Source organism: Rhodoplanes sp. P11 (assembly GCF_964266735.1).
GTDB lineage: Bacteria > Pseudomonadota > Alphaproteobacteria > Rhizobiales > Xanthobacteraceae > Rhodoplanes > Rhodoplanes serenus.
In genome coordinates, this window is sequence record NZ_CAXWGY010000018.1 from 113,458 (window position 1) to 169,525 (window position 56,068).

The 56,068-nt window shown below is 71.5% G+C and carries 49 protein-coding genes, 1 tRNA gene, 1 pseudogene and 1 riboswitch (1 of these 52 cut by a window edge); of the genes and pseudogenes, 25 read left to right on the forward strand and 26 right to left on the reverse strand.

The features are described from left to right. The first annotated feature begins 29 nt into the window (after nucleotides 1–29). Both rpsU and ACFQUV_RS17325 read left to right on the forward strand, forming a co-directional pair. Nucleotides 30–329 (forward strand): 30S ribosomal protein S21, encoded by a 300-nt coding sequence (rpsU, locus tag ACFQUV_RS17320; RefSeq protein WP_111385734.1) that lies wholly within the window; start codon nucleotides 30–32, stop codon nucleotides 327–329. Nucleotides 330–580: 251 nt separating this feature from the next. Next, complete coding sequence (locus ACFQUV_RS17325; protein ID WP_207211454.1) at nucleotides 581–1,519, forward strand: tetratricopeptide repeat protein; 939 nt, start codon at nucleotides 581–583, stop codon at nucleotides 1,517–1,519. 54 nt (nucleotides 1,520–1,573) lie between these two features. Here ACFQUV_RS17325 and ACFQUV_RS17330 read toward each other — a convergent pair whose 3' ends face one another. The 8 genes from ACFQUV_RS17330 to ACFQUV_RS17365 form a co-directional block, all read right to left on the reverse strand. Then, a complete protein-coding gene (locus ACFQUV_RS17330) occupies nucleotides 1,574–2,404 on the reverse strand; it encodes an alpha/beta hydrolase (protein ID WP_129608939.1) in 831 nt (276 codons plus the stop codon). Between the two features lie 58 nt (nucleotides 2,405–2,462). Continuing rightward, nucleotides 2,463–2,759: a DUF3551 domain-containing protein gene (locus ACFQUV_RS17335; protein ID WP_165363864.1), complete on the reverse strand. Its 297-nt coding sequence runs from the start codon at nucleotides 2,757–2,759 to the stop codon at nucleotides 2,463–2,465. Between the two features lie 87 nt (nucleotides 2,760–2,846). After that, nucleotides 2,847–3,131 (reverse strand): DUF3551 domain-containing protein, encoded by a 285-nt coding sequence (locus ACFQUV_RS17340; protein ID WP_129608941.1) that lies wholly within the window; start codon nucleotides 3,129–3,131, stop codon nucleotides 2,847–2,849. A gap of 159 nt (nucleotides 3,132–3,290) precedes the next feature. Continuing rightward, the gene (locus tag ACFQUV_RS17345) at nucleotides 3,291–3,578 is read right to left on the reverse strand and encodes a DUF3551 domain-containing protein (protein ID WP_129608942.1); all 288 of its coding nucleotides are present in this window, start codon (nucleotides 3,576–3,578) and stop codon (nucleotides 3,291–3,293) included. A 340-nt stretch (nucleotides 3,579–3,918) separates the two neighbouring features. Then, nucleotides 3,919–5,079, reverse strand: a complete 1,161-nt coding sequence (locus tag ACFQUV_RS17350; RefSeq protein WP_129608943.1) for an acyl-CoA dehydrogenase family protein — start codon at nucleotides 5,077–5,079, stop codon at nucleotides 3,919–3,921. A gap of 71 nt (nucleotides 5,080–5,150) precedes the next feature. After that, nucleotides 5,151–5,366: an acetyl-CoA carboxylase biotin carboxyl carrier protein subunit gene (locus tag ACFQUV_RS17355; RefSeq protein WP_129608944.1), complete on the reverse strand. Its 216-nt coding sequence runs from the start codon at nucleotides 5,364–5,366 to the stop codon at nucleotides 5,151–5,153. 200 nt (nucleotides 5,367–5,566) lie between these two features. Then, on the reverse strand, nucleotides 5,567–5,950 hold the full coding sequence (locus tag ACFQUV_RS17360) for a metal-sulfur cluster assembly factor (RefSeq protein WP_129608945.1): 384 nt from the start codon (nucleotides 5,948–5,950) through the stop codon (nucleotides 5,567–5,569). 236 nt (nucleotides 5,951–6,186) lie between these two features. Next, nucleotides 6,187–7,389 (reverse strand): ABC transporter substrate-binding protein, encoded by a 1,203-nt coding sequence (locus tag ACFQUV_RS17365; RefSeq protein WP_129608946.1) that lies wholly within the window; start codon nucleotides 7,387–7,389, stop codon nucleotides 6,187–6,189. Nucleotides 7,390–7,531: 142 nt separating this feature from the next. Here ACFQUV_RS17365 and ACFQUV_RS17370 point away from each other — a divergent pair, with 142 nt between their 5' ends. Next, a complete protein-coding gene (locus tag ACFQUV_RS17370; RefSeq protein WP_207211456.1) occupies nucleotides 7,532–9,286 on the forward strand; it encodes a CorA family divalent cation transporter in 1,755 nt (584 codons plus the stop codon). Between the two features lie 63 nt (nucleotides 9,287–9,349). On the opposite strand, the gene ACFQUV_RS17375 is transcribed toward ACFQUV_RS17370, so the two are convergent. Continuing rightward, the gene (locus tag ACFQUV_RS17375; protein WP_111385745.1) at nucleotides 9,350–9,757 is read right to left on the reverse strand and encodes a thioesterase family protein; all 408 of its coding nucleotides are present in this window, start codon (nucleotides 9,755–9,757) and stop codon (nucleotides 9,350–9,352) included. Between the two features lie 364 nt (nucleotides 9,758–10,121). Here ACFQUV_RS17375 and ACFQUV_RS17380 point away from each other — a divergent pair, with 364 nt between their 5' ends. The 3 genes from ACFQUV_RS17380 to ACFQUV_RS17390 all read left to right on the forward strand — a co-directional run bounded on the left by ACFQUV_RS17380 (nucleotide 10,122) and on the right by ACFQUV_RS17390 (nucleotide 15,608). Then, nucleotides 10,122–13,712, forward strand: coding sequence for an SEL1-like repeat protein (locus tag ACFQUV_RS17380; protein ID WP_129608947.1), 3,591 nt, complete (start codon nucleotides 10,122–10,124; stop codon nucleotides 13,710–13,712). Nucleotides 13,713–13,863: 151 nt separating this feature from the next. After that, on the forward strand, nucleotides 13,864–14,790 hold the full coding sequence (locus ACFQUV_RS17385) for a sulfite exporter TauE/SafE family protein (RefSeq protein WP_111387830.1): 927 nt from the start codon (nucleotides 13,864–13,866) through the stop codon (nucleotides 14,788–14,790). Beyond that, complete coding sequence (locus tag ACFQUV_RS17390; protein WP_129608948.1) at nucleotides 14,787–15,608, forward strand: TIGR02186 family protein; 822 nt, start codon at nucleotides 14,787–14,789, stop codon at nucleotides 15,606–15,608. The genes ACFQUV_RS17385 and ACFQUV_RS17390 overlap by 4 nt, the downstream gene beginning before the upstream one ends. 162 nt (nucleotides 15,609–15,770) lie before the next feature. On the opposite strand, the gene ACFQUV_RS17395 is transcribed toward ACFQUV_RS17390, so the two are convergent. Further along, nucleotides 15,771–16,979, reverse strand: a complete 1,209-nt coding sequence (locus ACFQUV_RS17395) for an O-succinylhomoserine sulfhydrylase (protein WP_129608949.1) — start codon at nucleotides 16,977–16,979, stop codon at nucleotides 15,771–15,773. Nucleotides 16,980–17,047: 68 nt separating this feature from the next. After that, nucleotides 17,048–17,127, reverse strand: a riboswitch (SAM riboswitch). A gap of 118 nt (nucleotides 17,128–17,245) precedes the next feature. Between ACFQUV_RS17395 and ACFQUV_RS17400 the strand changes: the two genes are divergently transcribed. Continuing rightward, the gene (locus ACFQUV_RS17400; protein ID WP_111387822.1) at nucleotides 17,246–18,352 is read left to right on the forward strand and encodes a 2'-deoxycytidine 5'-triphosphate deaminase; all 1,107 of its coding nucleotides are present in this window, start codon (nucleotides 17,246–17,248) and stop codon (nucleotides 18,350–18,352) included. 51 nt (nucleotides 18,353–18,403) lie between these two features. Here ACFQUV_RS17400 and ACFQUV_RS17405 read toward each other — a convergent pair whose 3' ends face one another. Beyond that, nucleotides 18,404–20,476, reverse strand: a complete 2,073-nt coding sequence (locus ACFQUV_RS17405) for a sensor histidine kinase (RefSeq protein ID WP_129608950.1) — start codon at nucleotides 20,474–20,476, stop codon at nucleotides 18,404–18,406. 203 nt (nucleotides 20,477–20,679) lie between these two features. On the opposite strand from ACFQUV_RS17405, the gene ACFQUV_RS17410 reads away from it, so the two are divergent. Continuing rightward, nucleotides 20,680–20,754, forward strand: a tRNA-Gly gene (locus ACFQUV_RS17410). A 129-nt stretch (nucleotides 20,755–20,883) separates the two neighbouring features. Here the strand turns inward: ACFQUV_RS17410 and ACFQUV_RS17415 are convergent. Together ACFQUV_RS17415 and ACFQUV_RS17420 are read right to left on the reverse strand one after the other, a co-directional pair. Then, nucleotides 20,884–21,990, reverse strand: coding sequence for an esterase (locus ACFQUV_RS17415; RefSeq protein WP_207211457.1), 1,107 nt, complete (start codon nucleotides 21,988–21,990; stop codon nucleotides 20,884–20,886). 121 nt (nucleotides 21,991–22,111) lie between these two features. Next, nucleotides 22,112–22,903 carry a HugZ family protein gene (locus ACFQUV_RS17420; RefSeq protein ID WP_244601562.1) on the reverse strand — a complete coding sequence of 264 codons (792 nt, stop codon included), beginning with the start codon at nucleotides 22,901–22,903 and terminating at the stop codon, nucleotides 22,112–22,114. A gap of 218 nt (nucleotides 22,904–23,121) precedes the next feature. Here ACFQUV_RS17420 and ACFQUV_RS17425 point away from each other — a divergent pair, with 218 nt between their 5' ends. From ACFQUV_RS17425 to ahcY, 8 genes are all read left to right on the forward strand, one after another. Further along, nucleotides 23,122–23,820, forward strand: a complete 699-nt coding sequence (locus ACFQUV_RS17425; RefSeq protein ID WP_111388579.1) for a response regulator transcription factor — start codon at nucleotides 23,122–23,124, stop codon at nucleotides 23,818–23,820. A 178-nt stretch (nucleotides 23,821–23,998) separates the two neighbouring features. After that, on the forward strand, nucleotides 23,999–26,020 hold the full coding sequence (locus tag ACFQUV_RS17430; protein ID WP_244601563.1) for a sensor histidine kinase: 2,022 nt from the start codon (nucleotides 23,999–24,001) through the stop codon (nucleotides 26,018–26,020). An 89-nt stretch (nucleotides 26,021–26,109) separates the two neighbouring features. After that, the gene (locus ACFQUV_RS17435) at nucleotides 26,110–26,571 is read left to right on the forward strand and encodes an HPr kinase/phosphorylase (RefSeq protein WP_244601564.1); all 462 of its coding nucleotides are present in this window, start codon (nucleotides 26,110–26,112) and stop codon (nucleotides 26,569–26,571) included. A 239-nt stretch (nucleotides 26,572–26,810) separates the two neighbouring features. Beyond that, nucleotides 26,811–27,212 (forward strand): PTS sugar transporter subunit IIA, encoded by a 402-nt coding sequence (locus ACFQUV_RS17440; protein ID WP_111388789.1) that lies wholly within the window; start codon nucleotides 26,811–26,813, stop codon nucleotides 27,210–27,212. 18 nt (nucleotides 27,213–27,230) lie between these two features. Beyond that, a complete protein-coding gene (locus ACFQUV_RS17445) occupies nucleotides 27,231–27,563 on the forward strand; it encodes an HPr family phosphocarrier protein (protein ID WP_111388790.1) in 333 nt (110 codons plus the stop codon). Nucleotides 27,564–27,990: 427 nt separating this feature from the next. Next, the gene (gene soxC, locus ACFQUV_RS17450; protein ID WP_129608977.1) at nucleotides 27,991–29,262 is read left to right on the forward strand and encodes a sulfite dehydrogenase; all 1,272 of its coding nucleotides are present in this window, start codon (nucleotides 27,991–27,993) and stop codon (nucleotides 29,260–29,262) included. Further along, a complete protein-coding gene (locus ACFQUV_RS17455; RefSeq protein ID WP_129608952.1) occupies nucleotides 29,255–29,833 on the forward strand; it encodes a c-type cytochrome in 579 nt (192 codons plus the stop codon). Before soxC ends, ACFQUV_RS17455 begins: the two co-directional genes overlap by 8 nt. Before the next feature lie 266 nt (nucleotides 29,834–30,099). Continuing rightward, on the forward strand, nucleotides 30,100–31,536 hold the full coding sequence (gene ahcY / locus ACFQUV_RS17460) for an adenosylhomocysteinase (protein WP_129608953.1): 1,437 nt from the start codon (nucleotides 30,100–30,102) through the stop codon (nucleotides 31,534–31,536). A gap of 389 nt (nucleotides 31,537–31,925) precedes the next feature. On the opposite strand, the gene htpG is transcribed toward ahcY, so the two are convergent. From htpG to ACFQUV_RS17475, 3 genes are all read right to left on the reverse strand, one after another. Further along, complete coding sequence (gene htpG / locus ACFQUV_RS17465) at nucleotides 31,926–33,872, reverse strand: molecular chaperone HtpG (protein ID WP_129608954.1); 1,947 nt, start codon at nucleotides 33,870–33,872, stop codon at nucleotides 31,926–31,928. Between the two features lie 187 nt (nucleotides 33,873–34,059). Continuing rightward, nucleotides 34,060–34,239, reverse strand: coding sequence for a hypothetical protein (locus tag ACFQUV_RS17470; protein WP_111388404.1), 180 nt, complete (start codon nucleotides 34,237–34,239; stop codon nucleotides 34,060–34,062). A 117-nt stretch (nucleotides 34,240–34,356) separates the two neighbouring features. Then, nucleotides 34,357–35,673 (reverse strand): MFS transporter, encoded by a 1,317-nt coding sequence (locus tag ACFQUV_RS17475; RefSeq protein ID WP_129608955.1) that lies wholly within the window; start codon nucleotides 35,671–35,673, stop codon nucleotides 34,357–34,359. Between the two features lie 213 nt (nucleotides 35,674–35,886). Between ACFQUV_RS17475 and ACFQUV_RS17480 the strand changes: the two genes are divergently transcribed. The 5 genes from ACFQUV_RS17480 (at nucleotide 35,887) to ACFQUV_RS17500 (ending at nucleotide 39,950) form a co-directional block, all read left to right on the forward strand. After that, entirely contained in the window at nucleotides 35,887–36,309 is a 423-nt protein-coding gene (locus ACFQUV_RS17480) for a hypothetical protein (RefSeq protein WP_129608956.1), read from the forward strand. A 168-nt stretch (nucleotides 36,310–36,477) separates the two neighbouring features. Next, a complete protein-coding gene (locus ACFQUV_RS17485) occupies nucleotides 36,478–38,643 on the forward strand; it encodes a protein-disulfide reductase DsbD (protein ID WP_129608957.1) in 2,166 nt (721 codons plus the stop codon). Next, on the forward strand, nucleotides 38,640–39,299 hold the full coding sequence (locus ACFQUV_RS17490; protein ID WP_111387018.1) for a DsbA family protein: 660 nt from the start codon (nucleotides 38,640–38,642) through the stop codon (nucleotides 39,297–39,299). The genes ACFQUV_RS17485 and ACFQUV_RS17490 overlap by 4 nt, the downstream gene beginning before the upstream one ends. A 122-nt stretch (nucleotides 39,300–39,421) precedes the next feature. Then, on the forward strand, nucleotides 39,422–39,688 hold the full coding sequence (locus tag ACFQUV_RS17495; RefSeq protein ID WP_129608958.1) for a DUF4160 domain-containing protein: 267 nt from the start codon (nucleotides 39,422–39,424) through the stop codon (nucleotides 39,686–39,688). Continuing rightward, on the forward strand, nucleotides 39,681–39,950 hold the full coding sequence (locus tag ACFQUV_RS17500; protein ID WP_129608959.1) for a DUF2442 domain-containing protein: 270 nt from the start codon (nucleotides 39,681–39,683) through the stop codon (nucleotides 39,948–39,950). Before ACFQUV_RS17495 ends, ACFQUV_RS17500 begins: the two co-directional genes overlap by 8 nt. 104 nt (nucleotides 39,951–40,054) lie before the next feature. Here ACFQUV_RS17500 and ACFQUV_RS17505 read toward each other — a convergent pair whose 3' ends face one another. The 7 genes and pseudogenes from ACFQUV_RS17505 to ACFQUV_RS17535 form a co-directional block, all read right to left on the reverse strand. After that, nucleotides 40,055–40,390: a type II toxin-antitoxin system PemK/MazF family toxin gene (locus tag ACFQUV_RS17505; protein ID WP_129608960.1), complete on the reverse strand. Its 336-nt coding sequence runs from the start codon at nucleotides 40,388–40,390 to the stop codon at nucleotides 40,055–40,057. Further along, nucleotides 40,381–40,617, reverse strand: coding sequence for an antitoxin MazE family protein (locus ACFQUV_RS17510; RefSeq protein ID WP_111387021.1), 237 nt, complete (start codon nucleotides 40,615–40,617; stop codon nucleotides 40,381–40,383). Before ACFQUV_RS17510 ends, ACFQUV_RS17505 begins: the two co-directional genes overlap by 10 nt. 165 nt (nucleotides 40,618–40,782) lie before the next feature. Further along, nucleotides 40,783–40,905: pseudogene (locus ACFQUV_RS17515) on the reverse strand (hypothetical protein); the annotation flags it as partial. Between the two features lie 18 nt (nucleotides 40,906–40,923). Then, nucleotides 40,924–41,118 carry a DUF2283 domain-containing protein gene (locus ACFQUV_RS17520; RefSeq protein WP_129608962.1) on the reverse strand — a complete coding sequence of 65 codons (195 nt, stop codon included), beginning with the start codon at nucleotides 41,116–41,118 and terminating at the stop codon, nucleotides 40,924–40,926. Next, nucleotides 41,115–41,378, reverse strand: coding sequence for a DUF4258 domain-containing protein (locus ACFQUV_RS17525; protein ID WP_129608963.1), 264 nt, complete (start codon nucleotides 41,376–41,378; stop codon nucleotides 41,115–41,117). Before ACFQUV_RS17525 ends, ACFQUV_RS17520 begins: the two co-directional genes overlap by 4 nt. A gap of 24 nt (nucleotides 41,379–41,402) precedes the next feature. After that, on the reverse strand, nucleotides 41,403–43,214 hold the full coding sequence (gene lepA, locus ACFQUV_RS17530) for a translation elongation factor 4 (RefSeq protein ID WP_129608964.1): 1,812 nt from the start codon (nucleotides 43,212–43,214) through the stop codon (nucleotides 41,403–41,405). Nucleotides 43,215–43,357: 143 nt separating this feature from the next. Further along, entirely contained in the window at nucleotides 43,358–44,149 is a 792-nt protein-coding gene (locus tag ACFQUV_RS17535) for a class II glutamine amidotransferase (protein WP_111387024.1), read from the reverse strand. A gap of 301 nt (nucleotides 44,150–44,450) precedes the next feature. Between ACFQUV_RS17535 and ACFQUV_RS17540 the strand changes: the two genes are divergently transcribed. The 3 genes from ACFQUV_RS17540 (at nucleotide 44,451) to ACFQUV_RS17550 (ending at nucleotide 49,118) form a co-directional block, all read left to right on the forward strand. Next, on the forward strand, nucleotides 44,451–45,005 hold the full coding sequence (locus tag ACFQUV_RS17540) for a TRAP transporter small permease subunit (RefSeq protein ID WP_378395366.1): 555 nt from the start codon (nucleotides 44,451–44,453) through the stop codon (nucleotides 45,003–45,005). A 1-nt stretch (nucleotide 45,006) separates the two neighbouring features. Then, complete coding sequence (locus ACFQUV_RS17545; RefSeq protein ID WP_307719478.1) at nucleotides 45,007–46,578, forward strand: TRAP transporter large permease subunit; 1,572 nt, start codon at nucleotides 45,007–45,009, stop codon at nucleotides 46,576–46,578. A gap of 104 nt (nucleotides 46,579–46,682) precedes the next feature. Then, nucleotides 46,683–49,118 (forward strand): phosphoketolase, encoded by a 2,436-nt coding sequence (locus ACFQUV_RS17550; RefSeq protein WP_129611303.1) that lies wholly within the window; start codon nucleotides 46,683–46,685, stop codon nucleotides 49,116–49,118. Nucleotides 49,119–49,324: 206 nt separating this feature from the next. On the opposite strand, the gene ACFQUV_RS17555 is transcribed toward ACFQUV_RS17550, so the two are convergent. Further along, nucleotides 49,325–51,421 carry an AI-2E family transporter gene (locus ACFQUV_RS17555; RefSeq protein WP_129611302.1) on the reverse strand — a complete coding sequence of 699 codons (2,097 nt, stop codon included), beginning with the start codon at nucleotides 51,419–51,421 and terminating at the stop codon, nucleotides 49,325–49,327. Nucleotides 51,422–51,749: 328 nt separating this feature from the next. Between ACFQUV_RS17555 and glgX the strand changes: the two genes are divergently transcribed. After that, nucleotides 51,750–53,990, forward strand: coding sequence for a glycogen debranching protein GlgX (gene glgX, locus ACFQUV_RS17560; RefSeq protein WP_129611304.1), 2,241 nt, complete (start codon nucleotides 51,750–51,752; stop codon nucleotides 53,988–53,990). A gap of 137 nt (nucleotides 53,991–54,127) precedes the next feature. Here the strand turns inward: glgX and ACFQUV_RS17565 are convergent, their stop codons facing one another. Both ACFQUV_RS17565 and prmC read right to left on the reverse strand, forming a co-directional pair. Next, nucleotides 54,128–54,802, reverse strand: a complete 675-nt coding sequence (locus ACFQUV_RS17565) for a DUF4167 domain-containing protein (RefSeq protein ID WP_111384325.1) — start codon at nucleotides 54,800–54,802, stop codon at nucleotides 54,128–54,130. Between the two features lie 490 nt (nucleotides 54,803–55,292). Beyond that, a protein-coding gene (prmC, locus tag ACFQUV_RS17570) for a peptide chain release factor N(5)-glutamine methyltransferase (RefSeq protein WP_129611301.1) crosses the window boundary here: on the reverse strand, nucleotides 55,293–56,068 show its 3' portion. Its footprint extends 115 nt past the window's final position; 776 of the gene's 891 nt are visible here — the last part of the coding sequence; its start codon lies off the right edge, out of view; its stop codon occupies nucleotides 55,293–55,295.

The following is a 56,068-nucleotide window of genomic DNA, read 5'->3' on the forward strand; positions in this document are numbered from 1 at the left end:
TCAACGACAAGCTTTCGAGAGGATGCCGCGTGCAGGTACTCGTTCGTGACAACAACGTCGACCAGGCCCTCAAGGCCCTGAAGAAGAAGATGCAGCGCGAAGGCATCTTCCGCGAGATGAAGCTGCGCGGCCACTACGAGAAGCCCTCCGAGCGCAAGGCGCGGGAGAAGGCCGAGGCGATCCGTCGCGCCCGCAAGCTCGCCCGCAAGCGCGCCCAGCGCGAGGGCCTGATCCCCGGCAAGCCGAAGCCCGCTCCGCGCGCCGGTGGTCCGGGTGCGCGTCCGGGTGGTGCCGGCGGCGGCGGCTTCCGCAGCAGCGCGCCGCGCTGATCGACGATTGCGACCCGGGTGACCCCGGGTCCGCGTCCACGGCGGGCCCCGCCTTCGATCCACCGATCCGGTGGGTCTGCCGCAAGATCGCCGCCTTTGTCCGTGACGCAGGGTTCGCCGCGCGCCGACGACTGGTCCAGCCGGACCGGCGGGTGTGCGGCGTTGGCCGTCGTGCGACTGCGTCCGGTCGTGCGGGCCCTTGAACGCCACGGGGGGACCATGGACATCTCGACCATGGTGACGCGGATCAAATGGTGAGGCGGCTCCAGACTGTAGGGCGCTGGCCGTCGGGTGCCGGGGCGCCCCGGACGCAGGCCGACCGCCCATCTGATGATGGCCGCCGCGCGAGTACCGGCCCGCTGCTGGCGACCCTCGCTCTCGCTCTCGCCCTCGGCGGCTGCTCCACCATCGCCAACATGCCGTCGACCATGGTGGACGACTCGGCCTCGGCGGCCTCGCCCGCCAACCTCGCCTCGCTCACCGAGGTGCTGGCCAAGAACCCGAACGACCCGCAAGCCTACAACATGCGCGGCTCGGTGCTCGGCCAGTCCGGGCGCTACCAGGAGGCGCTGGCCGACTTCGACAAGGCCATCGCGATCGACCCCAACTACGCCCAGGCTTACGCCAACCGCGCCCTCGCCCGACGCCAGACTGGACAGATCGACCTCGCGCTCGCCGACTACGAGCGGGCGCTCCAGATCGATCCCGGCTACGCCGTCGCCTATGTGGGCCGCGGCATGACGTATCGCGACAAGGGCGAGCTGCTGCGCGCCTTGCAGGACTTCAACAAGGCGATCCAGATCCGGCCCGACAACGCCCAGGCCTACTACAATCGCGGGCTGCTCTATCAGAGCCAGCGCCAGCATCAGTACGCCATCGACGATTTCTCGACCGCCATCGGGCTGTCGCACCAGCAGGCCGAGCCGTTCATCGCCCGGGCGCTGAGCTATCTGGCGGCCGGCGACGCCAAGGCGGCGGCCGGCGATCTCGACGACGCCGTCGAGGTCGAGCCCGAGAACGTCCAGGCGTGGACCAGCCGCGGCCTCGCCTACGAGCGGCTGAACGACAAGGAGAAGGCGGCCGGCTCCTATGCCCGCGCGCTGGCGCTACGGCAGGGCTACGGCCCGGCGGTGGCCGGCTTCAAGCGGGTCGGCGGCGAGCCCGGCAAGAGCTACACGACGTTCAACTGAGCGCCTTGTTCAATTGAGCCGCCTTCGACGAGCCCGGCGTCCTCCGGCCGCCGTCTACTCGGCAGCCGGCGCCTCTCCGGCCGCCGGCCCGCCCGCCAGGAACGCCCGCACCTCGGCGAGCACGTCGAAGGCGTCGAGGTCCTCGTGGCCGGCCCCGGCCACCCGGACGAACCGCTTCGGCGTTCGGAACGCCGCATAGAGCTGCTCGCCGAAGGCGATCGGGATCACCGTATCGGCGGTGCCGTGCAGCACCATGGTGGGCACGGTGACGTCGCCGGCCTTCAGGTCAGCACGGAACTGGTCCTTCATCAGCAGACCGATCGGCACGAACGGATAGGCGAGGCGGGCGACGTCGGCGGTCGAGGTGTAGGGCGCCTGAAGGATCAGCCGGCCGACCGGCCGTCCGGCGGCGAGCAGCACGGCGACGCCGGTGCCCAGCGACTCGCCGAACAGCGCGATGCGCCCGGCGCCGTAGCGATCGGCCAGGAACGCATGGGCGGCGGCTGCGTCGCGCAGCAGCCCGGCCTCGTCGGGCGCGCCGGTCGAGCCGCCGAAACCACGATACGAGACGGCGAGCAGGCCGGTGCCGTCCGCCGTCATGGCCGCGAAGCGGTCGGCGCGGTGGCGCAGCGCGCCGCCATTGCCGTGCAGATAGAGCACCACCGGCCGGCCATCACGCGGCGGGATATGCCAGGCGACAAGCCGCTCGCCGTCCTCGGTCGACAGCCACAGCTCCTCGGCCTGCGGCAGCCCGGCTTCGGCGGGTGGTGTGCGAACCGTTTCGGGCCGGTACATCAGGAGCCGCTGGCCGAGATAGAGCGCCAGCACCGCCACCGCATAGACGGCGACGCCGAGCAGGACGAGACGCACCAGCATGAGCGTCATGGCGACGCTCCGGCGTGGCAGCCGTCCCGTCGCGCCCGACATGCCGGGCCGCACCATGTCAGCGGACGACGCGCCGGCCCTTTCGGGCGCGCGGCGGGGGCTCGGTCTCCGGCCGCCCCCAGGCGAACGGGTTCTCGTAGCAGTAGCCGCCCGTTCCCATGACGGCCTGCCGGCATTGCCAGAGCTGGCTGAAGTAGCAGTTGACGCCGCCCCCGAAGGCGCCCCCGTACTGGGCGCACCACGGATAGACTGGATAGGCCAGCGCGCGGCTCGCCCGCAGATCGGCCGCACCCGCCGCCACCGCCAGGGCGAGCCCCAGGCCGATCGACGACATCCGCATCGACCATGTGCGCACGGAGACACTCCTTCGCGTCTGCTTCGACGGCCGGGACCTTAGCATGCCGGGCCGCCGGCCGGCAGCCGGCCCCGGACGGAGCGGCCGTCAGTGGGCGGCGCGACGCTTGCCCTTGCGAGCGACCGGCGGGGCACCGGCCGGGCTCGCGCCCTGCGCCCAGTAGAAGGGGTTCTCCACACAGAACCCGCCATTGCCGCTGATCGCCTGCTGGCACTGCCACAGATTCGCGAAGTAGCAGTTGCTGCCGCCGCCGCGGCCCCCGCCATACTGGGCGCACCACGGATAGACCGGATAGGCGGAGGCCCGGCTCGCCTGCATGTCGGCCGCGATCACCGCCACGACCAGGCCCAGGCCGATCAGGATTGCGCGCATTGTGGTCTCCTCGGCATCTCGCGCCGCCGCGCGACACGTGCGCGGCGCCGTCGGGCAACATTGCGGCCGAGGTTAGCATGGGCGCAACACCCGCGCCGAAACGGCGCGATCACGAGCCCGGGAGGCGCAGCGGCGGTGTGACGAGGGAGCCGGCACGGCTCAGCCGTCGCCGCGCCGCAGCCGCCGGCGCTCGCCCGGCGGCGGCGCACCGGCGCCGCGATAGAACGGGTTCTCGTAGCAGTAGCCGCCATTGCCGCTGATCGCCTGCTGGCACTGCCACAGGTTCGAGAAGTAGCAGTTGGTGGCGCCGCCGCGGGTGCCGTATTGGGCGCACCACGGATAGACCGGGGTACCCTGGGCGGCCGCCGGGGCGGCGCCGACGACGAGAACAGTTGCGGCGGCGAGGGCAGACAGCAGCATCGGACGCAACAGCAGCATCGGGCGCATCGGAGGCTCCAGACGACCGCTCACGGCCCGCCCGGCAGGGCCGCCGGGCCACACGCGCGCGGGTCAATCGGACAAGCCGCCACCGCCCCGATGGTTCGATCCCGCCGCGTCGCCGCGATGTCGCACGACGCAGCGTCTCGCGACGCGGGATTCAAACGAAATCCGCGTGGTCATTCCGGAAGCCGCGAAGCGGCTGTCCGGAATCCAGCCGAGAGTCAAAAGTCTGCCGCGGGAGGACGTGTTTCGCTGGGTTCCGGGTTCGCGGCGCCCGAACGGCGCGCAGCGCCGATCCGGGTGCCGCGCCCCGGAACGACGGCGAACCGATCATCCGGAATCCGTCTCACTCCCGGTTGGGCGTCGCTCCGGTCGCCATGCCCGAGATGATGATGCGCTGGATGTTCGAGGTGCCCTCGACGATCTGGAGCGACTTGGCGTCGCGATAGAAGCGCTCGGCCGGATACTCGGTCGAGTAGCCGTAGGAGCCGAAGATCTTCATGCACTCGTTGGCGGCGTGGACGGCCGCCTCGGAGGCGGCGAGCTTGGCGACCGACGTCTCGTATTGGCTCGGCCGGCCTTGATCCTTCAGCCAGGCGGCGCGATAGACCAGCATCTGGGCGGCCTGATGCTCCACCACCATGTCGGCGATCTGGGCCTGGATCATCTGATGCTGGGCGATCGGCTTGCCGAACTGGGTGCGGCCGTTGGCGTAGTCGATGGCGAGATCGAGGGCGCCGCCGGCCACCCCGAGGGCGCCCGCCGCGCAGCCGAGCCGGGTCTGGTTGAGCTGCCACATGCAGATGCGGAAGCCCTCGCCCGGCTGTCCGAGCACGTTCTCCTTCGGCACCTTCATGCCGTCGAACACGAATTCGCCGGTCGGCGCGCAGTGCAGCCCGAGCTTGGTCTCGATCGGCCGCGCCGAGACGCCGGCCCAGGTCTTCGGCTCGATGATGAAGGCGGTGATGCCCCGATTGCCGGCGCTGCGGTCCGTGTAGGCGTAGAGGAGCCCGGCATGGCCCACATGGGCTTGCGAGATCCACATCTTGCTGCCGTGGACTTCCCAGTGGTCGCCCTTGTCGATCGCATGGGTCTTCATGCTGGCGACGTCGGAGCCGGTGTTGGGCTCGGTCATGGCGAAGAAGCCGAGCTGCGTGCCGGCGACCCAGCCGGGGATGTACTTCGCCTTCTGGGCCGCCGTGCCGAACTTCGCCACCGTCAGCGCGGGGCCGAGATTCTGCATGTTGAACGGCAGCCGCCAGGACGCCGACACCTTGGCCACCTGCTCGGCCATCAGCACCGACTCGAAGAAGCCGAGGCCGTTGCCGCCGAGATCGTCCGGCAGGGCGCAGCCGAAGAAGCCGAGCTCGCCCATCTTGGCGACGCGCTCCGGCTTGAAGGCGTGGGCGCGCTCCTCCTCTGCCAGCGTCGGCGCGATCTCCTCCAGGGCGAAGCGGCGCGCCGTCTCCTGGACCATTCGTTGCTCGTCGGCGAGATCGAAATGCATCAGTCCTCAGTCCCTGGCGTTGTCGCGGGCAGCCGGCCGGCGGAGAGGCCCGCCCACCGACCCGGTCCCGGTCACTCGATCAGCAGCAGCAGGTCGCCGGCGGCGACCGCGTCGCGTTCCTGCACGCGGACCGCCAGCACGGTGCCGGCCCGCGGCGCATAGACCAGATGCTCGGCCGCCGGCGTGGCGACCACCACGAGCTCGGCATCGGCCGCCACGGCCGTCCCGGGCTCGACCAGCACTGCCTGCACGATCCCGGCGAGCGGTGCGCGCACCTCGTCGGCCATCCTGCCTCCCCTTGGTCCTCCGCGGCGCCCACCACTGCGGCGGCGGCGCAGCCGCAGTGAACCACCCGGGAGCCGGTTGTCGCAACAGGAGCGGAGATTTTCGTGAGATGGAACGATCGGCGCAGCGCGCCCGGCCGTGCCCGGGCGCCTGCGGTCCTTCCGGGGCGGCTGCGCGCTGTCGCGGTCGACCGCCGGGTGGCTCAATGCAGGAGATCGGAGAGCGGGGCGCCGGGCTCCCAGCCGAGCGCGGCCCGGCCCGCCTCGGTCATCCGCTCGGGGCTCCACGGCGGGTCCCACAGCAGGCGGACATGCACCCGTGGCGTCTCGGCGAAGCGGCGGCGCAGGGCGTCCTTGGCCTGGGTCGCCATCCGCTCGCCGAACGGGCAGGTCGGCGCCGTGGTGGTCATGTCGACCGCGATACCCTCCGGGGTCCACTCGGCCCGGTAGACCAGGCCGAGATCCACGATGCTGATGCCGAGCTCGGGGTCGAGCACCTCGGCCAGCGCCGCGAGGAGATCGGGGTCGATGGCCGCGACCGCGGAATCGGCGGGGGCGGCAGGATCGCCGGGGGAAGCGTCGCTCATCACCGTCCTCTCGGGCCGTCCGTCCGGATCGATCCTCCCGGATCGTCCTGGCGGGCCGCCCCGGCGGGTCGGCCGGAAGACCCGGCGACCGGCGGCGGCACGGTGGATCTCGCGGCCGGCCATCGGCGGGAGATTGGCCGGAGCGGCGGCCGAATCGCCTTGTTCTAGGTCAAACACCGCATCGATCGGGCCGGCTCGGTCTTCGTCACCGGGCGGTCCAGCGAGCGGCGCCCGGCTCACGAGCCCTGCTCGGAGATCAGCACCCAGTCGCCCTTGCGGATCTCCAAGAGCCGCAGGGCCGAGAGGTCGAGCCCGGTGTGATCGGTCGGCGACATGGTGACCACGCCCCCGGTGCCGATATGGCCGCGGGTGCGCTCGATCTCGTCGCGCAGCCGCGCCGGCTCGACGCTGCCGGCCCGCCGGGCGGCCTCCACCACCAGCATCAGCCCGTCATAGGCATGCCCGCCGAAGGCCGAGACCGGCTGCCCGGTCTTCTGCCGGAAGGTGTCCGCATAGGCGCGCAGCACCGGCTTCTGCGGATCGCCGTCGGGCAGCTTGTCGGCGACCAGCAGCGCCGCCGCCGGCAGCCGCACGCCCTCGGCGGCCGGCCCGGCGAGCGCGATGAACTGCTTCGAGGCGACGCCGTGGCTCTGGTAGAGCGGCAGCCCGACGCCGACCTGACGATACGCGCGGGTGACGATGGCGGGACCTTGGCCGTGGCCGGCGACCACCACGGCCTTCAGGCCGCTCTTGCGCTTCACGGCCGCGAGCTGGGCGGTGACGTCGGTATCGGCCGGCCCGTAAGTCTCCTCGTGCGCGATGGTGATGCCCATGGCGGGCGCCAGCTTGACGCACTGGTCGCGCATGGCGCGGCCGAACGCATCGGTGCCGGAGACGATCGCGATGGTGGTGAGCCGCCGGCGCACCAGATCGGCGAAGATCTTCTCGCAGGCCATGCGGTCGGTGTGCGGTGTCTTGAACACCCATTTGCGCACCGGCTCGACGATCTGGGCGGCGCCGGCGAGCGACACGAAGGGCACCTGCGCAGCCTCGATCACCGGCACCATGGCGAGCGAGGTCGCCGTGGTGGTGCCGCCGATCACCACCGACACCTTGTCGTCGGCGATGAGCCGGGCCGCCAGCCGGCGCGCCGTCTCCGGATCGCCGCCGTCGTCGTGCAGCATCAGCCGGATCGGCTCGCCGCCGACACCGCCGGCGGCGTTGAGCGCCTCGACATAGATCTCCAGCGTGCGCTTCTCCGGATCGCCGAGATACTCGGCCGGCCCGGTCGCCGACACGACGGCGCCGATGCGCAGCTCGGCCACGGCCGGCCTCACGGTGCCGGGCGTCACGAGCGCGAGGATGACCGCGACCGTGGCGACGGCGACGCGGCCGGTCCACGCGGAGGCGGCCGCATAGAAACGGCGGAAAGCGGGCATACGGGGGCTCCCGGGCGACAGCGGTTGTTTCCGTCCCAGCAGGCGTGTTCTTGTCGTTGCGGTGATCTTGCCGGCTGCGGCGGCATGACGCAAGCGCCCGGGCGGCGCGCCCCGCTACGACATCGGAACCAGTGGAGGGGGCATGACGACCGTCGAGACGGCAGCAGGCCACAGGATGTCCGGCCACGATGCATCCAGTCACGATGCGGCGACCACGGCGCGCGTTGCATCCGGTCCGGCGCCCGAAGCGGCGCCCGGCCTGGTGGTGCGGCAGTTCCGCCAGATCGTCACCTGGCCGCTCCAGCTCATGCCGCTCAAGGAAGGCGCCCAGATCCAGAACCACTGGGAGCTCTTGACCGAGATCGACGATCCCTTGGTCGGCCGCCCGTGGGCCGAGCTGAAAGACGAGTTTCCGGTCGATCCGGCGGGCTTCCAGGAACGTCACTACCGCGAGTTCGTCGGCTTCCTGCCGCGGGCGCAACGCTTTCTCTACGGCGAACGCGCCTCGCGCAGCGGCCGCACCAGCTACGGTGACTCACCGATCCGCATCTACCGCCGCGACGACATCCGCCGCGTGCGCACCTGGCTGCGCCGCGGCACGGCGCCGATCGAGCTCGCCGTCGCCCACGCGGATCTCTACTTCTTCTACGACGTCGACGTCGTCGTGCTGGTGTTCGAGCTCGGCGGCGAGGACCTGCCGCTCGCCGTCGCGCAGGAGTTCGTCTACCGCTTCGCCCGCGCCTATCCGTCCGGCTGGAGCGACACCGGCGAGGCCGAGAACTGCCCGGCCCGCGTCGAATGGCTCGCTGCCGACGGCGCCGTGCTGGCCGTCTCCGATTACGACGACCGCCCCAAGTTCACCGCCTCGGTGTGCCGCAACATCGCCCCGACGGTGGCGGCGCACTGGGACTTCCTGCTACGGCCGCTGCGGATCAATCACGCCGATCCGCCGGGGCCGCTGCGCTACCGGCCGCTCGAATACTACCGGATGCCGTCGATGGTGTATCTCGCGGTCGACGATCCCGGCCGGATGAGCCAGTCGGACCTCGTCCGCCTCACCCTCGGGGTGCTGCCGGACCGGCGGCCGGGGCTGCCCTACGCGGCCCGCTTCCTCGCCGACTTCGATCAGAAATACGCCTACGACCGCTATCACGATCCCGGCCGCGGTGGCGACTGGTGCGACACGCGGATCACCTGCACGGGGCACACCTTCGTGGTGGTGGGCGACGCCCGCCATCCCGTCTTCACCGATGCCGAGCGCGGCTTCCTGGCGCAGTTCCGCCACCAGATCTTCATGCTCGGCCTGGTCGCCCATTTCCACCGCGCCGCGCTGCTGATGCTGTCCGAACGGCTGATGAGCATGATCACCCGGCTCGACATCGACGATCCGGCGACGGTGCGCAGCTTCCGGCGCGACATCCGGCAGACCCAGGAGATCTTCCTGCGCTTCACCCACCGCTACTGGTTCTCGGAATTGTCCGACCAGGCGATGGCGCGCGACCTGTTCCACCGCTGGGCCGATCATCTGGCGCTCGAACGGCTCTACGCCGACGTGCGGGCGCAGATCTCCGACATGAGCACCTATCTCGACTCCGACATGCTGCGCCGTCAGTCGACCACCATCGTGCGGCTGACGGTGGTCACCATGATGAGCATTCTCGGCACGGTGACGACCGGCTTCCTCGGCATGAACCTGTTTGCTCACGCCGAGGAGCCGAGCCTGACCAAGCTCGCCATCTTCTCGACGGTGCTGGCCGGCATCACGCTGATGACCTATCTGGTGCTGCGCCGCTCGCAGGCGCTGGCACGCTTCTTCGAGTCGGTCGCCGACACCCGCACCACGCTCGGCGACCAGGGACGCACCCTGCGTGACGTGTTCCGGCGCGGCGGCGACTGAGCCGCACGGCCAGCACCTCGCGCCGGCGCCCGCGCCCGCGCCCGCCCAGCGGCGTGCCGCCACTCAGCCGCCTGCGGCCGCCTTGGCGGCGAGACGCTCGTCGAAGCGGGCGGCGTCGATCACGGCGCGCACATGGGTGCCCTCGCCGACGATCTCGACGGCGTCGCGGGCGACGACACGGAACGTCAGGGTACGTCCGGCGACCGCGACGAGCGTGGCCTCGGCTTCGACCCGCAAGCCGACCGGCGTGGCGGCGCGGTGATCGACGTCGAGCTTCACGCCGACGCTCTGCCGGCCTTCCGGCAGCGCGCCCGCCAGGGCGTCCACCGCCGCCGCCTCCATCAGCGTCACCATCACGGGCGTCGCGAGCGCCGCGACGCCGCCGCTGCCGACCGCCGCGGCGGTGTGCCGATCCTCGACCGTCAGCGCCGCACGCCCCGTCAGCCCGATGGCCGGCCCATCGCCACTCATGATCACCTCGTCGTCCGTACATACCGTCGGCGCGCGACACACGGGCGCGACACACCGATCACACCATGGCGGCGTTGCCGCACCACACCGAAATCACCGTCCGGTAGGCCCGGCTTAACCGCTTCTTTACCGTGCCGCGTCGAAAGTCGGGACGAGCGTCGCTGACACCGCCCCGATGGCATCGTTCCTTAACGATCCCGGCTCCGGCGCATCCGTCCGCGGCTCGGTTCGATGCGTAAAGCCGGGTAACCACATGACAGGCGCGCCAGGGTACGTCAAAGGGGGTCGGCGCGACGCGCGCGACACGGCTCCGGACGCGGCGCACCGATCGGGCTCGGCGTTCCGTCGCTGGCTCGGTGCCGCGGTGCCCGGCGCACGCCCGGCCGAGTCCGACACGATCGCCACCGACACGGCGGCCTCCGGCCCGACCACGTCGGAGCCGAGCGACGCCGAGCTGCGCGCCACCGAGCTGCGCGCCACCGAGATCCGCGCCACCGAGATCCGCGCCGACGCGCCCGCATCGGCGACAGGCCCCGACGCGCTGGCCGCATCACTGCGGCGCCCGGTGCCGGATCGCGATCTCGTCGCCCTGTGCAATCGCTTCGAAGGCATCACCCGCCAGCTCGAGCGGCTGGTCCGCACCACCCTCGATTCCGGCCCGGCGGCCGGCTCCGGCACCATCGACGGCAAGAGCCCGCTGGAGCGGGCCGTCGCCGAGATCGCGGCGCGCCAGCGGGCGCTCGACGAGGACGGCATGCCGGCCGAGCCCAGCATGTTCGCGCCGGTGCTGACGCCGGCCGCCGCGCCGCCGGCCGTCGACCTGTCGCGGCTGGAGGATCAGCTTCGCGCCATCACGGCCCAGATCGAGACGCTGCGCTCGCCCTGCCGCGCCGCCGAGCTCGCCGGCGAGCTGCGCCAGGAGCTGCGTCAGATCGGCCGCGCCGTCCACGACCTGGTGCCGCGGCACGCCTTCGAGGCGCTGGAGGCCGAGGTGCGGGCGCTGTCGGCGCGGCTCGACCAGAGCCGGGCGGCCGCCTTCGATCCGGCCGCGCTGGCGCCCATCGAGCAGGGCCTCGCCGAGGTGCGCGACGCGCTGCGCGGGCTCGCGCCCGGCGAGCTCGCCGGCTCAGTCAATACGCTGTTCCACAAGATCGATCAGATCTCGGCCGAGGGGCTCGACCCGGCCGTGCTGCATCAGCTCCAGGGCGCGGTCGAGACGCTGCGCGGCATCGTCACGACGGTCGCGTCCGGCGACGCGCTGACCGCGCTGGTGGCCGAGGTCCGCGTCCTGTCGGAGCGCATCGACCACGCGCCGCTGGCACCGGCGACGCCGGCCGCCGATGCCATCGCCAATCTGGAGCGCCAGATCAGCGGCATCGCCGAGACGCTGGCGGCCCAGAGCGCCGAGCACAGCGCCGCCCAGACCGTCACACGGGCGGCCGCCGATGCGGCCGTCCAGGCCGCCGGGGCCGCCGCCCAGGCGGCCGAGGCCGCCGAAGCCGCCCTGGCCCGCAGCGCCGAGCGGATCGCGCTCGCCGCTCCGACGACCGACGACGCGACCGCCGCGCCGGCGCAGCCGCCGACGCTGGAACCGCTGATGGCCTCGCTGGTCGACCGCCTGGAGCGCTTCGACCTGATGGCCGACGCCCGCGCCGCCCAGGCGCTCGCCCCGATCGAGGAGCGCATCGGCTTGGTCGACGACAAGCTCGACCGCCTGCAAGCCAGCGGTCTCGATCCCGCCGCCGTCGCCAAGGTCGAGGACCGCATCCGCCTGCTCGCCGACAAACTCGACAGCATCGAGCGCTCGGCGCTCGATCATCCGGGCCTCGCCCCGCTGGAGCAGCGGGTCGCCCAGCTGGTGCAGAAGATCGAGCAGTCCGAGCAGCGGCTGGAGATGCTGCCGGCGCTGGAGCGCGGCATGGCCGAGCTGCTGGCCCATGTCGAGGCGTTGCAGGCCGCCCGCACGGCGCCGCCGCAGCCCGACCCGGCGCTGGCGGCGCTCGCCCGCGACGTCGAGAGCCTGCGGCAGAGCCAGGACGACGCCGACCGCCGCACCCGCGCCTCGCTGGAAGCCGCGCACGGCACCCTCGACCGCATGGCCGACCGCCTCGCCGCCATCGAGAGCGACCTGCGCGCCGGTCCGGCGCGGTCCTCCGCCTCCGTCTCGGCAACTCCGACACCGACGGCGCCGACGGCCGCGGTCGAGGCGGCGGCCGAGCCGCCGCCCTTCGCAGCGGCCGCGCCCACGGCCACCTCCTTGCCCGGCCCCTCCTCGGCACGCGGCACCGGCCTCGCGATCCCGATCGGCCCGCCGCGGCGCCCCGCCCCGGAGCCGGCCGCCCTGTCGTCGACCGAGACCGAGGACGGCGGGCTGCCGCCGGACGCGCCGATCGAGCCCGGCTCGGGGCCGCCCTGGTATCGTGGCCGCAGCGCCGCCGACCGCATCGCCGCCTCGCAGGCGGCGCTCGGGCCGACGCCCGAGTCGCCGGCGACCGCGGGTGCCAAGCCGAACTTCATCCTGGCGGCCCGCCGCGCCGCCCAGGCGGCGAGCGAGCAGGTGAGCCCGTCGCCCGCCACCGCCGAGACCGGCTCCGGTGCCGGAGCCGGCATCCGTCGGCTCAGCGACCGCATCAAGGCGCTGTTCGTCACCTCCAGCGTGCTGGTGATCGCCCTCGCGCTGGTGCCGATCGGCCTGCGCTCGCTCGATCCGGACGCCGACCGCCCGGCCGCGGTGATCACCGCGGCGCCCTCGTCGGTCCCGCCGTCGTCCGCGCCGGTCGCCGCCGCCCCCGACGCCAAGAGCCGGGCCGGCACCACGGTCGCCGATCTGGTGCCGCCGTCCGATCTCGCCGCCGCGGCCCGCGCGCTCTCCGCCGCGTCGCCGACCGCCAAGGCGCTGATCGACCGGCACCTGCCCAAGCTGAAGGACGAGACCTCGCTGCTGGCGCCGCCTGCGACGCAGCCGCCGGCCACGCCGCCGCCCGTCGTGGCGGCCCCGGCCACCGTTCCGGCCACCGGCACGCCGGCGGTCACCGCACCGGCCGCGACCGCCGCCGCGCCTCCGGGCGCCGCCCCTCAGAGCGCGGCCGAGATCACCGGCGCGCTGCCGTCGGGCCGCGGCGTCGCGCCCGCCACCCCGCTCGCCGCCGCACCGACCACGGCGCCGGCCCGCCCCGGGGCGCCGCCCGCCGCCGTGCCGCTCGCGCCGGCCCCTGCCGCAGCATCCGGAGAGGCGTGGCCCGACAGCCTGCCGGCCGCCCTGGCCACCAAGCCGCTCGCCGCCGGGATCGCGGCCCGCAACCCGGCCGCCGCCTACGAGATCGCCATGCGCTACGCCGAGGGCCGCGGCGTCGCCGCCGACCTCGCGGCGGCGCTGCCGTGGTTCCTGCGCGCCGCCGAGGCGGGCCTGGCGCCCGCCCAGTTCCGGCTCGGCAGCCTCTACGAGAAGGGGCAGGGCGTGAAGAAGGACCTCGCCGAGGCACGGCGCTGGTACCAGGCCGCCGCCGACCGCGGCAACGCCAACGCCATGCACAACATCGCGGTGCTCTACGCCGAGGGCATCGACGGCAAGCCCGACTTCGCCGCCGCGGCGCAGTGGTTCCAGCGGGCCGCCCGCCACGGCGTCGCCGACAGCCAGTACAATCTGGCGATCCTCCATGCCCGCGGCATCGGGGTCGAGCAGAACCTGGCCGAGGCCTACAAGTGGTTCGCGATCGCGGCCCAGCGGGGCGACAAGGACGCGGTGCGCAAGCGCGACGACATCGCCCAGCGGCTCGATCAGCAGAGCCTGACGGCGGCGCGGCTGGCGGCGCAGAGCTTCGTGCCGCTGGTGGCGCCCGAGGAGGCCGTCACGGTGGCGCCGCCGCCCGGCGGGTGGGAGGACGCGGTGGTGGGTCCGGGCAGCCGGCCGAAGCCCAAGACCCGCGTGCCGTTCGAGCAGGCCGCGCGGCTCTGAGAGCCCGTTTGGCTGCCGAGCCGGCGGTCATCGGGGCGGGCGAGATTCCGCTTTGCGGCGGCGGAGCGAGCCTGTACGGCTTCGCTCGTCGCAGCGTCGTTCCCGCAGACCAGCCGGCTCGTGTCCTCGGACCAGGCCGCGGACCCGAGCCGTGGATATCTACCTCCCGATCGCCGACCTGCCGGTCAACGTGTTCCTCGTCTTCGCGATGGGGATCGCGGTCGGCTTCATCTCCGGCATGTTCGGCATCGGCGGCGGCTTCCTGATGACGCCGCTCCTGATCTTCATCGGGGTGCAGCCGGCGGTGGCGGTCGCCACCGTGTCGAGCCACATCGCCGCCTCGTCGTTCTCGGGCGCCCTCACCTATTGGCGCCGCCGCGCCCTCGACCTCGCCCTCGCCTTCATGCTGCTGATCGGCGGGCTGATCGGCACCGCCCTCGGCGTCTGGCTGTTCGGAGTGCTGCGCGCGGTCGGCCAACTCGATCTCGTCATCGCGCTGTCCTACGTGATCCTGCTCTCCTCGGTGGGTGGCCTGATGGTGGCCGAGAGCCTGCGGGCGATCGTGCGGGCGCATCGCGACAAGCAGGCGCCGGCCGCCCGTCCCGGCGGCCACACCTGGCTGCACGGCCTGCCCCTCAAGGTGCGCTTCAAGCAGTCGCGCCTCTATGTGTCGGTGATCCCGGTGTGGGCGATCGGCCTGTCGATGGGCTTCCTCGGCGCCATCATGGGCATCGGCGGCGGCTTCATCCTGGTGCCGGCGCTGATCTATCTCCTGCGGGTGCCCACCAATGTGGTGATCGGCACCTCGATGGTGCTGACCCTGGTCACCATGGCGAGCGCCACGGTGCTGCATGCCGCCACCAACCACCTGGTCGATGCGCTGCTCGCCCTCATCCTGATGGTGGGCGGCGTCATCGGGGCGCAGTTCGGCGCCCAGGCGGGGCAGAAGATGCGGTCCGAGCGGCTGCGGCTGATGCTCGGCCTGTTGGTGCTCGCGGTCGGGCTGCGCTTCGCCGTCAACCTGTTCCTGCCTCCCGGCGAGATGTTCTCGTTCCGCCTGATGGAGGGCGACCGATGAGCCGCCGCGGCCGCATCGGCAGGGCATCGCCGGCCGGGCGCGGTCTCGTCCTCCTCGCCTGCCTCGCCATCCTGGGGAGTCTGTCGTGCGGACCGGCCGCCGCGGCGGAGCGGCTGGTCACCTCGCTGTCCACCCACCGGGTGCTGATCAACTCGGTGTTCACCGGCGCCGAGGTGGTGCTGTTCGGGGCGGTGGAGCGCGATGCCGGCGAGGCGCCGCGGCGCGCCGGCTACGACGTCATCGCCACCGTCACCGGGCCGCGCCAGACGCTGAAGACGCTGCGCAAGGACCGCATGCTCGGCATCTGGATCAACGTCGATTCACGCACCTTCATCGACGTGCCGGCCTATCTGGCCATCCTCGGCACCCGTCCGTTCGATCAGGTGATGCCGGAGGAGCGGCTGCGTCGTCTCCAGATCGGCCTGGGCAACGTCGTGCTGCCGCAGCAGATCGGCCCCGACATCGCCGACGTGGTGCGCGACGACCCGTTTCGCCAGGCGTTCCTGCGGCTGAAGACCGAGCGGCGCCTGTATGTCGAGGACCCGACCGCGGTGACGCTGCTGTCGCCGACGCTGTTTCAGGCATCGATCCCGGTGCCGGCCGAGGCGCCGGTCGGCATCTACGAGGTCGACGTCAAGCTGTTCGCCGACGGCGCCCTGGTGACGCGCTCGACCTCGGCGTTCGAGATCACCAAGGTCGGCTTCGAGCGTTTCGTCGCCACCGCGGCGGTCGACCACGGCCTCGTCTACGGCATCGTCACCGCCATGATGGCGCTGGTCACCGGCTGGCTCGCCTCCATCGTGTTCCGCCGCGACTGAGGCGCGATCCGGCTGATCCATTTGGTAGTCATTCCGGAAGCCGCGAAGCGGCTGTCCGGAATCCAGCCGCTGGGTTCCGGGTTCGCGGCAGAGCCTGCGCCCGGACGGCGCGAAGCGCCGATCCGGGTGCCGCGCCCCGGAACGACGAGGAGGGCCGCCGCCTCACACCGCGTCGAGCGCCGACAGGAGATCCGTCATCACGTCGTCGGGATGCTCCAGCCCGGCCGAGAAGCGGATCAGCCCGTCGCCGATGCCGAGCACGGCGCGCTCCGCCGCCGTCAGCCGCTGGTGCGTGGTGATCGCCGGGCTGGTCACCAGGCTCTTGGCGTCGCCGAGATTGTTGGTGATGGTCACGAGCCGCAGCGCGTTCATGAAGCGGAAGGCGGCCGCCTTGCCGCCGGCCACCTCGAACGCCACCAGGGTCGAGCCGCCACGCATCTGCTTCGCCACGACCTCGGCCTGCGGGTGGTCGGCGCGGCCCGGATAGATCAGCCGGGCGATTTTCGGATGGCCGGCGAGCGCGTCGGCCACCGCGGCCGCCGTCGCGGTCTGGCGCTCGACCCTGAGCGTCAGCGTCTCCAGGCCCTTCAGCATCACCCAGGCGTTGAACGGCGACAGGCACGGCCCAGTCTGCCGCAGCAGCATGTGGACGTGGTCCTGGATGAACTGCTCGGACGCCAGGATGACGCCGCCCATGCAACGGCCCTGGCCGTCGATGTGCTTGGTGGCCGAGTAGACGACGCAGTCGGCGCCGAGCGCCAGCGGGCTCTGCCACAGCGGCGTCGCGAACACGTTGTCGACGACGAGCACGGCCCCGGCCGCATGGGCGATGTCCGCCACCGCCGCGATGTCGATCACCTCCAGGGTCGGGTTCGACGGGCTCTCCAGGAACAGCACCTTGGTATTCGGCCGCATGGCGGCGCGCCACGCGCCGAGGTCGCGGCCGTCGACCAGCGTCGAGGCGACGCCGAAGCGCGGCAGATAGTCCTCGATCACCCAGCGGCAGGAGCCGAACAGCGCCCGCGCCGCCACCACGTGGTCGCCGGCCCGCACCGGGCCGACCAGCGCGGCGGTGATCGCCGCCATGCCGCTCGCGGTGGCGCGCGCCGCCTCGGCGCCCTCCAGCGCCGCCATGCGGGCCTCGAACATCGCGACGGTCGGGTTGGAGAAGCGCGAGTAGAGGAAGCCGGGATCGGGGCCGGCAAAGCGCGTCTCGCACTCCTCGGCGCTGCCATAGGCGAAGCCCTGGGTGAGAAACAATGCCTCGGCGGTCTCGCCGAACGGCGAGCGCAACGTGCCGGCATGGACCAGCCGGGTCTCGGGGTGCCAGTCGCGGGCGGCGGCACGATCGTGAGCAGGATCGGACGGCATCGGACGCGGACCTCCTCGCTCGGGTCGGCGCGGGGACGAAAAAACCCGGCCGGACAGGTCCGGGCCGGGCGCGCGCGTCCCCGGCCTTTTAGCGACCTTGTTTAACGTGGCGGCAAGCCGGCCGGCTCAAATGACCACGGGATAACGGCGGCTCATAACGCCCGGCGCCCTTTCCGTCAAGGCAGGCATCGGCTAGAGACCTCGAAACGCGCGCGTTTTCGCGCCTTGTCGCCGCTCCGCGGCGGCGCGCGAGAGGAGGGCCGCCCGTGCCGCTCGCCTTCGGCCCCACCGACCGGGGAATCCTGCCGGACCGCATGATCGCCGCCCTGACCTCGTCGGGCGGCATCATCACGGCGGTGCCGCTCGCCGACGACCAGATCCAGCCGGCCAGCCTCGACCTGCGGCTCGGCGAGATCGCCTTCCGGGTGCGGGCGAGCTTCCTGCCGGGACCGCGGGCCTCGGTGGCGCAGCGCATCGACAGCCTCAAGCTGCACGAGATCGCACTCGGCGACGGCGCCGTGCTGGAGACCGGCTGCGTCTACATCGTGCCGCTGCTGGAGAGCCTGGCGCTGCCGGCCGATCTCGGCGCTGCCGCCAACCCGAAGAGCTCGACCGGGCGGCTCGACGTGTTCACCCGGGTGATCGCCGACGGCGCCCGCTCGTTCGACCGCATCGAGCCGGGCTATCACGGCCCGCTCTATCTGGAGATCAGCCCCCGCACCTTCCCGGTGCTGGTGCGCGAGGGCTCGCGGCTGTCCCAAATGCGCTTCCACCGCGGCCGCACCGTGGTGGCGGGCGAGGCGCTCATCGGCCTGCACGCCAGCGAGGGGCTGGTCGACGATCCCGACGCCGATCTGTCCGAAGGGGTCGCGGTCGGCGTCGATCTCGCCGGCTTCGGGCCGGACGGGCTCGTCGGCTACCGCGCCAAGCGCCACACGGGGCTGATCGACGTCGACCGCCGCGCCCGCTACGAGGTCGCCGATTACTGGGAGCCGCTGCGGGCGAGCCGCAGCCGCACCCTGATCCTCGATCCCGACGAGTTCTACATCCTCGCCTCCAAGCAGGCCGTGACGGTGCCGCCCGACTTCGCCGCCGAGATGGTGCCGTTCGATCCGCTGGTCGGCGAGTTCCGCGTCCACTACGCGGGGTTCTTCGATCCCGGCTTCGGCTGCGACGAGGCCGGCGGCCACGGCTCGCGCGCCGTGCTGGAGGTGCGCTCGCACGAGGTGCCGTTCATCCTGGAGCACGGCCAGACGGTCGGGCGGCTCGTCTACGAGCACATGCTGGCGCAACCCGATCAGCTCTACGGCGAGGGCATCGGGTCGAACTACCAGGCGCAGGGGCTGAAGCTGTCGAAGCATTTTCGCCCGTAGGTGGCCGGCGCTCACGCCGCCTCGCCGACACCGCCATTACGACACCGCCCCCTACGACACCGTCATTTGGGCGACCGGCACCCGCAGCATGGCGACGGCGCCGTCGGGCGGGAAGTTCAGCACCACCGAACCATCCATGCCCTGAGCCAGCAGGCGCTCGATGATGGTGTGGCCGAAGCCGCGCCGCTCCGGCTTCTGCACCGGCGGGCCGCCGTGCTCGCGCCAATCGAGCACCAGGGCATCGCCATCGATCCGCCAGGTGATCGCGACTCGGCCGGCCGGCACCGACAGCGCCCCGTACTTGGCCGCGTTGGTGGCCAGCTCGTGCAGCACCAGCGAGAGGTTCTGCACGGCTTCGAGCCGCAGCATCAGCGGCGGACCGTCGAGCGTCACCCGGGCATGCTCGCCACCGACGAACGGATAGAGCTGGGCCCCGATCACCTCGGCGAGCTGGGCCCCCTGCCACCGCTGTTGCACCAAGAGATCGTGGGCGAGGGCCAGCGCCTGGATGCGGGCCAGGAACTTCTGCTCGAAGTCGGCGGGGTCGGTGCTGGTCCGCATGAGCTGACGGGCCAGCGCCTGGATCACCGCGAGCAGGTTCTTGGTGCGATGAGACAGCTCGTGCATCAGCAGCTCGACATGCTCCTCGCGCCGCTTGCGCTCGGTGATGTCGGTGGAGACACCGACCAGCCCGACCACCGTGCCGGCGGCGTCGCGCAGCGGCGATTTGGTGGAGAGGAACACGCGAGTCTCGCCGGGCGGCGTGGTGAACGTCTCCTCCACCTTGCTGGCGGCACCGGCCGTCATCACGGCGCGGTCGTTGGCCATGATGGCGGCCGCCTCCTCGGGGTCGTGGTGCCATTCCGCCTCGGTGCGGCCGAGCACCTCGTCGCGGCCGCGGCCGGTCACGGCCAAGGCCGCCTCGTTGGCCATCACCATGCGGCCGTCGCGGTCCTTCACGTAGATCAGATCCGGCGTCGAGGCGCTGACCGCGGCGAGCAAGGCGGTGGTGCGGCGCAGCTCCTCCTCGGCGGCGTTGCGGGCGCGCACGATGGCGGCGGCACCCTCGAAAGCGCGCCACACCTCGTCCAGCTCGCGGATGCGGCGGTCGCCGGCGGGCAGCGGCTCGCCATGGGCGAGCGCCATGGCGGCGCCCTCCAGGGCGCTGATCGGCGCCGCGATGCGGCGGGCGAAGAACATCGCGAGGACGAGCGCCAGCGCCGCGAAGACGGCGCCGGTGGCCAGCACCGCCGCGGCGCGGCGCTCCGGCGCGTCCAGCACCGCGTGCGGGATGCCGATCACGGCGGTCCAGCCGGTCACGGCCGAGCGGTGGAAGGCGTTGTGCTGGCTGACCCCCTCCCAGGTGACGTTGTCGAAGCGGCCGCGCCGGGCGGGGCCGCTGGCGGCGGCCGCCAGCTCGGGCCGCGCCGGCTGGCCGACCTGGGTCTCGGCCTGGTGCGAGCGCGCGACGAACAGGCCCTGCCGGTCCACCACGGCGGCGATCCAGTCGTCGGGAAGGCCGGCGTCGCGCAGCACATGGCCGAGCGCCGCCGGATCGACCACGGCCGCCAGAATCGCCCCGGTGTCGCCGCCGGCCGTGGTGGCGACCGCCACGAGGGCGACCGACCGGCCACCGGCGGGATCGCGCAGCAGATCGGTGACCACCAGCCCGTCGGCGGTCGTGAGGGCGGCGAGCGATGCCATGTCGATGGTCTGCGGCCAGACGACGCCCTCCGCGGCCGGGGCGGCGACCACCAGCGGCCGGCCGGTCCGGTCGAGCAGCGCTACGCTCTTGCCGAGATGCTGCGCCGCCGCAGCGGCGATCTGCTGGAAGGCGGGCCGCTCCTCCTGGATGCGGGGGGCCTGCATGGCCAGGGTCCGCAGCACCGGCTCGACCGCCCGCACATGGGCGTCGATCAGATGGACGGCGGCGACCGCGACCGCCTCGGCCTGGAGCTCCAGGGCGGCCCGCTCCTGCTGGGCCTGGCGGACGATCAGCGCCCCGGAGAAGATCAGCACCGGCAGGAGAGTCGAGAGGACGAGCGCGACCAGCCGACTGCGGATCGTCGGCGCCCGCGACGGGATCTCGCCCTTGTCCGGCGGTCCTGCCGAAGCTGCTGTCAAACGCTCCCCCGGTGGCCGGCCGGCAACCCTTGCGCGCGGCTGGCCTGGTGCGAATGTATGGGAGTTTTACATGCCAGGCAAATCGGTTCCATCCGGCCTGGCCGAGCGCCGGCCCGCCTCGACGGTGTGCGGTTCGGCACCGACCGGCTGCCCGCCGGAGGCTCTTGCGGCGCACCGCCCGCCCCGGGTAATCTGCCGGCCGCGCGGGCGTAGTTCAGTGGTAGAACGACAGCTTCCCAAGCTGTATGTCGTGGGTTCGATTCCCATCGCCCGCTCCAAATCAGCGAACGACGAGAAGTACTTGGCCGGCCTGCGGCGGGTCTCGCACCGCCCTGGCGAGACCCCGCGGGCATCGAGCCGCGGCGGCTCTCCGCACCGGGAACGAGCCGCCGCGACGATCGCGAACCTCAGTCGACCAGGCCCTTCTTCACCAGCCAGTCGTGGACGAGATCGGCGATCTGGCCGTTGTTCTTGTCCATCATCAGCATGTGCGAGTTGCCCTTGATGCCGACCGCCGGCAGGTCGACGACGTCGACGCTGCCGCCCGCCGCCTTGACGGCGTCGCCGAAGGCGACGTCCTTGCCCCGCATGGCCGGCCAGCGCGAGTCCTGCTCGATATAGTCGCCGAACACCATCAGGATCGGGATGTCCTTGAGGGCCGCCGCCTTGGCGGGATCGCCCGGCACCGCCGGCTCGATCGCCACCAGCGCCTTCACCTTGTCGGGGTGCGCCTGGGCGATGCGGAACGCGAAGCCGCCGGCCTGGCTGTGAAACAGGATCACGCAGGGGCACACCTTCTGGACCAGCTCGGTGTAGGCGGCGACGATCGGCGCGTCGCTGTCGAGCCAGCGCGGCACGCCCTGCTTGACGAAGCTGTCATAGGCCTCGACCGGAAACTGGCTGCCGGGCAGCACCTTCAGCTTGGCCGGATCGGGACTCCACGAGCCCGGCCCGGCGCCGATGCGGAAGCGCTCGAACGGGTTGCCCTTGGTGAGGAAGATCGGCGAGCTCGGCCAGATATCCGGGCTCGGGAAGCCGGAGCGGCCGCGCTCGACCGCGTCGGAATTGTAGACGTCCCAGCCCTTGCGGACGAACATGTTGAGCCAGCCGTCGCGGCCGTCGGGCGTGGTCTCCCAGGTGACGCCGGTGAGGCCGCCGCCGTGCCACATCAGCAGGGGAACCTTGCCCTTGCGGTTCTGCGGCAGAAAGTACTGCACGTACATCTGCTCGACCTGATAGGGGCCGTTCGGGTCCATCTTGGCCGGGGTGCCGCCGGCCGCGAACACCACCTCGCGGGTCGGCTTGCCGGTCACCTCGACGGTGCGCCCGCCGATGTGGAACGAGCCCATGTCACGCAGGACGAGCGGAGCCTTCGCGGCCGCGGAGGCCGGCGCGCTCCCCGCGGCGGGAGCCCCCGCGGCGGGAGCCGCGGCCGGCGGCGCGGCGGCGGGTTGAGCAAGCGCGGACGTGCACAGAAGGCCGAGCGAGAGCCCGGCGAGGGCGAGACGAAGCATGGCAAGCTCCCGGAGGACGTTGACGTCGGGATGATAGCCTCCCCGGGGTGGCGCACACCTCCGGCAGAAACATTTTTTGCATCCCGAAACAAATCCTCGCGCGAGCCGGCGCCGCCGCCCGTCAGCCGGCCCGCGCCGCGTCGGCGAGGCGCTTGAGCATGGCGCGCAGCGCCGCCGCCGTGGTGACCCGCTCGGGGAACGGCACCCGCAGGGTGAGATCGCCGCGGGCGAGGTCGAGCCCGTCGGGATCGAGCCCGGTCACCCGCCAGGGCGCCTCCGGATTGCCCTCGGGGGCGCCGGCCAGCCGCGTCGCATAGAGCCGCACCGCCTCGGCGTGGTCCTGGTTCATGTGGGCGACGGCGCTTTCCTCGGTCTCCAGCAGCTCGCCGGCCCCGGACAGGTCGGTCAGCACGTCCTCGGGGGCGAGATCGGCGGCGCGGGCGAAGCCGCCATTGAGATGGAAGGCGGCGACCATCATCCGCCAGACCGAGAAGTCCGGCAGGCCGGCATACAGCTCCGCCTTCGGGTGGCGGGCGAGGTAGCGGCGGCGCAGCGCCGGATCGTCGTCGCGCACGAAGCTGCCGAGCACGGTGAGGCGCGGATGGGCGAGCGGATCGCCCTTGCCGGTGGCGGCGAGAAGAATCGAGGAGCGGCCGTCGCGCTCCAGATTGGCCGTGTGGGTGGAGAGCCGCGACACCAGGATGACCGGCGCGCCGTCCGCCGCGGTCGCCACGTTGACCAGCGAGCCGAACGGATGCCCGGTATTGCGGTCGTTGGTGGCGAGCGCCCCGGCGCGGGTCGCACGCAGCCACCGCCGGGCCTCGGCGACCGGCTCGAAGTCCTCGGGAAGCTTGGCGTTTTCGGGCAGGCGCCCGGGCATCACGCCGGGTCGCGGAGGCTGGATGTCGGTCACGAACTGTCTCCTGCGGGCGAGGCCGCGTGATCGCCACCGTCGCGGCGGACACACACCGATCAGGCTCCCGGTATGGCGGAATTGCGTCCGACGCACTAGACTTAGGCCGCAGAGGCGCGCTCCCGTCCGCCCGGCCGTCGCCGGCCGAGTCACATTTCGGCCCAGCTTTGCGGGCTTCAAGGCCCGAAACGCTCGCCCGTTCACGCGAAAGAGGCCCCATGCCGACCATCGCGCTCGTCGACGACGACCGGAACATCCTGACCTCGATCTCGATCGCGCTCGAGGCCGAGGGCTACCGGATCATGACCTACACGGACGGCGCCTCGGCGCTCGACGGCTTCAAGACCTCGATGCCGGATCTCGCGATCCTCGACATCAAGATGCCCCGCATGGACGGCATGGAGACGCTGCGGCGCCTGCGCCAGAAGTCCGACGTGCCGGTGATCTTCCTCACCTCCAAGGACGAGGAGATCGACGAGCTGTTCGGCCTCAAGATGGGCGCCGACGACTTCATCCGGAAGCCGTTCTCCCAGCGCCTCCTGGTGGAGCGGGTGAAGGCGGTGCTCCGCCGCGCCATCCCCAAGGACGGCACCGCCCCGAAGGAGACCGATTCCGCCAAGGTGCTGGAGCGCGGCCTGCTCCGCATGGACCCGGAGCGCCACACCTGCACCTGGAAGGGCGAGCCCGTCACCCTGACGGTGACCGAGTTCCTGATCCTCCAGGCGCTGGCCCAGCGCCCGGGCGTCGTCAAGAGCCGCAACGCCCTGATGGACGCGGCCTATGACGACCAGGTCTATGTCGACGACCGCACCATCGACAGCCACATCAAGCGGCTGCGCAAGAAGTTCAAGCAGACCGACGACGAGTTCGACATGATCGAGACCTTGTACGGCGTCGGCTATCGGTTCAAGGAATAGCGCGCGTTTCCGAGGCTGCGCGGTCCGCTCCGGCGCCGCGGCGGAGCCGCTCGCCGAGCTGTCCGGTGACCGGCCGCGGCCGGCGGTGTCGCGCCGGACCCTAGAGGCGGCACCGAGACGCGACGCCAGAGACGCGACGCTGACATGCGACGCTGACACCCCGAGGGGCGCCCCGCCCGTGCTCGATCGATCCGCCGACCACGACCGCGCCACGCCCTCTCCCGCGCCCCGCACCGCGCCGCCGGCCGAGCGCCCCGACAAGGAGCCGATGCTGCACGGCCTGCTCGGCCGCGCCGCCCTGCGCCGCCTCGCCCGGCTGCGGCGCGCGGCACGCCGGCAGAAGCGCCGCCTCGCGGTCGCGGTCGCGCCGCTGTCCCGCGGGCTCGACGCCGCCGGTCGCGGCGTTCTCGCCGTGGTGGCGCGGACCGTCGCGGTGGTCGCCACCGTCGCGGTCCCGGTCGGCCGGGCGCTGCGCCTCGACCGCCTCGGCCGCGCCCTCCAGCCAGCCTGGAAGCTGTTCACGGCGCTGACCTTCTCCAGCCTCACCCGGCGCATCGTGTTCCTCAACGTCGCCGGCCTGCTCGCCCTGGTGGTCGGCATCCTCTACCTCACCCAGTTCCGCGCCGGCCTGATCGACGCGCGGGTGCACAGCCTGCTGGTGCAGGGCGAGATCATCTCGGGCGCCATCGCGTCGTCGGCCACCGTCGACACCGACACCATCACGCTCGATCCGCAGCGCCTGCTGGAGCTGCAAGCCGGCGAGAGCCTGAGCCCGTCCGACGACGTGCTGTTCGGCTACGAGTTCCCGCTCAATCCCGAGCAGGTGGCGCCGCTGCTGCGCCGCCTCGTCACCCCGACCAACACGCGCGCCCGCATCTACGACCGCGAGGGCGTGCTGTTCATGGACAGCCGCAACTTCATCGGCCGCGGCGACGTGCTGCGCTACGACCTGCCGCCGCCGAGCGGCGAAGGGCCGAACTATCTGCAACGCCAGCTCACCAAGCTGCGCCGCTGGCTGAGCCGCGGCGAGCTGCCGCGCTACCGCGAGCTGGGGCCGGAGGAGAACGGCCGCGCCTATCCGGAGATCGCCCAGGCCCTCAACGGCCAGAAGGGCAGCGTGGTCCGCATCGACGACCAGGGCGACGTCATCGTCTCGGTGGCGATCCCGATCCAGCGCTCGCGCGTGGTGCGCGGCGCCCTCCTGCTGTCGACCCAGGGCGGCGACATCGACCAGATCGTCGAGGCCGAGCGGCTCGCCATCCTCAAGGTGTCGCTGATCGCCGCCGGCATCATGTTCGTGCTGTCGCTGCTGCTCGCCGGCACCATCGCGGGGCCGGTGCGCCGGCTCTCCGACGGCGCCGAGCGGGTGCGCCGGCGCATCAAGACGCGGGTGGAGATCCCGGACTTCACCGGCCGGCGCGACGAGATCGGCCATCTGTCCGGCGCGCTGCGCGACATGACCAACGCGCTGTACAGCCGCATCGAGGCGATCGAGAGCTTCGCGGCCGACGTGGCGCACGAGCTGAAGAACCCGCTGACCTCGCTGCGCAGTGCCGTCGAGACGCTGCCGCTCGCCAAGTCGCCGGACAGCCAGGCGCGCCTGCTCGCCGTCATCGAGCACGACGTCAAGCGCCTCGACCGGCTGATCTCCGACATCTCCGACGCCAGCCGCCTCGACGCCGAGCTTCAGCGCAGCGATTCCGGCACCGTCGACCTGCGCCGCCTGCTCGCCACCGTGGTGGCGGTCGCCAACGAGGTGAAGCGCGGCAAGGGCGTCAACGGCGTCCGCGTGTCGCTCGCCTTCGAGGGCGGCGGCCCGCGCAGCTTCCAGCTCTCCGGGCACGACTCGCGCCTCGGCCAGGTGGTCCACAACCTGGTCGACAACGCCCGCTCCTTCTCGCCCGAGGGCGGCACCGTGCGGGTGACCTGCCGGCGCCGCGACAAGGAGCTGGAGATCACCGTGGAGGACGACGGCCCCGGCATCCGCCCGGACGCGCTGGAGAAGATCTTCCAGCGCTTCTACACCGACCGGCCCGACCAGGGCTTCGGCCAGAACTCCGGCCTCGGCCTGTCGATCTCCAAGCAGATCGTCGAGGCGCATGGCGGCCGCATCTGGGCCGAGAACCGGCTCGGCCCCGACGCCGGCGACGGCCCGGTGGTGCTGGGCGCCCGCTTCGTCGTCCGCCTGCCGGCGATGTGACCGCGATGACCCGGACCGGCGCCCCACCCGGCGTTCGGAACGCCGACCCGACCCGAGACGAAGCCCCCGCTCCGGCCCGGCGCTGCACCGTGATCCCCCCGAGCATCCACGCCTCGGCCGTGCTGGTCGGCGCCCGCGCGGTGCTGATCCGCGGCCCCTCCGGCGCCGGCAAATCGGTGCTCGCCCTGCGGCTGATGCAGGCAGCCGAAGGCCGCGCCGGTGCGCTCGCCCGCCTCGTCGCCGACGATCGCACCATGGTGGAGGCGGTGAACGGCCGGCTGGTGGTGCGTCCCGTTCCGGCGCTCGCGGGGCTCGTCGAGGTGCGCGGGCTCGGCCTGCGGCGACTGCCGCACGAGCCGGCCGCGGTGGTCGGGCTGGTGGTCGACCTCGCCGACCCGGACGCCGAGCGCCTGCCCCAGGACCATCACGCGGCGACCACCATCGCGGGCGTGCGGCTGCGCCGGCTCGGCCTGCCGCCCGGCGTCGACCCGCTCGCCGCCGTGCTGGCGGCCCTGGCCGACCCAGCGCGCGGCCCCGCCGACCTGCTCTGACCGGCGCATACCGGCCCGACCGGGCGCCCCCGACCCTCCTGCGTCCGATTACCCTTGCTTCACCGCGCGTCACGGGCTATCGGCGACGCCCCGGAGAGCGGATTTGCGCGATGCCGCGATCCGGTCCATCACTCCGGCGGTGTTCCCGCCGGGCGTGCGGCTCTTGCGCTCGGGCTCCGGGATGTCATGATCGCTTCGTTCTGTCGTGCGGCGCACCACGCGCGCCGCGGGGTGTTCCGATGATCGGCCTCGTACTCGTGACCCACGGTCGGCTCGCCGTCGAGTTCCGTGCCGCGCTGGAGCATGTGGTCGGCCCGCAGGACCAGATCGAGACCATCACGATCGATCCGGCCGACAATGTCGAGCAGCGCCGCCGGGAGATCATCGAGGCGGTGGGGCGGGTCGACACCGGCGACGGCGTCGCCATCCTGACCGACATGTTCGGCGGCACCCCGTCCAACCTGGCGATCTCGGTGATGAGCCTCCCCAATGTCGAGGTGCTGGCCGGCATCAACCTGCCGATGCTGGTGAAGCTCGCCAAGATCCGGGCCGAATGCCCCCTGGCCGAATCGGTGGTGGCGGCGCAAGAATCGGGGCGCAAGTACATCACCATCGCCAGCCGGGTCCTGGCCGGAAAATAACGGGACATGAATCGAGCGATGAGCGACGACATCGACTGCGACGGAGCGGCGGGTGCGGAGTTTCCGCCGCCGCGTCCGGGCGCGGTCGTACGCCTCATCCCGATCGTCAATCAGAAGGGCCTGCACGCCCGCGCCTCCGCCAAGTTCGTGCAGACGGTCGAGCGGTTCGAGGCCGACGTGTTCGTCACCCGCTGCGGCCAGACGGTCGGCGGCGACTCGATCATGGGCCTGATGATGCTGGCCGCCGCCCCCGGCACCACCATCATGGTGGAGGCGCTGGGCAGCGACGCCGACGCGGTCGTCGCCGCCATAGAGGAGCTGGTCGGCAACCGCTTCGGCGAGGACGAGTAGCCGCGCCGCCGCGGCTCGGTCGCTGGGAGCTGCCGTCGCGCTTCACGCCTGCCGAAGCGAATGCCGCTCGCCCCTGGTCCCTGCCGCAGCGCCCTCGCCCCATCCTCACGGCGCTTGCTCGGCGCGCCTGTTCTCGGGTCGTCGTTGCGGACATCAGAACGCGCGCCGCCGGCCGCCCTCGTTCCCTGCGAAGAAAGATTTTCTCTTCAGCGGCGCGATCGGGATCATCCAACCTCCAGAACCTGGTGAAACTACCTAGACTCCTCCCCGGGCGACCAACCATCCCCACGAGGAGTCGCGCGTGACCCACCCCCCTGTTCCGATCGACGAAAAAGCTCGGCGCCAGATCGACGGCATGATCGCCGCCGAGGCCCGCCACCTCGCGGCGCGGCGCGCCGCCGAAGACGCCTGCCCGTGCCAGGACGGCATGTTCCCGGCCGGCCCGGCGGCGAGCCGCCGGCGCTTCCTGTTCGCCGCCGGCTCGGCCGGAGCCGCCGCCGTGGCGGCCCCGGCACTCGCCCAGACGGCGCCGCCCGGCGCCCAGTACTTCGCCCCGCAGGCCGATCCGACCAAGGAGCAGGGCCGTCCGGTCGCCGGCGACGGCGGCTATGGCTCGCGCTCCCAGTTCGAGACCGAGGTCCGTTGGCGCTACCCGACCCCCAACGAGCACACCTCGTGGAGCATGACGCCGCTCGACCACATGCTCGGCAATCTCACGCCGTCGGGCCTGCACTTCGAGCGTCACCACGGCGGCATCCCGACGATCGACCCGAACCGGCATCTCCTGTTCGTGCACGGCCTCGTCGACGGCCCGCGCAAGTTCACGATGGCGGATCTGAAGCGCTTTCCGTCCGTGACCCGCCGGCACTTCATCGAATGCTCGGGCAACGGCCTCACCGAATGGAACAAGCCGACCCTGAAGACCGTGCAGGGCACACACGGCCTGCTCAGCACCTCGGAATGGACCGGCGTGCTGTTCTCCACCATCGCCCGCGAGGTCGGCCTCAAGGACGAGGCGGCCTGGGTGCTGGCCGAGGGCGCCGACGCCGCCGTGATGACGCGCAGCATCCCGATGGAGAAGATGCTCCAGGACGCCATCCTGGCCTACGGGCAGAACGGTGAGGCGATCCGTCCCGAGCAGGGCTACCCGCTGCGCCTGCTGCTGCCCGGCTTCGAGGGCAACACTCACATCAAGTGGCTGCGTCGCCTCGAGGTCAGCGACAAGCCGTTCATGACCCGCGAGGAGACGTCGAAATACACCGACCTGATGGCCGACGGGAAAGCCCGGCTGTTCACCCTGGAGATGGACGCCAAGTCGGTGATCACCTTCCCGTCCGGCGAGATGAAGCTGCCGGGGCCGGGCTTCTACACTATCGCGGGCTTCGCCTGGTCGGGCCGCGGCCGCATCCAGTCGGTCGACGTGTCGACCGACGGCGGCAAGACCTGGGTGCCGGCCCGGCTCGACACCGTCCCGGAGCCGATCTGCACGGTGCGCTTCAGCCTGCCCTGGACCTGGGACGGCAAGCCCGCCGTGCTCCAGAGCCGCTGCACCGACGAGACCGGCTACATTCAGCCGACACTGCGGGAGCTGGTCGCGATCCGTGGCGCCAATGGGCCTTTCGGCTCCGTCTATCACCTCAACGCCATCCAGAGCTGGGCCGTCGCGGCCGACGGGAGCATCACCAATGTGCATGCGTGATGGACTGCTCGCCGGCTTCGCGGCCGGCCTGCTCGCGGCCGGCGTGCTGGCACTGCCGGCGACGTCGCCGGCCGCCGCGGCCGAGGGCCGCTACGGCTTCGGCACCCCGGCCACGCCGGAGGAGCTGGCCCGCTTCTTCGCCATCCCGCCGGACGGCCGCGGCCTGCCGCCGGGCCGCGGCACCGTGGCCCGCGGCGCCACCGTGTTCGCCGAGCAGTGCGTGGCCTGCCACGGCGAGAAGCTGGAAGGCATCCCGACGCCGGGCATCGGCGGCGACAAGCTGGTCGGCGGCCGCGGCTCGCTCGCCACCAAGACCCCGGTCAAGACGGTGGAGAGCTACTGGCCCTATGCCACGACGCTGTTCGACTACGTGAAACGGGCGATGCCGTTCAGCGCCCCCGGCTCGCTGCCGGACGACGACGTCTACGCGGTCGTCGCCTACATCCTGTCGCAGGCCAAGATCATCGGGCCGGGCGACACCCTGGACGCCACCACCCTGCCCAAGGTGGCGATGCCCAACCGCGACGGCTTCTTCCCCGATCCGCGGCCGGAACGGCGACTCTATCGCTGACCGGGCCCGGGCGCACGAAGGCCGGGCGGGCGAAGGCCGAGGGCCGATCCGTCCGCCCGGCGGGCCTGTGGAGAGGATCGTCACCAACAGTTCGTGACCAGGATGGCGCGCGGGAACGCAGCCCCGGTAAGCGGCGATAAAGCACATAAAGAATTCTTTATATCTTCGTTGCGGGTGCCGGCCGGCCCTGCTATAGGGCACGCACGCTGCCCGCGGTCGCGAGACGCCGGGGCGCATGACGTTGTCACCAGCACCCAGGGATCTCCATGACCGCTTCGCCGAAAGCCGCCCCGCCCGTTTCCGCCACCGGCCCCGACTACGCCGTCAAGGACATCGGGCTCGCCGACTGGGGCCGCAAGGAGATCGCCATCGCCGAGACCGAGATGCCCGGCCTGATGGCGACCCGCGACGAGTACGGTCCCGAGCAACCGCTGCGCGGCGCCCGCATCGCCGGCTCGCTGCACATGACCATCCAGACGGCGGTGCTGATCGAGACCCTCAAGGCGCTCGGCGCCGATGTGCGCTGGGCCTCGTGCAACATCTACTCGACCCAGGATCACGCCGCTTCGGCGATCGCGGCCGGCGGCACCCCGGTGTTCGCCATCAAGGGCGAGAGCCTCGTCGACTACTGGGAGTACACCCACAAGATCTTCGAGTGGGCCGACGGCGGCACCCCCAACATGATCCTCGACGACGGCGGCGACGCCACGCTGCTGATCCACCTCGGCGCCCGCGTCGAGGCCGGCGAGACGGCGCTGATCACCAAGCCGACCAACGAGGAGGAAGAGGTGCTGTTCGCCGCCATCGCGCGGCGCGTCAAGGAGCAGCCGGGCTGGTACAAGAAGAACGCCGAGGCGATCCGCGGCGTCACCGAAGAGACCACCACGGGCGTGCACCGCCTCTACGAGATGCAGAAGAAGGGCCGGCTGCTGTGGCCCGCCATCAATGTCAACGACTCGGTGACCAAGTCCAAGTTCGACAACCTCTACGGCTGCCGCGAGAGCCTGGTCGACGGCATCCGCCGCGGCACCGACGTGATGATGGCCGGCAAGATCGCCATGGTGGCGGGCTTCGGCGACGTCGGCAAAGGCTCGGCCGCCTCGCTGCGCAACGCCGGCTGCCGCGTGATGATCTCTGAGATCGACCCGATCTGCGCCCTGCAGGCCGCCATGGAGGGCTACGAGGTCGTCACCATGGACGAGGCGGCGCCGCGCGCCGACATCTTCGTCACCGCGACCGGCAATCTCGACGTCATCACGGTCGACCACATGCGCCGCATGAAGGACCGGGCGATCGTCTGCAACATCGGCCACTTCGACTCCGAGATCCAGGTCCAGGGCCTGCGCAACTTCAAGTGGCACAACGTCAAGCCGCAGGTCGACGAGGTCGAGTTCCCGGACGGCCACCGCATCATCCTGCTGTCCGAGGGGCGGCTGGTGAACCTCGGCAACGCCACCGGCCATCCGAGCTTCGTGATGTCGGCCTCGTTCACCAACCAGACGCTGGCCCAGATCGAGATCTTCACCAACCCGGGCAAGTACGAGCGCAAGGTCTATACGCTGCCCAAGCACCTCGACGAGAAGGTCGCTCGGCTGCATCTCGCCAAGGTCGGCGCCAAGCTGACCCGGCTGTCGGACAAGCAGGCGACCTATATCGGCGTGCCGGCCGAGGGCCCGTTCAAGCCGGAGCACTACCGCTACTGAGCCGCGACCGCGCCGGTGCGTCGCCCGACGCGACGAGGTCGGAGCCGTCCCCCTCACCCCGACCCTCTCCCCGCGTGCGGGGAGAGGGGGCGCGTGCCATTCCACGGCATCGCCTGTCCTCGGCTCTCCGACTGACGGACCAAACGAGCGTTCCGCCGAACCGGGGCGGGCTCCGCACAGGCGAGCCCGTGCTTCTTTCACCTCTCCCCGCGTGCGAGGAGAGGTCGCCGCGCGGCGCGTCAGCGCCGAGAGCGCGGCGGGTGAGGGGACGCTTCCATAGCGACGGGACCTTCTCCGATCACCGAAGGACCCTCTCGCCGAGGCTCGCCCCTCACCCCGACCCTCTCCCCGCGTGCGGGGAGGGGGCGCGCAGACGCCGTGCCGCCCGATCAGCGCGCCACGCCGCGCACCACCAGACGCTCGAGCCGGCGCGCGAAGGCGGCGGGATCGTCGGGCAGCTCGCCGTCGAGGATCTGCGCCTGCTCCAGCAGCAGCAGCGCCAGATCCGCCGCCTCGTCGGCGTGCCCGGCGGCGCTCTCCCGCGCGAGGGCGCCGACCAGCGCGTGGCGCATGTTCAGCTCCAGCACCGGCTTGAGCCCGGAGGCGCGGTTCTGCTTGGCGAGCAGCCGCTCCAGCTCGCGGTCCGGCCCGAAGCCGCCGGCCACCAGGCAGGCGGCGCTGTCGGTGAGCCGCTGCGACGCCTTGACGTCCGACACCTTGTCGCCGAGGGCGAGCTTGACGGCGGCGATCACCGCCGCCTCGTCCACGGCCGCGTCAGCGGCCGTCTGGTCCGCCTCCGGCTTCGCCGTGTCGGCGAGCGGCACCAGGCTGAAGTCGACCTCGCCCTGGCTCAGCGACTTGAAGCCCTTGCCCTGGAAATCCAGGCGCAGCGACGTCCACAGCGCGTCGACCGGGTCGGTGAGCAGCAGCACCTCGATGCCGCGGGCACGCGCCGCCTCCAGCTTCGGGTTGGCCTTGAGCCGGTCGATGTCCTCGCCGACCAGATAGTAGATCTCGGTCTGGTTCTCCCGCAGGTCGGCGACATACTGGGCGAGCGAGCGCCCGCTGCCGGCCGTCGAGGTGAACCGTGCGAGGCCGAGGATCGCCTCGCGCCGCTCCGGCTCCTCGTAGAGCCCTTCCTTGATCACCGCGCCGAACTGCTCCCACACGGTGGCGAACCGCTCGGGCTCCTTCGTGGCCAGCGTCTCCAGCTCGGCCAGCACCCGGCCGGTGATGGCCTTGCGCATCGCCGCGACCTGCGGGTTGTTCTGGAGCATCTCGCGCGAGATGTTGAGCGGCAGGTCCTCCGAATCGACGACGCCGCGCACGAAGCGCAGCCACGACGGCAGCAGGCTGGCGTCGTCGGTGATGTAGACGCGGCGGACATAGAGCTTGAGGTGGCTCTTGCGGGCCGGATCGAACAGGTCGAACAGCGAGCCCGACGGCACGAACAGCAGCACCGCGTAGGACTGGCGCCCCTCGACACGGTAGTGCAGCGTCATCGCCGGCTCGTCGAAGGCGCCGCAGATCGAGCGATACGCCTGCGTGTAGTCCTCCGGCTTCAGCTCGGACTTGGCGCGCTGCCACACCGCGCTCGCGGTGTTGACCTGGCGCGGCGCCGCGTCGCTGCTCGCCGCCTCGTCGGCGGGCTTGCCGGCGTCCGTCTTGCCGGCGTCCGCCTCCAGCATGATCGGGAACTGGATGTGGTCCGAGTAGGCGTGGACGATGCGCTCGATCTCGTGGGCGTCGAGGTACTTCCTCGCGTCCTCCTTGAGGTGCAGCACGATCTCGGTGCCGCGCCGGACGCGGTCGGCGCGCGCCGCGTCGGCCGCCTCGATCTCGAAGCCCTGGGCGCCGGTCGAGCGCCACACCCACGCCTCGGCGGCGCCGGCGCGGCGGCTCGTCACCTCGATACGGTCGGCCACCATGAAGGCGGCGTAGAAGCCGACGCCGAACTGGCCGATCAGCCCGGAGCCGTCCTTGGCGGCGGCGAGCTTGCCGATGAAGGCGCGGGTGCCGGAGCGGGCGATGGTGCCGAGATTGTCGATGAGCTCCTGGCGATCCATGCCGATGCCGTTGTCCGACACGGTCAAGGTGCCGGCGGCGGTGTCGGGCCGGAGGCGGATGGTCAGGGCGGAGTCGTCGGCGAGAAGCTCGGGCCGGGCGATCGCCTCGTAGCGCAGCCGGTCGCAGGCGTCGGAGGCGTTGGAGATCAGCTCGCGCAGGAAGACGTCGGTCTCCGAGTAGACGGCGTGCACCATCAGGTGCAGCAGCTCGGCCACCTCGGCCTGGAAGGCATGGGCCTCGCGGGGAGTGCGCGTGTCGGTGTCGGTCATGGCAGCCACTCGAAACGGTCGATGCGATCGATGGATCGACCGGATATAGCGGCGAAACTCCGAGTGGCAAGAACTCCGGGTGGCAGGAACTCGGGGCGGCAAGGCGGCGAACCGGCGCCGGGCCGGCCGGCGGGTGACGCACGGCCGCGGCGATGCGGTCGGGCGTCCTCCGGTGGTCGATCGCCGCTTAGTAGATCGAGCCCTTGGCGCGGTCGAACAGCGCCTCGTCGGCGGGCTGCACGGTGCCGTGATCGGACTGAACCGTCATGGCGGTGTGGTTGCGAGCGGCGGCCTGGACGTCGACGCCGCTGGTGGCGAGCATCGCGAGGAGGCCGAAGGCGAACAGGGCGATCTTGGTGAAGGTCATGACGAAGCTCCTGATGTGTCCTGATGGGCGATCATCGCCGCACCTGTCCCCAAGTACGCAGGAGCCGGCCGGGATTTACGCGACGGCCGATCACGAGATCGTCGATGCCTCCTCGCGTTAACCTGACCGATCTGTGAGGTCGGAGGCCCGTAACAAAGGCGACTCGGTCGTCTGCCGCAGCCGCCGGCCGACCACCAGCACCGCGGCGGCCGAGACGCCGAGCGACACAGCGACCAGGGCGAAGCCGGCGCGCGGGCTGCCGGTCAGCTCGATCGCGGTGCCGACGATCGACGGCCCGAGAAAGCCGCCGAGATTGCCCACCGCGTTGACGAGCGCGATGCCGCCGGCCGCCGCCGTGCCGGTGAGGAAGACCGGCGGCAGCCCCCAGAACGGCCCGAGGATGGCGTAGATGCCGACGGTGGCGAGGCCGAGGGCCGCGAGTGACGCCAGCCCCGCAGGCAGCGCCGCGGCGGCCGCGATCGCGACCCCGGCGACGAGCGTCGGCACCGCCACGTGCCAAACCCGCTCGGCCCGGCGGTCGCTGCGCCGGCCCCACCACAGCATCACGGCGGCACTGGCCAGATAGGGCACGGCGGTGAGAAGGCCGACCGCCCCGATCGAGAAGCCGGCGGCACGGACGAGCTGCGGCAGCCACAGGCCGACCCCGTAGAGCCCGACCACGACGCCGAAATAGGTGGCGCAGAGGAGCCACACCCGGCCGTCCACGAGCGCCGGCCCGAGCGCCGCGTGAACCCGGCCGGCGGGCCGCGCCCGTGCGGCGGCCAGGCGGGCCGCCACGGCGGCGCGCTCGCCGTCCGTCAGCCAGCGGGCGGTCGCCGGCCCGTCCGGCAGCAGGGCCAGCACCGCGAGCCCGAGCCCGCAGGCCGGCAAGCCCTCGATGATGAACAGCCACTGCCAGCCCTTCAGCCCGAGAAATCCGTCGGCCTGGAGGATCAGGCTCGACAGCGGCGCCCCGATGGCGCTCGCCAGCGGCACCGCCATCATGAACAGGCCGACTTGTCGCGACAGCCGCGCCGGCGGGAACCAGTAGGTGAGATAGAGGATCATGCCGGGCAGGAAGCCGGCCTCGGCGGCGCCGAGCAGGAAGCGCAGCACATAGAAGCTGGTCGGCCCCTGCACGAACGCCATGGCGGCGGAGACGAGCCCCCAGGTCACCATGATGCGGGCGATCCAGACGCGGGCGCCGACCCGCTCCAGGATCAGGTTGCTGGGGATCTCGAAGGCGAAGTAGCCGAGGAAGAACATCCCGGCGCCCCAGCCGTAGACGGCGGGCGAGAAGCCGAGATCGGCGTTCATGGTCAGCGCCGCGAACGAGACGTTCACCCGGTCGAGAAACGCCACCAGGTACAGCACCATCATGAACGGGATCAGCCGGAGGGCGATCTTACGGTCGAGTGCGTCGTCGGAGGTCATCGGCGGTCCTCGTCGCGCGGGTCGTCGTCGCGCGTGTCGTCGTCGCGCGTGTCCTGGGCGCGCCGCCCGCGAGCTACGCCGAAGCGGGAGGCCGACGCAACCGCGATGGCGACCGCGCCGACCGGGCGCTGCCGGCGGCGTCACAGAATCGCCGCTTCGACCGGCCACGGAGGAGACTGGATACGGCCCACCGGGCCGAGCAGCCGAGGCGGCATGACGCGCGGTTTCTCACACGAGCGAACGCCCTCCGGGCCGCAGGCGCGCCGCGCTGTCTGGCGCCGCGGCCTCGCCGTGGTGCTGGCGCTGGTCGTCGGGATCGCTGCGACGCTGGTGTCGCCGCCGCCCCGGCTCGCCGCCGCGGCGCACGCGCCGGCCGATGCCGTCATCCTCCTCGCCGCCTCGCCCGCCGCGCTCGGCGCCGCCCAGGACCCCGACCGAACGCCGTGCCGGCGCGCCACGCTGCCCGGTCCGGCCACGAGCTGCGGCGTCGCGATCGCCTGGCTCGCTCCCGCCGCCGTCGTCGACGCCGTCCCGCCCCCCACGGCGGCGACCCGGCCGGTGTGGTGGCGTGCGGCATCGCTGACGCCGCAGAACCTCGCCGCCGCCATCGAGCGCCCGCCCCGCCGCGGGGTGTGAGCGGCACGCCGCCGGGCAGCCGGCCCGGCCCCACTCCGATCGTCCCCCGTCGTCACATCAGCGCGCGTCCGCGCCTGCCCGCATGCCGTCCGTCGTCCGCATCCGGCCCGCCCAGGTCCGGTGTCGGGCGCGAGGCGTGCGGCGGCCCGACCGCGAACGAGAAGGCCCATGCTCACACGTATCGTCGTCGCGGCGGCGCTCGCGCTCGCCGTTCTGGCTCCGGCCGGTGGCGCCGGCCCGGCCGGTGCCGAGCCCGCCGCCGCGCCGCCGCCCGCCGACTGGATCGGGCCGGCCGCCGGGCTCGGCAGGCCCGAGTTCACCGCGCGCCTGGTGACCGGCGGCACCGATTCATCCGATCCGTCCGTCGTCTGGCTCGGCCTTCAGGTCCGGCTCGGCCCCGGCTGGCACACCTACTGGCGCTCGGCTGGCGATGCCGGCGCACCGCCCGAGTTCGACTGGAGCGGCTCCGCCAATGTGGCGGACGTCACGGTCGAATGGCCGGCGCCGCGCCGCATCACGGTCGCCGACTTCGACTCGTTCGGCTACGAGGACGAGGTGGTGTTCCCCGTGCGGATGCGGCGCGCCGATCCGCAGGCATCGACCCGGGTGTCGCTGTCGCTCGCGCTGTATGTCTGCGCCACCATCTGCACCCGCAACGATCTACGCCTCGACACCGTGGTGCCGCCCGGCGAGGCGGCCTCGGCCGACGCCGAGCTGATCACCGCGTGGCGCCGCAAGGTGCCGGCACGCGACGCCGTGGCGGGCCTGTCGATCGGGGCGCTGTCGCTGGAGCGCGAGCCGCCGCGGCTGCGCGCCGAGGTGCGGTCGAGCCCGCCCCTCGTGGCCGCCGATGCCTTCGTCGACGGCGACGACGCGATCGCGGCCGGTCGGCCGCAATTCACCCCGGGCGACGGCGGCGTCACCGTGCTGACGCTGCCGCTCGACGGTCTCGGTGACGGTGGCCCGACACGGCCGCTGCGGCTGACGCTGGTCGACGGCGCCCGTGCGGTCGAGGCGGTGCTGGCGCCGGTCGTAGGCCCTGCCCCGGTCGCCGCCGCCGCCGTGGTGCCCCCGGCCTCTGCTCCCGCGGCACCCGTGTCGGCCGATGGAGTATCGCTCGTCGCCATGCTGCTCGCCGCGCTGCTCGGCGGGCTGGTACTCAATGTGATGCCCTGCGTGTTCCCGGTGCTGTCGCTCAAGCTGCTGGCGCTGGCCGGCCACGGAGCGGAGCCGCACGCCGTGCGGCGTGGGCTCGTCGCCTCGGCGCTCGGGGTGGTCGCCTCGTTCCTGGTGCTGGCCGGCGTGCTGGCGGCCCTCAAGGCGGCCGGCGCCCAGATCGGCTGGGGCATCCAGTTCCAGCAGCCGGTCTTTCTGATCGCCATGGCGATCGTGCTGGCGCTGTTCGCCGCCAACCTGCTCGGCCTGTTCGAGGTGAGGCTGCCGATGGGCCTCGCCGGGGTCGCCGGCCGGGCCGGGGGCGGCCACGGGCCGGCCGCACAGTTCGCCAACGGCGCCGTGATGACGCTACTGGCGACGCCGTGCTCGGCGCCGTTCGTCGGCACCGCGGTCGGCTTCGCGCTCGCCCGCGGGCCGGCCGAGATCGTCGCGGTGTTCGCGGCGCTCGGCCTCGGCATGGCGGCGCCCCAGCTTGTGCTGGCGGCGGTGCCGCGGCTTGCCCGCCGCCTGCCGCGGCCGGGGCCGTGGCTCGACAAGGTCCGGCCGGTCGCCGCGGTGGCGCTGCTCGGCACCGCGGCCTGGCTGCTCGTCGTGGTCGCCGAGATCGCCGGCGCCGCGACCGCCCTGACGGTGGCGGCGGTGCTCACCGTCGCCCTGCTGGCGGCCGGGCTGTGGCGCGGCCGGCTCGCCCGGGTCGCCGCCGCAAGCCTGGCGGCCGCGCTCGTCGGCGTCGTCGTGCTGACCGGGGGGCGGCTCGCGCCCGCCGCCGCCGATGCGCCGCAGGCGGTGGAGTGGCGGCCGTTCGCGCCCGAGGCCGTGCAGGCCGCGGTGCGCAGCGGGCGCACCGTGCTGGTCGACGTCACCGCCTCCTGGTGCATCACCTGCAAGGTCAACGAGGCGCTGATCCTCGACAGCGCCGCGATCCGCCGGCGGCTCGGCACCGACGTGGTGCCGATCAAGGGCGACTGGACCCGCCCCGACCCGGTGATCGCCGCCTATCTGGGCGGCTTCGGCCGCTACGGCCTGCCGTTCAACGCGGTGTTCGGGCCGGGTGCGCCCGACGGCATCGTGCTGCCCGAGCTGCTCACCACCGACGCGGTGCTGGCCGCCTTCGACCGCGCCGCCACGCCCGCTCTCGCCGAAAGGACCGACCGATGACGAACCATCACACCACCCGCCGCACCCTGGTGCTCGCCGGACTCGCCGGCCTCGCCGCCGCGCCGATGCTGCCCGGACTGGTGACCGCGGCGGCCGCCACCGAGGGCGACGTGCTCAGCCGCGACGCAGTGCTGCGCGATCCCGATGCCCCGGCGGTCGGCAACCCCAAGGGCGACATCACCATCGTCGAGTACTTCGATTACCAGTGCCCCTACTGCAAGACGGTGCATGCCGAGCTGAAGCAGGTGATGCGCGACGACCCTAAGGTGCGGGTCGTCTACAAGGACTGGCCGATCTTCGGCGGCCCGTCCGGCTACGCGGCGCGGCTGGCGCTCGCATCCCGCCGTCAGAACAAGTACCTGGAGGCGCACGAGGCGCTGCTCGGGGTCAAGGAGAAGCTGAGCGAGGAGAGCGTGCGCACGACGCTCGCCGGGGTCGGCGTCGACGTCGAGCAGGCGCTCGCCGAGCTCCAGACGAACCGCACCGCCATCGAGGCGGCGCTGACGCGCCACCACACCCAGGCGACCGCGTTCGGGTTCAGCGGCACGCCGGCCTTCATCATCGGGTACTTCCGGGTGCCCGGGGCGCTCGATGCCGCGACCTTCAAGCGCGCCATCAAGGACGCCCGCGCGGCCGCCGCCAAGGGTGCCAAGTGAGGTGGACGTGAGGCTGCCGGCGGCTGCCGCGGTGTGTCGCGCGCCGCGGCGGGGCGGCTCGTCGGTGGCGCGAGGTTTTGCTACCGTGGTGCGATCGCTGGATCGCCCCGGAGCCGAGCCCCGTGCCGACGATCGCGTACTTTCTCGGACTGTCGGTGCGGATGTTCTTTAACGGCCACGAGCCTCCGCACGTGCATGTCCGACATCAAGGTTTCCGAGCGCGCGTCATGATCGCCGACGGCGCGATCATCGACGGCCACCTGCCGCCGACCGTTGCACGGATCTTGCGTGATTGGACTGCCTTGCGTCGTGACGCGCTCATGCGAAACTGGCAGGCGGCCCGGGAGGAGGCCCCGTTGGAGTTCATCGGAGGTCTTGAGGATGATTGACGTCATCGGGCTACGCCGGCTCGGCGACTATCGACTCGAACTCGCGTTCTCCGATGGAACGATCGGGGTTCGCGACTTCTCCTTCGTGCGGCAGAAGTCCGGCCCGATGGCGGAGCCGCTGAAAGACCCGGCTTACTTCGCCCGCGTGATCATCCACGACGGGGCGCTGACCTGGCCGAACGGCTACGACTGGGACCCGATCGCCCTCCACGACGAGATGCAGGCGGCCGGCCTGCTGCGGCCGATCGCGGCAGCGGAGTAGGGCGGAGTAGACCGGCATCGTCGCCCAGGCCGAGCGCCGCGAAGCCCGGGGGCATCGGGGTCGTCGGCGTTTGTCACATCGCGAGCGCGCCCGGTGTTTTGGGCTCAGCCGGCCAGGCCGAGCACGACCATCAGGGCTCGATCCAGCCGCTCGATCGCCGCGGGGTCGAGCGCCCCGAGGGCGCGGCGGATTCGATCGCGGCGGATCGGGGCGACCTTCTCGATCATGATCTGGGACGTGACGCGCAAGCCGTTGGCGACGGTCGCCTCGATCACGGGTCGCAGGCGAGGACTATCCCGAACAACGGACGACATCGGACAGACCAGCACCGTCGTGGTCTCGTCACCGAGGTCGTCACTCTGAACCACGACGGCCGGGCGTGGCTTTCCGAGATCGCCTTGCGCGACGATCAGCACCACGTCGCCGCGCTTCACGTCCATTCGCTCCAATCCACGACGGCATCGATCCAGTCGTCCACGGAGGCGTTGTCGGGATGCTGCGACAGGAGCGCCGCCTCGCGGTGGATTTCGTCACGCACCTTCGGATCACGCAGGTCCGGGACCCAGCGCTGGACGGGCCGGAGACCTTCCGCACGCAACCGCTCGCGCCGCGCCTGCATCCGCTGGCGCGGGCTCTTCGGCGGCGGCTTCTTCGGGCGGGCGGGCATGGGCGACTCCCCAGACGGCGTAACATGTTACGCGAACGGAACGGTATGGGCAACAGCCGGCGTCCTCTGACCGATCGCGGCGGCGGAGCTACGCTGACCGCAAGCTACTCGGCCGCGTCGGCGTTTTTCGCGTCCGGCAGCGGTGCGCTCAACCAGGCGCCGGGGTCAGACCTTGCCGAACTGGCGCATGCGCGTCTTGCCCTCCTTCTGCTTGTCGAGGAGCTTGCGCTTGCGGGTGATGTCGCGGCCATAGCACTTGGCCGTCACGTCCTTGCGGAAGGCCCCCAGGTCTCCCGACACACCACGTCAAGCAGCCTTCCCGAGCAGCTCCGGCGAGAGCTGGGCGCGGGCATCGAGCAGCTCGATCCCGACGATGCGGCCCTCGGCGTCGTAGTCGAACACGACGTCCGGCGCCACTTCGGCGCTGTCGAGGACTTTCTCCTGCGACAATCGAATGTACGCCGCATTGTCTTCGGGTCGATACTTTACCGTCGGTGTCATGTCGGCTCCCGGGCGTTCCTGTCGAAGAACACCGTCAGAACACGAATGTCCTGTTCAGTCTCGACGCAAGCGACGCGGAGGACGCGACCGCCGAATTCCGGAATCCTGCGAAATCTCCGCTCCACACCGGCCCGCCTCGGATCGCCCTCGACCCACTCGGGTTCGGCGACCGTGCTCTCGATCCAGGCGCGATCCAGCTCACGTTCGAGAATAGCGTCCTCGGCGTGACGGGTGAAGCGGACGGGCTTGCGGTCAGGCATGCAGGGTCGAGCGCAGCTCGCCCCTCACACATCCACCTTCAACGCGGCAATGAAAGCTTCCTGCGGGATGTCGACCTTGCCGAACTGGCGCATGCGCTTCTTGCCCTCCTTCTGCTTGTCGAGGAGCTTGCGCTTGCGGGTGATGTCGCCGCCGTAGCACTTGGCCGTCACGTCCTTGCGGAAAGCCCGCACCGTCTCGCGGGCGATGATCTTGGCCCCGATGGCGGCCTGGATCGGCACCTGGAACATGTGCGGCGGGATCAGCTCCTTCAGCTTCTCGCACATGGCGCGGCCGCGCCCTTCGGCACGGGTGCGGTGGACCAGCATGGACAGCGCGTCGACCGCCTCGCCGTTGACCAGGATCGACATCTTGACGAGATCGGCCGGCCGGTAGTCGGTCAGGTGATAGTCGAACGAGGCGTAGCCCTTCGACACCGACTTCAGCCGGTCGTAGAAGTCGAACACCACCTCGTTGAGCGGCAGCTCGTACTTCACCATCGCCCGGTTGCCCACATAGGTCAGCTCGGTCTGCACGCCGCGGCGGTCCTGGCACAGCTTCAGCACGCTGCCGAGATAGTCGTCGGGGGTCAGGATGGTGGCCTGAATCCACGGCTCGTGGATCTCGTCGATCTTCACCACGTCCGGCATGTCGACCGGATTGTGGATCTCGATCTCCTTCCCGTCCGTCATGGTGATCTTGTAGATGACGCTCGGCGCCGTCGCGATCAGGTCGAGATTGAACTCGCGCTCCAGCCGCTCCTGGATGATCTCCAGATGCAGGAGGCCGAGGAAGCCGCAACGGAAGCCGAAGCCGAGCGCGGCGCTCGTCTCCATCTCGAACGTGAAGCTGGCATCGTTGAGGCGCAGCTTGCCCATGGCGGCGCGCAGGTCCTCGAACTGTGCGGCGTCGACCGGGAACAGGCCGCAGAACACCACCGGCACGGCGGGGCGGAAGCCGGGCAGCGGCGTCGCGGTCGGCTTGCGCTCGTCCGTGATGGTATCGCCGACGCGGGTGTCGGCCACCTCCTTGATGGACGCCGTGATGAAGCCGATCTCGCCGGGGCCGAGGCCGTCCTTCTCCTGCATCTTCGGCGTGAAGACGCCGACGCGGTCGACCTCGTAGGCCGCATCGGTCCCCATCATGCGGATGCGCTGGCTCTTGCGGATGGAGCCGTCGACGACGCGCAGCAGCACGACGACGCCCAGATAGGCGTCGTACCAGGAATCGACGAGGAGCGCCTTGAGCGGGGCCGAGGGGTCGCCCTTGGGGGGCGGCAGGCGGGTGACGATCGCCTCCAGCACGTCCGGGATGCCGATGCCGGTCTTGGCCGAGATCAGCAGCGCGTCGTGAGCGTCGAGCCCGATCACGTCCTCGATCTGCTGCTTCACCTTGTCGGGCTCGGCGGCCGGAAGATCCACCTTGTTGAGAACCGGCACCACCTCGTGATTGTTGTCGAGCGCCTGGTAGACATTGGCCAGCGTCTGCGCCTCGACCCCCTGGGAGGCGTCGACGACCAGCAACGATCCCTCGCAGGCGGCGAGCGAGCGGTTGACCTCGTAGGCGAAGTCGACATGCCCGGGGGTGTCGATCAGGTTGAGGACGTAGTCCTTGCCGTCCTTGGCCCGGTAGGCGAGCCGCACCGTCTGGGCCTTGATGGTGATGCCGCGCTCGCGCTCGATATCCATCGAGTCGAGCACCTGCTCCCGCCCCTGCATCTCGCGCTCGCTCAGCGCCCCGGTGAGCTGGATCAGCCGATCGGCGAGCGTCGACTTGCCGTGGTCGATATGGGCCACGATCGAGAAGTTGCGGATGGTGTCGATGGTCTGGGCGCTCATGGGCGCGAGATATCATTCGCCCCGAGGGGCGGCAAGGCGCGCCCGGACGCCGCACCGGGTTTCTTCGCGCCGGCGGCGGCGGGATCGCCCCTGGGATCGGGAGAGCGCCCGGCCGGCGCGGCGCTGACCTGTTCGGCGACGGCCTACTCGGCCGCCACCTGGCGGGTGACCGTGAAGGGCACCACCTCGGGGGCGCGGCCGGCGCGGGCCACCACGGCGTGGTCGGGCGGCACCAGCTGCCAGTCCGAGCGGTCCTCGTCGAGCGGCTCGGAGACCAGCACCACGTCCTTGCCGACCGCCCGGTAGTACAGGGTATTGGCCTGGTCGTTGGCGGCGTAGCGGAAGGCGTACAGGTCCTTGCCGTTGGTCACCGCGGCGGTGAAGCGCATCGCCTCGGCGCGGCCCTCCTCACGGGTCATCTCGGTGATGGCGGCCAGCGTGCGGGCGGTGGCGCCGATCGGGTCGCGGTCGAGCCCGGCGCCGAGCAGCGCCAGGAACACCGCCTCGGAATCGGTGGTGCCGATGCGCGAGCCATAGAGCTCGTCCGGGATCAGCGCCTCGACCCGGCGGCGGATGCGGTTCCAGTTGCCGATCATGCCGTTATGCATGAACAGCCAGCGCCCGCAGGCGAACGGATGACAGTTCGGCCGGGTGATCGGCGTGCCGGTCGAGGAGCGCACATGGGCGAAGAACAGATGCGAGCGGATGTGCCGGCACAGATAGCGGAGGTTGTCGTCCGACCAGGCCGGGCGCACCTCGCGGTAGAGGCCGGGCTCGGGGTGGTCGCCATACCAGCCGAGGCCGAAGCCGTCGCCATGGGTGGAGGCGGTCGACTCGAGGGCGTGCAGGCTCTGGGCGACGAGGGATCGGGCCGGTGCGGTGACGTAGTGTTCGAGCGCGATCGTCTCGCCCCGATAGGCGATCCAGCGGCACATCGCGACGTTGCTCCTCTCGCGGCCGCGGGGTGAGGCGCCGGGCCGCCGACTCAACCGATTATCGCCGCAATGCGGCGCCCGCAAGGTACTTTCACCGCCGTGCGGGCGCCGCCGCCATGCGGGCCGCGCAGGCTGGAGGCCGCGCAGGCGGCGGGTCGCACGCGCGACGGGTCGAGGCGGCGAGCGGCCAGCGCCGGCGCCCCCTCCCCCGCCCGCCGAGAGAGGGAGTTCCGAGGCCCGCACGTCCTGCTATGCGGTCCGGCGCCTTAATCGGTGCCCCGGTCCGTCGTATAGACGGCCCATGTCCGCCCGCCACCCCCGACCCGCCGCCCTCACCCCCCTGGCGGACCGCATCGATCGTCTCACCGGCGCGGTGTTCCGCGTGGCCGCCTGGGGGGCGCTCGCGGTGGTGCTCATCCAGCTCGCCGTGGTGCTGGCCCGCTACGGCCTCGGGCTCGGGGCGCCGTGGTTGCAGGAGAGCGCCGTCTATGTCCACGCGGCCCTGTTCCTCCTGGCGGCCGCCGGCACGCTGGCGCGCGACGGCCATGTGCGGGTCGACCTCTTCTATGCGGGCGCGTCGCCGCGCCGAAAGGCGGTGGTCGACGCCGCCGGCGCCGTCCTGTTCCTGCTGCCGGTGGCGGCCGCGCTGCTGTGGCTGTCGCTGCCCTATGTGGGGCGCTCCTGGGCGATCCTCGAACGCTCCCGCGAGGCGAGCGGGCTGCCGCTGGTGTTCCTCCTGAAGAGCCTGATCCCGGCCTTCGCGGTGCTCCTGATGGTGCAGGGGGTGGCGCAGCTTCTTCGTGCGCTCGCCGTGCTGGCCGGCGATGCCCCCGCGGCCGCAGCGGCCACCGAGTGACATGATGATCCTGCCCGATCTTCTCGCGGTCGCCATGGTGGTGGCCGCCATCGGCCTCTTGATGGCCGGCTATCCGGTGGCGCTGACGCTCGCCGGCGTGGCGCTCGCCTTCGCGGCGCTCGGCGATCTCGCCGGCATCATGGGGGCCGGCCTGCTCGGCGCCCTGCCGCAGCGCATCTTCGGGGTGATGACCAACGAGGTGCTGCTGGCGATCCCGCTGTTCGTGTTCATGGGCGTGATGCTGGAGCGCTCGCGGGTCGCCGAGGAGCTGCTGGACGCCATGGGGCGCCTGTTCGGCCGCCTGCCCGGCGGGCTCGCGGTCGCGGTCGTCATCGTCGGTGTGCTGCTCGCCGCCGCCAAGGGCATCGTCGGGGCCACCACGGTGACCATGGGGCTGATCGTGCTGCCCACCATGCTGCGCCACGGCTACGACCCGCGACTCGCCGCCGGCACCGTGGCGGCCACCGCGACCCTCGCCCAGCTGTTTCCGCCCGCCACCGTGCTGGTCCTGCTCGGCGACCAGATGAGCAACGCCTACCAGGCCGCGCAGCTCGCCCAGGGCAATTTCGCGCCGCAGTCGGTGACGGTCGCCGACCTGTTCGCCGGCGCCATCGTGCCGGCGCTCGGCCTCGTCGTGCTCTACATCGCCTTCGTGCTGGGGGTCGCCGTGGTGGCGCCGGCCTCCTCGCCGGCGGTGCCGGCCGACCCGGCGGCGCCGCACGGGCTCGCCATGCTGCGCCGCGCCATCGCCGTGCTGGTGGCGCCGGTGCTGCTGATCGTCGCGGTGCTGGGCTCGATTCTCGGCGGCCTGGCGACCCCCACCGAGGCGGCGGCGGTCGGCGCCTTCGGGGCGCTGCTCTTGGCGGCGCGGCCGCATCCACGCGACTGGGGCCTGTGGCTGGTCGCCATGGCGGCCGTGCTGGTGGCGCTGCGGCGGCTCGCCGCCCAAGGGCTGACGCCCGGCCTGCTCGCAGCCGGCGACCCCGCCATCGTGGCACCGCTGGCGCTCGCCGCGGTGGCGGCGCTGCTGCTGGCCCTGCCGATCGTGCGGGTGCATCGCGCCGGCATCCTCGTCCCGGTGCTGGCCCGCACCGCCGAGGTGACCAGCATGATCTTCCTGATCCTGATCGGCGCGACCCTGTTCAGCCTGGTGTTCCGCGGCCTCGGTGGCGACGATCTCGTTCATCGCGGCCTCGCCGACCTGCCGGGTGGCACCGCCGGGGCGATCCTCACCGTCATGCTGGCGATCTTCCTGCTCGGCTTCGTGATGGACGCCTTCGAGATCATCTTCGTGGTGGTGCCGATCGTGGCGCCTGCGCTGCTGAAGCTTCCCGGCGTCGATCCGGTGTGGCTCGCCGTGATGATCGCCCTCAACCTCCAGACGTCCTACCTGCATCCGCCGCTCGGGCCGACGCTGTTCTTCCTGCGCGGGGTGGCGCCGAAGGAGATCACCACCGCGCACATCTATGTCGGTGCGATTCCCTTCGTGCTGATCCAGCTCGCCGCGCTCGCCGGCCTGTGGTTCGTGCCGCAGCTCGCCACCTGGTTGCCGGCGGTGCTGTACGGCCGCTGACGAAACGCCGCCGCGGCATTCCGGGTTCTCGACACGAGGTGCGGCGGGGGCCATCGTGCGCCGGCGGACGGAGGAGCGCACGATCGACAGGGGAGACGACGGCGATGGACCAGACCACCACGACCCGGCGTGGCGAGGCCACACGCGGCAAGACCCGGCTGGACGATGCGCTGCTCGCCCGCCTGGACGCCTGGTGGCGGGCCGCCAACTATCTCACCGTCGGACAGATCTACCTGCTCGACAATCCCTTGCTGCGCGAGCCGCTGCGGCCCGAGCACATCAAGCCGCGCCTGCTCGGCCACTGGGGTACCTCGCCCGGCCTGAGCTTCGTCTACGCGCATCTCAACCGGGTGATCGCGGCGCGCGACCTCGACATGATCTATGTCTGTGGCCCCGGCCACGGCGGCCCCGCCATGGTGGCCGGCACCTGGCTCGAAGGCACGTATTCGGAGATCTATCCCGAGATCGGCCGCGACGAGGCCGGGATGCGAGCGCTGTTCCGGCAGTTCTCGTTCCCGGGCGGCATCCCGAGCCACGCGGCGCCGGAGACGCCGGGCTCCATCCACGAGGGCGGCGAACTCGGCTACTCGCTGGCGCATGCCTTCGGGGCGGCGTTCGACAATCCGGACCTGGTGGTCGCCTGCGTGGTGGGCGACGGCGAGGCGGAGACCGGGCCACTCGCCGGCTCGTGGCAGTCGATCAAGTTTCTGGACCCGGTCCACGACGGGGCCGTGCTGCCGATCCTGCATCTCAACGGCTACAAGATCGCCAACCCGACGGTGCTCGGCCGCATGGCGGACGACGATCTCGTCGCCATGTTCCGCGGCCTCGGCTGGGAGGCGCTGATCGTCGCCGGCGACGATCCGATGCCGATGCACCGCCTGATGGCCGCGACCCTCGACTGCGCGCTCGATCGGATCGCCGACATTCAGGCGCAGGCACGCAGCGGTGCGGCGCGGGACGACGCCCCGCGCTGGCCGGTGATCGTGCTGCGCAGCCCCAAGGGCTGGACGGGCCCCAAGGAGATCGACGGCAAGCGGGTGGAGGGGTTCTGGCGCTCCCACCAGGTTCCGGTCACCGATCCGCGGCAGAACCCCGCGCATCTCAAGCTGCTGGAGGACTGGCTGCGCAGCTATCGGCCCGACGAGCTGTTCGGGACCGACGGCCGCCTGCGCGACGATCTCGCGGCGCTCGCCCCGCAGGGGCCGCGCCGCCTCGGCGCCAATCCGCACGCCAATGGCGGCATGCGGCGGCCGCTCGCGCTGCCGGAGATGCGCGACCACGCCGTCGCGGTGGCGCAGCCCGGCACCGTCGTGTCGGAGGCGACGCGGGTGATGGGCGGCTATCTGCGCGACGTCATCCGGCTCAACGCGGCGGCCCGCAATTTCCGCCTGATGGGGCCCGACGAGACCGCGTCGAACCGGCTCGATGCGGTGTTCGAGACCACCGATCGCACCTGGCAGCAGCGCATCGAGCCCTACGATGTTCACCTCGCCCGCGACGGCCGCGTCATGGAGGTGCTGAGCGAGCATCTGTGCCAGGGCTGGCTGGAAGGCTACCTGCTCACCGGCCGTCACGGTCTGTTCTCGTGCTACGAGGCGTTCGTCCACATCGTCGACTCGATGTTCAACCAGCACGCCAAGTGGCTTCAGGTGGCGCGGACGCTGCATTGGCGCGGGCCGGTGGCATCGCTCAACTATCTGCTCACCTCGCATGTCTGGCGCCAGGATCACAACGGCTTCACCCATCAGGACCCCGGCTTCATCGACGTGGTGCTGAACAAGAAGGCCGAGGTGGTGCGCGTCTATCTGCCGCCGGACGCCAACACCCTGCTGGCCGTCACCGACCACGCCTTGCGGACGTGGAACCGCATCAACGTCATCGTGGCCGGCAAGCAGCCGGCCCCGCAGTGGCTCGACATCGACGCGGCGGTGCGCCATTGCGCCGCCGGCATCGGCATCTTCGATTTCGCCTCCAACGATCAGGGATCGACACCCGACGTGGTGATGGCCTGCGCCGGCGACGTGCCGACGCTGGAGACGCTGGCGGCGGTGTCGCTGCTGCGCCGGCATCTGCCCAAGCTGAAGATCCGCGTCGTCAACGTGGTCGACCTGATGACGTTGCAGCCGGCCGGCGAGCATCCGCACGGGCTCACCGACCGCGACTTCGACTCGCTGTTCACCACCGACCGGCCGGTGATCTTCGCGTATCACGGCTATCCGTATCTCATCCACCGGCTCGCCTACCGCCGCACCAACCATCCCAACATCCATGTGCGCGGCTACAAGGAGGAGGGCACCACCACGACGCCGTTCGACATGGTGGTTATGAACGATCTCGATCGCTTCCGCCTCGCCATGGACGTCATCGACCGCGTGCCCGGGCTCGCGGTCGGCGCCGCCCATGTGAAGCAGATGCTGCGCGACAGGCGCAGCGCGCACCGCGACTACGTGGTGCGCCACGGCGAGGACATGCCGGAGATCCGCGACTGGGATTGGCCCTACGGCACGGCGGCGGCGACTGATACGAGATCCGGCTGATCACTTCGATGTCATTCCGGAAGCCGCGAAGCGGCTGTCCGGAACCCAGTCGAGAGTTCCGAGTTTGACGCTGGATTCCGGGCTCGCCGCTGCGCGGCGCCCCGGAACGACGGCGACCTGATCACTCGACAACAGTATGACGAGGGCGACTGACGGGGGCGGGTGGTGGGCTTTGCCGCCCGTCAGCAGCGCGATGCGATGCGGCGCTATGCCGGCACGATGCCGCCGGCCGTCGCGGCCGCAGGCTCGACGAGAGCGGCGGGCGGAGCCGTACGGGCCGGCTCGCCGGCATCCTGATCGGGCGCCGCCGAAGCCGCGGCCGGCGAGCCTGCCGGAGCCGCGACGGCGGCGGCTGTCGCGGCATCGACGCAGGCGTTCACGGCTTCCGTCAGCGACGAGACGTAGAGATCCGCCCCGATGGTGGCCCGCACGCTGTCGCCGCCATCGTCGCGCTCGCCGGCCGGCCACAACCCGACCAGCACCGGCACGCCGGGAAGCTGGCGGCGCAGCCGGCGGATCATGTGGCGGGTGCGGGCGACGTGCCCGGTCGACTCGATCAGCGACACGCACACGAAGGCGATGCCGGCGGGATCGAGCGACGCCACATGCACGCGCGACAGGCGATCGCTCGCGAGCGTTCGCGCCGCCAGCCCATGCTTGCCGAGGAGCTGCGCCAGCATGGCGGTGGCCGCCTCGTCGAGCGGGCTCGCGCCGGCGATGCACAGCACCGGCGCGGCGCTCGCCCAGGCGCCGCTGCGCGCTTCGGGAGGCGGCGCCTCGCGCCCCGGCGGCGCATCCTCGTCGCTCGGCTCCGCCGGCAACGGGCTCGCCTCGCCCTCCGGCGTCGCCGGCCGCGGGGCACGGTCGTCGTAGTCGTCGAGCTCCTCCACCACCTCGCACACCTCGTCGGCGATGCGGCGGATACGGACCGGGCTGAGCACGCCGCGCGCCACGTCGCTGGCGGCCAGCGCCAGCCCGCGCAGCGCCACCTCGTCGTAATAGGCGGAGAGCGAGCGGGTCTTCAGCAGCGCCTCGGCCTGATCCTGCACCTCGTCGGGATCGCCCGCCAGCATGCGCTGATAGAACGTCTCGGTGGCGGTCAGCGCCGGCCGGTCGCCGAGCAGCACGTCGAGGAACTCCAGCCGCTCGACATGGCGGCCCAGCACCACCAGGCACAGCGTCAGCGGGGTCGCCAGGATCAGCCCGATGGGTCCCCACAGCCAGGTCCAGAACACCGTGGCGATCAGCACCGAGACCGGCGACAGGCCGGTCGAGTGACCATAGGCCACCGGCTCCACCACCTGGCCCATCAGCGGCTCGGTGATGATGAACAGCGCCGCCGTCCACGCCACCATGCTCCAGCCGGGATCAACCGCCGCCGCCACCGCGAGCGGCAGCGCCGCCGCCACCCAGGCCCCCACATAGGGCACGAAGCGGCACAGGCCGGCGACGATGCCCCACAAGAGCGGGCTCGGCAGGCCGATGAGATAGAGCCCCGCGGTGACCAGCACCCCGAAGGCGGTGTTGAGCGCGAGCTGGGTGAGGAAGAACTTGCTCAGGCGATGGCCGGCCTCGTTGAGCGCCACCGTGGTGCGATGCAGGTCGCGCGAGCCGAACAGGCGGATGAAGCGGTCGCGCAGGTCCTCCTTCTGGAGCAGGATGAAGGTGACGAAGACCAGCACGATGCCGAGGGTGGCGAGCGGGCTGAGCACCGGCGAGACGTAGCGTTGCAGCGTGTCGAGCGAGGGAATGCCGGTGGTGCCCTCGCTCTCCGGAGCGGCGCCGTTCTTCGCGGGCGCCTTGGCGGCCGGCGACTGGCTGCCGGTGGGCGCCGTCCCCTCGCGAGCATTCGGCGGCGCCGGTGCATCGGCCTCGTCATCGGCGCGCAGCTGCTCCAGATGCGCGACGAGGCGGGTGACCCGGCCGACCGTCTGGTCGCGGACCACGTCGATCTTGTTGCGGATGGTCGATTCGTAGCGCGGCAGATCGGCAGCGAGGCCGGCGATCTGGGCGCCGATGACGGCGCCGATCGAGGTCAGCACCGCGAGCGCCACCAGCACGGCGGCGATCACGGCCGGCACCCGGCCGAGCCGCAGGAAGCGCAGCGCCCGCACCAGCGGGGCGAGCACGAAAGTGAGCAGCACCGCGAGCGTGATCGGCACCAGCACGTCGCGCCCGAGATAGAGGGCCGCCACCACCACCACGCCGACCGCGAGCGTGAGCAGCTCCGCCAGGGTGGGACTGTCGGCGGGCGCCACCTGGGCAGGCGCCACCTGGGCAGGCGTCCGATCTCCGTTCGACATGCTGAGGTCCTTCGGGGGCAGTCCTCCGGCGGTCCGGAGCGAGCGGGCAGGTTCCGCGCTCGACAACGTCCGGATCGCGATACGGTGCCACCGCCGTGCGAGATTCTTGTCGGTCGCCGTCACGGCACGGGAACTTTCCCGCGGCGTGCCGGTTGAAAGTCGCCGGCCCGCCGGCACCGCGTTACTCCGCGGCCCGGGCCTCGCCCGATCGCGCCCCGTGCTACGAGCCCCCATGCCGATCGCCGTGCTGCGCGCCGTGGCGCGACGCGGTGGCCTGTGGGATCGCCGTCCGGGCCGTCGTCCTCTCGTCCCGGTGGAGATCGTCTCGATGACCCAGCACGTCAGCCCCCCGACCCCGTCCACCGCGGCGAGGCCGGCCGCGACCCCGTCCGCCGCAACGGAGGCCACGCCGCCGACCGCCGCGCCGGCGGTCGTGACATCGCGCATCCGCGAGGGCTCGCCGCATCCGCTCGGCGCCACCTGGACGGGGCTCGGCGTCAACTTCGCGCTGTTCTCGGCGCATGCCACCAAGGTGGAGCTGTGCCTGTTCGACGATCACGGTGAACGGGAGATCGAGCGCATCGAGCTGCCCGAGTTCACCGACGAGGTGTGGCACGGCTTCCTGCCCGACGCGCGCCCCGGCACCATCTACGGCTATCGCGTCCACGGCCCCTACGAGCCGCAGCACGGCCACCGCTTCAACCCCAACAAGCTGGTGCTCGACCCCTACGCCAAGGCGGTGATCGGCAAGCTCGAATGGGGGCCGGAGCTGTTCGGCTACCAGCTCGAGACCGAGGACGACACCACCTTCGACGAGCGCGACAGCGCCCCCAAGATGCTCAAGTGCCGCGTCATCGATCCGGCCTTCACCTGGGGCGACGTGCGCTCGCCCAAGATCCCGTGGGACCGCAGCGTCGTCTACGAGATGCATGTGCGCGGCTTCACCAAGCAGCACCCGGCGGTGCCGGAGCCGCTGCGCGGCACCTTCCGCGGCCTCGGCCAGCCGGCCGTCATCGATCATCTGCGCAAGCTCGGCGTCACCGCGGTCGAGCTGTTGCCGATCCATACCTTCGTGGACGACACCTATCTGCTCGACAAGGGACTAGTGAACTACTGGGGCTACAACTCGATCGGCTTCTTCGCGCCGGAGCGGCGCTATGCGGCGGTGCCGGACTTCGCCTTCTCGGAGTTCAAGGAGATGGTGGCGCGGCTGAACGACTCCGGCATCGAGGTGATCCTCGACGTCGTCTACAATCACACGGCGGAGGGCAACGAGCGCGGCCCGACCTTGTCGTTCAAGGGCATCGACAACGCCTCCTACTATCGGCTGCTGCCCGATCAGCCGCGCTACTACATCAACGACACCGGCACCGGCAACACGCTGAACCTCTCGCATCAGCGCGTGCTCCAGATGGTCACCGACAGCCTGCGCTACTGGGTCGAGGAGATGCATGTCGACGGCTTCCGCTTCGACCTCGGCACCATTCTCGCGCGCGAGCCCTACGGCTTTGACGAAGGCGGTGGCTTTCTCGACTCGTGCCGTCAGGACCCGGTGCTGTCGTCCGTCAAGCTGATCACCGAGCCGTGGGACTGCGGCCCCGGCGGTTATCAGGTCGGCCGCTTTCCGCCCGGCTGGGCCGAGTGGAACGACCGCTATCGCGACACCGTGCGCAAGTTCTGGAAGGGCGACGAGGGCCAGCTCGCGGAGTTCGCGACGCGCCTCACCGGCTCGGGCGACCTGTTCAACCGGCGCGGCCGCAAGCCGTGGGCGAGCGTCAACTTCATCACGGCGCACGACGGCTTCACGCTCAACGACGTGGTCAGCTACAACGACAAGCACAACGAGGCCAACGGCGAGGACAATCGCGACGGCCACAACGCCAACTACACCTGGAATCACGGCGCCGAGGGGCCGACCGACGATCCCGCCATCAAGGCGCTGCGCGAGCGGCAGAAGCGCAACCTGATGGCGACCCTGCTGCTCAGCCAGGGCACCCCGATGATCACCGCGGGCGACGAGTTCGGCCGCACCCAGCAGGGCAACAACAACGCCTATTGCCAGGACAACGAGATCAGCTGGGTGAACTGGGACATCGGTCCCGAGGGCGAGGAGCTGTACACCTTCACGGCCCGGCTGATCGAGATCCGCCGCGCCTACGCGATCCTGCGCCGCAACCGCTTCTTCACCGGCGAATGGAACGACGAGATCGGCGTGCGCGACGTCACCTGGCTGACGCCGGCCGGCTCCGAGATGGGAGCCGAGCAGTGGGGCGACCCCTACGCCAAGTGCATGGGCGTGGTGTTCGACGGGCGGGCGCAGGCGAGCGGCATTCGCCGTCGCGGCAGCGACGCCACCATGCTGCTGATCGTCAACGCCGCCGAGATCCCGGTGAAGTTCACGCTGCCCGAGGTGGCGGCGGGGAATGGCTGGGCACGGCTGATCGACACCAATGTCGAGCATGTCGAGCTCGACGAGGAGGACCTGCCACGCTTCGGCTTCGGCGACGAGTACGAGGTGACGTCGCGCTCGCTGCTGCTGTTCCGCCTGATCCCCGAACGCCGGCGCTGACGCAGCGTCCGCCGTCGTGCCGCCGGCGATCTGCGCCGGCGCGGGCTGGTCGGTCACACGCTGCCGCGGGGGGCCGGCCGTTCACTGCGGCGGGGGCCGCCGGGCCGGCGCCTCGGTCGATCGATCCGAAGCTCCGATCAGTCCTGCGTCGGTCCGCCGGCTGCGGTGTCCTCGCTGGCCTCCGCCGCGGCCCCCGCTTCACCGCGGGTGCGATGGCGGCGACGGCGGCGATGCAGCGGGAAGCGGTCGGCGGTTTGGCCGCCCTGGCCCTCGAAGCCGTTCTGGCCGCCGCCCTGGGGCTGCGGCGCCGGCGCGCCGGTGACGAAGGACGGCAACCGGTCGATGCCCTCGTCGCTCGCCGCCGGCTGCGGCTGACGTCCGTAGGGCTGCTCGCGCGGGACGAAGAACTGGGCGTCGCGCGGCAGATAGGGTTGCGGGTCACGGGTCCCGAAGGCCGGTTGCTCGCCGGTGCCCGGCAGCGACGGCTGGTCGTCGCCATCGTCGTCGTAGCCCTCGTCGCGCGGATCGGCGCCGCCGCCCTCGCCACGGAAGAACGACGGCGTCTGACGGAACTGCTCCTGCGCGGCCGCGATCAGGCGGAGATAATGCTCGGCGTGCTGGAAGTAGTTCTCGGCCGAAACCGGATCGCCGGACGCCTGCGCGTCGCGAGCGAGCTGCATGTACTTTTCGGCGACGTGCGACGCGGTGCCGCGAATTTTCACGTCGGGGCCGTTCGATTCGTAAACCCGTGTCAACGGGTTATGGCTCTTGCGGTTACGGCCCCGCATGCGCTTGTTCTGACCGTTTCTCATGTTCGGCTTCTGGCCACCTCTGATTGCGGCGGGTCCTCCGCCGGTTCCATCAACGGTTGCTCGGATCGGCGCATGGCCGATCACCATCGAGTGCGACAGCGCGACGATGTTCGCGCATGCAGCCGATGCTTGCGGGCGTCGAGAGACGCGCCACATTTCCCACGTCTGTTGGCTCAGCTTGCCACCGCGGCATGTCCGCGGCGCTGTCAACCTCTCACGATGCCCGCATGGCTCTTGGGTGACTTCGCCCTGAGCGCACGCTGGAGCCGCTGAAGTATCTCGATCCCGGGTGGTGCGGCATCAATCCTGTTCATTCGGATGTTTGCCGACCGTGTCCCCCGCTGCCCGCCTCGCCGAGCCATGCTCGGGGCCTCCAATGCAGCGATTCAACCCCGACCCAGGTCGATTCCGTAAGCGGAAACTAGTCACTCCAGCCGGATAATCAAGCTCTTTTTTGTCCGCTCTTGGAAATGTGTTTCGAATTTGTATATCAGGTTTGCCGGACCGCCGTGACGGCCCGCAGAACTCCGGAAAGATCCGGATGCGGTGGCGTTTCACAGACGAGCCCCGCCGTCGTGAACAGAGCGGCGACCGCTTCCGCCTGGCCCATCCCGACCTCCACCACCAGCACCCCGCCGGGGGCGAGCAGACGCTCGGCATCGGCCGCGATGGCACGGTAGGCGGAAAGGCCGTCCGGCCCGCCGTCGAGCGCGAGATGCGGATCGTAGACCCGTACCTCCGGGGCGAGCGCGGCGATCTCTCGGCTCGGTATATAGGGTGGATTGGCGACGACGAGATCGAGGCCACCGTCGAGCGCCGTGCCGAAATCACAGGCGACAAGCCGCAAGCGGTCGAGGAGACCGATCCGCACCGCATTGTCGCGCGCCGTCGCGAGCGCCGCGACGCTGCGGTCGGTGCCGATGCCGAACGCCGCCGGCAGCTCGGTGAGAAGCGCCAGCAGCAGCGCGCCGGAGCCGGTGCCGAGATCGGCGATGCGTCGCGTCGCGTCGCGTCCGCCCTGCCGCGCCGTCACGGCGGCGAGCGCCGCCTCCACCACGGTCTCGGTGTCGGGACGCGGATCGAGCACGTCCGCCGTCACGACCAGCGGCAGGCTCCAGAACGCGCTGCGGCCGAGAATGCGGGTCACCGGCTCGCGGGCGAGCCGCCGCGCCGTGAGCGCCGCCACTTGCGCGGCCTCGTCGGGTCTCAGCAGACGTTCCGCCGCGGCCGCGAGGCCGGCGTGATCGAGGCCGAGCGCATGGCCGA

Excerpts from the sequence above, each read along its gene's own strand:
- soxC (WP_129608977.1), top strand. The coding sequence starts at position 27,991 with ATGTTCCCGGCCGGCCCGGCGGCGAGCCGCCGGCGCTTCCTGTTCGCC.
- ACFQUV_RS17485 (WP_129608957.1), top strand. The coding sequence starts at position 36,478 with ATGCTCACACGTATCGTCGTCGCGGCGGCGCTCGCGCTCGCCGTTCTG.
- ACFQUV_RS17360 (WP_129608945.1), bottom strand. The coding sequence starts at position 5,950 with ATGAGCGACGCTTCCCCCGGCGATCCTGCCGCCCCCGCCGATTCCGCG.
- ACFQUV_RS17375 (WP_111385745.1), bottom strand. The coding sequence starts at position 9,757 with ATGAGTGGCGATGGGCCGGCCATCGGGCTGACGGGGCGTGCGGCGCTG.
- ACFQUV_RS17415 (WP_207211457.1), bottom strand. The coding sequence starts at position 21,990 with ATGCTTCGTCTCGCCCTCGCCGGGCTCTCGCTCGGCCTTCTGTGCACG.
- ACFQUV_RS17545 (WP_307719478.1), top strand. The coding sequence starts at position 45,007 with ATGATGATCCTGCCCGATCTTCTCGCGGTCGCCATGGTGGTGGCCGCC.
- lepA (WP_129608964.1), bottom strand. The coding sequence starts at position 43,214 with ATGAGCGCCCAGACCATCGACACCATCCGCAACTTCTCGATCGTGGCC.
- ACFQUV_RS17395 (WP_129608949.1), bottom strand. The coding sequence starts at position 16,979 with ATGCCGTCCGATCCTGCTCACGATCGTGCCGCCGCCCGCGACTGGCAC.
- ACFQUV_RS17470 (WP_111388404.1), bottom strand. The coding sequence starts at position 34,239 with ATGACCTTCACCAAGATCGCCCTGTTCGCCTTCGGCCTCCTCGCGATG.
- ACFQUV_RS17500 (WP_129608959.1), top strand. The coding sequence starts at position 39,681 with ATGATTGACGTCATCGGGCTACGCCGGCTCGGCGACTATCGACTCGAA.
- ACFQUV_RS17355 (WP_129608944.1), bottom strand. The coding sequence starts at position 5,366 with ATGGCCGACGAGGTGCGCGCACCGCTCGCCGGGATCGTGCAGGCAGTG.
- ACFQUV_RS17565 (WP_111384325.1), bottom strand. The coding sequence starts at position 54,802 with ATGAGAAACGGTCAGAACAAGCGCATGCGGGGCCGTAACCGCAAGAGC.
- ACFQUV_RS17425 (WP_111388579.1), top strand. The coding sequence starts at position 23,122 with ATGCCGACCATCGCGCTCGTCGACGACGACCGGAACATCCTGACCTCG.
- ahcY (WP_129608953.1), top strand. The coding sequence starts at position 30,100 with ATGACCGCTTCGCCGAAAGCCGCCCCGCCCGTTTCCGCCACCGGCCCC.
- ACFQUV_RS17440 (WP_111388789.1), top strand. The coding sequence starts at position 26,811 with ATGATCGGCCTCGTACTCGTGACCCACGGTCGGCTCGCCGTCGAGTTC.
- ACFQUV_RS17370 (WP_207211456.1), top strand. The coding sequence starts at position 7,532 with ATGACGACCGTCGAGACGGCAGCAGGCCACAGGATGTCCGGCCACGAT.
- ACFQUV_RS17350 (WP_129608943.1), bottom strand. The coding sequence starts at position 5,079 with ATGCATTTCGATCTCGCCGACGAGCAACGAATGGTCCAGGAGACGGCG.
- ACFQUV_RS17525 (WP_129608963.1), bottom strand. The coding sequence starts at position 41,378 with ATGCCTGACCGCAAGCCCGTCCGCTTCACCCGTCACGCCGAGGACGCT.
- ACFQUV_RS17475 (WP_129608955.1), bottom strand. The coding sequence starts at position 35,673 with ATGACCTCCGACGACGCACTCGACCGTAAGATCGCCCTCCGGCTGATC.
- ACFQUV_RS17340 (WP_129608941.1), bottom strand. The coding sequence starts at position 3,131 with ATGCGCGCAATCCTGATCGGCCTGGGCCTGGTCGTGGCGGTGATCGCG.
- ACFQUV_RS17365 (WP_129608946.1), bottom strand. The coding sequence starts at position 7,389 with ATGCCCGCTTTCCGCCGTTTCTATGCGGCCGCCTCCGCGTGGACCGGC.
- ACFQUV_RS17540 (WP_378395366.1), top strand. The coding sequence starts at position 44,451 with ATGTCCGCCCGCCACCCCCGACCCGCCGCCCTCACCCCCCTGGCGGAC.
- ACFQUV_RS17520 (WP_129608962.1), bottom strand. The coding sequence starts at position 41,118 with ATGACACCGACGGTAAAGTATCGACCCGAAGACAATGCGGCGTACATT.
- ACFQUV_RS17550 (WP_129611303.1), top strand. The coding sequence starts at position 46,683 with ATGGACCAGACCACCACGACCCGGCGTGGCGAGGCCACACGCGGCAAG.
- ACFQUV_RS17445 (WP_111388790.1), top strand. The coding sequence starts at position 27,231 with ATGAGCGACGACATCGACTGCGACGGAGCGGCGGGTGCGGAGTTTCCG.
- glgX (WP_129611304.1), top strand. The coding sequence starts at position 51,750 with ATGACCCAGCACGTCAGCCCCCCGACCCCGTCCACCGCGGCGAGGCCG.
- ACFQUV_RS17490 (WP_111387018.1), top strand. The coding sequence starts at position 38,640 with ATGACGAACCATCACACCACCCGCCGCACCCTGGTGCTCGCCGGACTC.
- ACFQUV_RS17325 (WP_207211454.1), top strand. The coding sequence starts at position 581 with ATGGTGAGGCGGCTCCAGACTGTAGGGCGCTGGCCGTCGGGTGCCGGG.
- ACFQUV_RS17505 (WP_129608960.1), bottom strand. The coding sequence starts at position 40,390 with ATGGACGTGAAGCGCGGCGACGTGGTGCTGATCGTCGCGCAAGGCGAT.
- ACFQUV_RS17555 (WP_129611302.1), bottom strand. The coding sequence starts at position 51,421 with ATGTCGAACGGAGATCGGACGCCTGCCCAGGTGGCGCCTGCCCAGGTG.
- ACFQUV_RS17330 (WP_129608939.1), bottom strand. The coding sequence starts at position 2,404 with ATGACGCTCATGCTGGTGCGTCTCGTCCTGCTCGGCGTCGCCGTCTAT.
- ACFQUV_RS17455 (WP_129608952.1), top strand. The coding sequence starts at position 29,255 with ATGCGTGATGGACTGCTCGCCGGCTTCGCGGCCGGCCTGCTCGCGGCC.
- ACFQUV_RS17510 (WP_111387021.1), bottom strand. The coding sequence starts at position 40,617 with ATGCCCGCCCGCCCGAAGAAGCCGCCGCCGAAGAGCCCGCGCCAGCGG.
- ACFQUV_RS17535 (WP_111387024.1), bottom strand. The coding sequence starts at position 44,149 with ATGTGCCGCTGGATCGCCTATCGGGGCGAGACGATCGCGCTCGAACAC.
- htpG (WP_129608954.1), bottom strand. The coding sequence starts at position 33,872 with ATGACCGACACCGACACGCGCACTCCCCGCGAGGCCCATGCCTTCCAG.
- ACFQUV_RS17345 (WP_129608942.1), bottom strand. The coding sequence starts at position 3,578 with ATGCGCCCGATGCTGCTGTTGCGTCCGATGCTGCTGTCTGCCCTCGCC.
- ACFQUV_RS17390 (WP_129608948.1), top strand. The coding sequence starts at position 14,787 with ATGAGCCGCCGCGGCCGCATCGGCAGGGCATCGCCGGCCGGGCGCGGT.
- ACFQUV_RS17480 (WP_129608956.1), top strand. The coding sequence starts at position 35,887 with ATGACGCGCGGTTTCTCACACGAGCGAACGCCCTCCGGGCCGCAGGCG.